This is a genomic window from Alkalihalobacillus deserti, from assembly GCF_020734105.1.
Taxonomy (GTDB): domain Bacteria; phylum Bacillota; class Bacilli; order Bacillales; family Bacillaceae_D; genus Halalkalibacter; species Halalkalibacter deserti.
This window is the reverse complement of sequence record NZ_JAJAFR010000018.1, coordinates 1-57,671: the sequence shown is the minus strand read 5'-3', so window position 1 is coordinate 57,671 and position 57,671 is coordinate 1. Positions and strand designations below refer to the sequence as shown.

Sequence of the window (57,671 nt, the reverse complement as noted above, 5' to 3'; positions counted from 1 at the left end):
AATCGAAAACATGGATTAAAGGTAGATACGTTGAAATTGGACCCTTTTATTTCTTGTTTGGTGAAAGCAGTTAACAAAACAGGAATTGCATGTGTAGCTGGTTGTGATGGTCATTTAAGACATGCACCTAACCTTCAATTTTCTGGAGTTTATAACGGAGCTTGGTTTAGCATTGTACAAAAGAAAATGTTAAACGATTTGAATTTGAATTATACATGGGAAGTCGAATTTGAAGGTGGTACAGGATCAAGGCTTGTTGCTAAAAAAACAGCTACAGAACAATGGGATAGTAAGAAGATCTATGAAGATACGTTAAAAATGGCATATCGATTAAAAGACAATTCTACTAAAATCAAAGAAAGAAAAATCACATATTTTAAAAGAAGTAAAAAAATGAAAGAAGTAGCAGAAGCTTTTCGTTTAAATGGTCAGTTGAATCATTTAGTAGCGTGGATGGAGAAAGTAAGTCACTAATTAAAAGGGGGATTCATCATGTTTCATCCTAACCAACAAGTTCACTTAACATATTTTTATTATAATCGGTGTCCCGACTGTAATAGCACTGTCATGAAGGTAGCACATGATTTAGGGGAAATGAAATTAAAAGAATTTAACAGTTCTAACTTAAAGCTAGCTATAAGGCAGATTTTTTGTAGTAAGTGTGGTGAAGATATGTACCCAGAAGAGCTCATTTTAAAGGATCAGCTTTCAAATCAAAATATTAACCGTCGTATCATTGGAAAAGACATTGATGTAATGGGTGATGCCGGAGATATATATGGTTCTGTATTATCAGAGGAGGAAGCGGAACTTCATGAGATAGGTATAAGTAAACAAAGACCTACATTAAACGAACATGAAGACCAGTTTTGGGAGGCTTATACTACATTTGCACTCGAGATATGGGATAGAATTTGTCGAGAGTTAACTGTAAAAGAAATTAATGATGCACTCATTCGTTTAAACCATCAGCACTTTCATCCAAAAGAAAATTTATCTGAGCTTCGTAGAGACGTAAAAAGGTATTGTACGTCAGTAAAAGAAAAGAAGATATTTTGGAGAGAAGTAAACACCGAATTAGTGATTGATATTTATGCAAGTGTCTCACCAAAAGATTGGGAAGTTGAAAAAGACATAAAAATGTTTGGCCTAGAAAGAACGAAATATCTTATCTTACATTTCCCACTACCTCAAGAACTCGAGATGTTTCGTGTAAAACATATTATGAAAGTAATTAAGAAGCCTCAACGTGAAACAAAGATGATAGTTGAACGCCTAACAAGACTTGAGTCCCAGCATATGAATCTTTTACATCGTTACCAAAGCTCAGTTCGTCAGCTACAAAAAGAACGAGCTGAAAAATATCAATTAGAAGAAAAGGTAGCTGCACTTTATGAGAAACAACGCGAGCTAGAACTCCAAGTTCCAAAAACAATTGAGAGGGATCCAGATACGAACCGGAAAATACAAGATTATAAAGGGTTAATCTCAGAATTAAAGGAAATAAACAAACAACTTCTTGAACAAGTTAAACAAACAACTCCAGAACAACCATTAGAAGAGACCTCTGAGAAAGATGTAGTTGACGAAGATAGAGATATGAATATAGACCTAAGTAGGCTGAGTGGCAAAACGATAGGTATTATCGGGGGTTATCGAAGAAAGGAAATGGAAGAAAATATAAATGGATGTCAGATTATTAAGCATAGTGGGGAAAAATTAGATGTAGCATTTCATGACACCTTGAAAAAGTGTGATGTCATTGCGATTATTACCAATTATATCTCTCATGCAGCGATGTGGGAGGCAAAGGAATGGGCCATTGATGTTGGAAAACCCATTGTGTTTGTCAGTAGTATTAATAATAAACAAATACTTAGTGAAGTACTGATGAAGACAAAACTAGCTTAGGAGAAGTTTATCATCTTCTATTAGGAGTAAATTTAGGATTTGTAATTATTGAGAATGCAGCCTTTGTTTTCTGATAATTCTGAGAGGTAATACGGTGAATAAATATAACGTTGGTCAAACAGTACATGTAAAAGACAATTTAGTCATTGGTCAAAGATATTATAATTATGGTTCCGATAGTAGTGATATCTTTACTTCTAGAATGGAACAGTACTTAGGAAAAAAAGCAGTAGTTGTTCAAGTTGATCCAATAGATAATAAGTACAAATTAAATATTGATCGGATTCACAGTTATACGGATGAAATGTTGACTGACCTTACTACTGTAACAAGGGATGTAGAACTCGGTGAGATTAGAGAAGAAGTTGATAGTATTATACAGAAGTCACTCAGTGTATTTTATACCCAGCAAGTTGAGGAGGCTCTGAAAAATGGTTTATGGAAAAACAATCTAACGGAATTTCAAGAACTGTTACGTTTGAAAAAGAAATATGAATAAGGCATAAGTTTGATAATTTCAACTAGATAGATTAAAGGGGGTTCAGCAAAAACATTCAACTAATCACTATGAACGAGTCGAGCAAAGCGTTTATACGTGAAGACAAGGGGACAGGTTCCTTGTCCAAAGCGAATACAGAGTGAAAGAACCATTTGTAGGTTTATGTAAAACCAAAAGAAGTTGCGATCAAATAGGCTCGGAAGATGCGGTGCTGGCCTTGGCTAATGAAGTGGGGGGCAATTTTAGGAACGCTCAAGACTATTTATTTCAAGTTAGGTTAATGGGTAGAATGGGACGAGGGACCTGTCCCCTTGTCCATTCTGAGTTTTGTCCCAGCCTCTTTTTAGTACGCATAACGGAATGCACAAGGCGCTAAAAAGTATTGATAAATCGGAAACCTTCCTCATCAGGCTTGGGGGAGAACAACAGGCGTGCATTACTCTTCTAGGTCATCATTTCAATAAAAGGAGAGAATTGTAACGTCTAATTCAAAAAGATCCGCTATATACATTTTCAGCTTCTTACAAAAATCACCAAATTAAGTATAATAGACATTAAATATTAAACATTACATCTACCAGTCTACTCACTATCGGTGTCTTAGTGAAAATGATATTAAATTAAGGGGATCTTATGTCAGAGATAGAGATTGTTACGTGGCCTTTTCAAGAAAAGAGTTTAAATCAAATTAATAATAGGGAGTCGTATTTAAATTATCCAGTTATTTACTTATTGAATAGTGCGAAGGAAGCATATATTGGTGAGACCGTCTATTTCAAGAAACGTATGCGTGCCCATTTAAAGACACCTGAGCGAAAAAAGTTGAATCAGATGCATCTAATTAAATACGATGAGTTTAATCGTTCTGCGACATTTCATTTGGAAACCAAGTTAATTAATTACTTTCTAGGTGATGAGAAATATAAACTTCAAAATAAAAGTAAAGCAACGAATGATTTCTCCTATAATTATCATAATAAACCGCATTTCGAACATATGACCTTTAAGAATATTTGGCAAGAACTTTTTACAAAAGGAATTGTAACAAATGAACAACATGTGATTGAGAACAAGGATATTTTTAAATTATCACCCTTTAAAGAGTTATCAATCGAACAACTAGATCTAAAAGAGAAGGTTATACAATTTTGTGAAAGACAAGTTCAACTCGAGCCAAATGATTTTGGCAGTTTGTATGTTGTGAAGGGTGAAGCTGGGGTTGGAAAAAGTGTCGTGTTAAGTTCTATTTTCAATACCTTACAGGAATACACAAAAGAGGCATCATCACCTTTATATGAAACTGAAAATTATTTAGTCGTAAACCATGAAGAAATGATTAAGACTTATAAAGGCATAGCTGCACAGTTAAAACATTTAAGAGCCAAAAACTTTGCTAAGGCAACTCCATTAATTAATCAACTAAAGAAAAACGATAGTAAAGCAGATATTATAGTAGTTGATGAAGCGCATCTGCTATTAACACGTCCAGATATATACAATAATTTTCACGACCAGAACCAGTTAGAAGAATTACTGAAGCTTGCAAAAGTGGTTGTAGTAGTTTATGACGGTGATCAAGTATTAAAGTTAAAAAGTTTGTGGCAAGAAATGACATTAGAAAGTTTAATTTCAAAAAGTGCTTATTCTGAAAGGTATGAGTTAACGAATCAATTTCGTATGCGAGCGAATGATGAAGTCATTGAATGGATTAATCAATTTAAACAAAAACGGTTATTACCACTACCTGTTGACGAGGATTACGAATTTAAGGTCTTTGGGTCACTTAAAAATATGCATGAAGCTATTAAGATGAAGAATGAACGCCATGGTTTGAGTCGTGTCGTATCGACGTTCGATTATCTACATAAAAAAGATGGGGGTATTTACTATATCAAGGAAGATAACGGGGATTATCAAATTCCTTGGAACATAACTAATAGTAAATACACTTGGGCCGAGCAAGCATCAACTGTAGACGAAGCAGGTTCAATTTATACGATACAGGGGTTTGATTTAAATTATGTAGGTGTCATTCTAGGTCCGTCAATTACTTTTGATGAACAAAGTGATCAATTAGTTGTTGAAGTAGATCAATATAAAGATTTAGGAGCTTTTACAGGCACAGAGGGTATTAAGAATGTTAAAGAAGCAAAAGAACGAATCATTTTAAATTCAGTCAATGTGTTAATGAAACGTGGCATAAAAGGACTATTTCTATATGCTAGTGATGAAGCATTACGAAATCGACTATTAGAGTATCAAAAACGTGTTAGGTGAAGATATGGAAAATTCCATGCCTGACCAGCAGTAAGGTCAGAACTACTTGAGCTAGACTGGTATAATCACATTTTCACCAAAACTATAATCATTTACAGGGTGTCAACCAAATTGATAAGGTGACTGATTATCCAAGCGGGAGAAGCGTACAATACAATAAGAGGTGCGCTGCAATTGTCTTTCCAAAGTATTATAAGAAATTTCAAGGTGAAGTTCTTTGTGATTCTTAAAGGTAATAATGGATTGGTTAGAGAAATGTGGATGTCTTTTTAAGGATTTAACGTGGTGGTAGAAAATCCAGCTACATTCGAATAGCTTAGGGGAGTTAGTAGGAAACGCATAGATATGTTCGAGTGGATTTACTGGAATCGGAATTTTACTTTGAATTCCTGTTTTATATGTAACAGCAACTTTTCTGCCATCATAATCAGCACCGCCTTCTAGACAAGCTTCCTTTATAAGCTGGAAAGGGGTTTTTCTAACGTGAAATACTTGATCTTTTTCCCAAACGATAGAGTTATATTCTAGGTGTTCAGCGGGAAGAAGGACAGAAGTTTCTCTGTTAATTTCGTAGTGAATCAGGATTTCGTTTGTCATAGGCGGGGCTCCTTTATTAATTAGTAGTATAGTTTTTGAGTGAGGATGTAGAGGTTGAGTAAGGGAACTATTCCTAATTAAGTTCATTTAAAAAGTTTTTTACTTCGGCATTTACTTCTGAACAAAGAATATTAGGGCTTTCTAATTCAAGGGCATTACTAATTTTTAATAAAGTAAAATAGGATATTGTCACTTCGCCGCGTTCTATTTCACCAAGGTGAGTGCGGTTCATTTTTGCTTTATGTGCTAAATCCTCACCAGTCATTTTCTTGAGTTTTCCGTAATCCTTGAATATGAATACCTATTTTTTTGTTTGATAGTTTCTCTAATTTTTTTTCTCTTAGTTTATCTATTTCCTCCACTAGTCTAGCTCCTTTTTAAGACTATATTCAGTCATTTAAGGAGTTATATCGAATGGGTATAACCATCATAATTACATATAATGGTAAATTATACAGCTTTTTTTTTAGATGAAAAGGAGTAGTTACACTAGACTCTATATGATTTATATTCTTAACAGTAATCACAGGAGTGGGTCTCAAAGAAACTCATCCCATACGACACAAGAAATCAGATTGATCAAATTACAAATGAATTATTAAAACGAAATTAAGACTTTGAGGTGGATAAACGTATAAGAGCGCTCCAGTCAATTGACTTTTGAATTCGAAATTCTGTTATTTATTTGGGGTTTTTATTGGATAGGTAGGAGTGTACAGTAATTAATAGATATTGGATTCTTGAAACTCAGTTCTGTCTTTACTGCAAAAAGATGTTCTCTAATTAGTAAAAAATTGGCCTTTTCACCGCGAAATTCGACTTTTTCTCGTTGGAATTGTCGTGTTATTGGATATAAAAGCAAACAGTGCCTGGCGCTGTTCGCTATTAGTCAGGGATTGGGGAAATCTGTGATTTTGAAGTAGTATTTTAGAAGACGTTAATAAAACAAGTGGTAACTAATATGATAAACGCTGCTACAATAAAAGTAATCAAACCGATAAAAAGAGGAGAGCGACAAATGATCAGAATGTCAGATTTTTCAGAAGAAGAGCTGCTAGAAAAGGAAAATGAGGATGAGACGAACCTCAATTGGGTTATTGAAGGAGAAAGTATATTTAGAAACCTTCAAGGATTAACCCAAAAGAAATCCGCTATAAAGAAACTCTGGCTTATTTATTACTGATGCAAGGCGAAGACCTAAAGCTTCGGCAGTATTCCTACAAGAAAGCGACCTTGAGATTCAATCAAGTGGTAAAAGTCGACCCTGAAAATGCAAGAGCGTATTATCGTTTAGGTTTTCTATATTTTTATCAGAAAGAATGGGCGAAATCAGTCGATTCTTTTCAGCAGTCTCTCCATTGTTATCCTAGACAGAGCCGTAATCGACTTGAGAAGGAACAACAGGTCAAAGCCCATTACTACATATTAAAAGCGACTCAAATTATCTCAAAAGAGTTCCTTAAAAAAGTTGAACGAATTCCAGTTGAAGACTTGAATTTATTTGGCGAAATCCAACATTTATTAAAAGAACTGGAATCAACCGAGCAAACTGAAGAAAAGCCGTATCAGATGATTGTCAATGGAACGGAATTCAGTGAAGTTAGTGTACGTGAATACGAGGAACTTTCTGATCCCTTTGAAAATAAAAATTGCTTCATTTTAAATCATCGAAGTATGAATGATGTGACCCTGTCCTTAGACGGGCGGGAAATATCTATTCCAGCGACACAAGTACCTTTACTCGAGTTTTTAATGCGCCATCCTGAAGGCGTTAGTCGTCAAGTAATTATTGAGAGAAGATATCGACAATCGAGAGATCCTTATGCGACGTTAAGGCGCAGTATATCAAGGTTAAGGGATAGGTTAGAACCATTGCACCCACTGCAAGATGTAATTCAAACGATCGACGGTGGTTACCGCTGGAACTCTTTATATGAGTTTCGAATGTTTAAACATAATAGAGATGTAAGTACTGATCTGCTTCTGGACTAATCCAGGGGCTTTTTTGTTGTGACAGGGGTGTCACAACCGATCTTGTAAACTTTAGGTATCAGATAACGAGGAGATGGTGTCGATGTTAACAATGAAAATCGAACAAATCATGAAAACAGTTAACATCGAGCGGGTGGATCCACGGTGGCTTAGCGGCAGTGAGAACTATTTTAAGAAAATAGAGCAGAAGGAGATGAAGATCTCATGATATGACAACCTTGTCACAGCTACTTCATTATACTCATGGTGAAGAGAGAGAAAGGAGAATGATACGAATGAAAAACAAACACCGAGTTTTCGTTTATGAAACGTTACGACAACATGAAGCAAGTCACCGATTACTAAAAGAAGCGAGGTGCTTAAGTCGGCAATGCTGGACAAATGGCTCTATGACGTGAGGAATGTGGGGTGTGACATGGATGTCACATTATATTTGCGATAATGAGTCAAGAAATTGAAAGGGAGATGATATGATGAAAACGTGGAATCAATTATTAAATCGTCATGGATGGATGTTGTCGGAAGAGGAAAGAAACATATTTAAATGTGAAAATGAAAACGAGTTAAACCTGCAATTTTTATGGGAGTGTTAGGATAAGGCGCGCATCCCATATACCATCAATGATGATAGGTTAATCCTTCTTGAGGAAATAGATGGTGAAGAAAGCTGGACCGAAGCTCTTCAATTTCCAGGTCGGGGAAGAGGAGAAGGCTTATGGTTTCGACCGGGTCAAGAAGTACCAAAGGTTAGTGAACTCGACTTATATATTAGTGGAATTGTGCGCCAGTTAAATCGCTTTGGTTTTTATACGATGGGCTCCTGTGACGGGCGGGCATGGCAGAAGAGCGACACATGTGATGCTTACGAAAGACTGTGACATCGAAATGCTACAAGAACTATTGCTTGCAGTTGGCATGAAGCGTGTTCACATCATCGAACGTCATAATCATTACCAATTACAATTACGTTGTAGGGAACATGAACTACTAGAATTAGCGGAAAAATGGAGCCAAATAGAGGAAAGCTGGGTAGGAGAAGGCGGCGTTGAATATATCAAAGAACAATTATTCTATCTTCAACTTGAACATTTGCTCATGATACCGGGAGCAAGTGGAAATGAAGGAAGAGTAAGAGAACATGTTATTGATAGACTCTCTCCCTTTATGGATCATCTTGCCATCGACCATGGTGGAAATGTTTTAGCGGAAAAAACGTATCGAAATGGCCACGGTCCAACGATTCTGCTAAATGCTCACCTTGACACAGTATATGAACTAGAAGAAGGACGAAAAATTATTAAGAATGGAACGGTCTGGTCGAGCAGTAAAGGAATTTTGGGAGCTGATGACCGCGCTGGTGTTGCGGTTATCCTTCACTTGGTGGAACACCTTTATCATTCGTCTTTTAGCGGGAAGGTGAAGGTTATTTTTACAGTCGAAGAGGAATGTGGTTTAGTTGGTGCGAGCAAGGTAGACGATTATTTCCTTTGGGGAACCGATGGAGCGATAGTTGTAGACCGCCGTGGCAATGGAGATATTGTTTAACGTCTTGCGGAAACTTCCTCCCGTTTTGCCATCAAGACTATGGTACTTTCTTTGAAAAGGTGGCAGATGAAGAAGGACTAAGTGGTTGGGCAACCACAATGGGTGGAAGCAGTGATACGAGAATTTGGGCAGGCAATGGTATTCAAAGCGTAAACCTATCAGCCGGTTATTGGAATGAACATACCGATGAAGAGACGCTTGATGTCGTTGTTTGCTACCAGACAGCCAAACTCTTAAAAGGCGTTTTAAAAAGATGCAACGAATTAAAAAAAATCATTCGAAAAATAAATAGGCAACAACCAGCCGTTAGGAACCGAGAAAAGCGCAATAAGGGGTGCATCAACACTCCTTTTATCACATTTTCATAGAGGAATGTTGTTAGATATCTTTCAAATATATGTAATATAGTAAATTTTATACTTAATTAACATAATAGTTGCTAGGTAATCCCTACTATTCTTACAAGATCGGGAGTATAATAATGCTTATATATACAACTTCCAGCCTATTGTAAAAATATATGATTCGTAGAGGTGACAACGATGGCTATTATGTACCCGGAGAATGTATCAGAGTTTAAGTATGAAAGTGAGAGGTTTACGTATTTTTTTCTTAAGGAGAATTTACCAAATAAATTCATTGGCTACTTTAATTATTTTGTTGAGGAAGTAGAGACTGACTTTTGTATATTGATCCCTGAAATTGGATTTTTAATATTAGAAGTAAAATCATGGGACGGACATACTATTACCACAGTTGATAGCGAAAAAGTAAATTATATAACAAAAAATAATATAGAAGAGGAAGCAAATTCTCCTCTTAAGCAATGTAGAAATTATTGCTTTAAACTTTCAAATAAAATCAAAAAAACGATGGGGCTAGATACGTTTGTTGCGCCAATTGTTTGTTATCCCAACATGACAGAAAAAACATTTGAAGAGAAATCTATGAATATCATTTCGGACCGTAGCGTCACTTTGCTAAAGGATGACTTTGATAAACCAGAGTTTTTTATGGATACTTTACTAAGAAAAGCAAAATTGGTACAGAGAGTTTCTGGATCAAAAGTAGATGGAAAAATCCATCATCAGCTTAGACGATTATTTGAAACAGAAGAACAAATTCTAAAAAACCCGGTCACATCCTATAACTTCTTCATTAAGAGTAATCACAAAAAATTGTATTCTAAATTAGTCTTTATCCCAAGGCATTTTGAAATAGATGAAATTGAGAAAACAATAAAAGAAATACTAGATGACTGGAAACTTGGTATAAAGATAATCATTTTATCAGAAATTGAGGATATAAATAAAGTTATTTACCAGCAGCTAACTTCCAATCCAACATTTGAATATTTAGATGAGTACGCTGCATTTAAATTATACGATCAAGATAAGAATATATTAAAAAATCGGATCTTTCATTTAGAAATATACGAAGCAATCACAGAGCATTTTACAGAAGAGTTTACTATTTATGATGGAGTGATAGAGGAACAACATGTAAAGGATGTTCTGGGATATTTTAATAAGCACTCCACTTTTAATTTAAATCAGTATAAGGTAGAGCATGCTGATGTTAACAAACATATTTTAGTTTCTGCTGGTGCAGGAACTGGAAAAACTCATTCAATGATCTCGAGAATCAGTTTTTTAGTTGCCAAGAATCGGTTTACACCTGAAGAGCTTATAAAGTCTATTTATATGATTACTTTTACGAATGAAGCTGCAAACAATATGAAAAGAAGACTCAACGAATACTTTAGTGACATGTTCATCATTACAGAAAATACACTCTATCTCTCCTATATGGAAGTAGTGGCTAAGATGAATATTTCGACGATACATTCACTAGTTAAAAAAATTATTCAACATTACTCAGTCTATCTAGGAGTTGGAACAGATATATCCATTCAATCAGGAATGTATAAGCGACGCGAAGCAGTTGTTAAGGAATTAAATAAATTAGTAAATGATAATGAAAAATATTTAAATTGTACTGTTCATTATGATAAGTATGAACTGATCAAGACAGTTGTCACTCTCTTAGACAAATTCGATAAAAAAAACATCGATTTATCAGGTGATTACAATTTTGGTACAGTTAAAAACCATCTAGATCTGTTTAACCTGTTAATTGAAACTGCTGCAAATGTACAAATGAATACAATAAACAGTGATATAGAAAATAACACTGTTCAATTGAGCAATTTGATGATTTATTTATTGAAAATACTGCAACAACTTGAAAGCTTACATGCGGTTGACCATCCTATCAAGTATTTGTTTGTTGATGAGTTTCAAGATACGGACGATTTTCAAATTGAGGCAATTAAAAGGTTTCAAGCACTGTTTGGTTTTCGTCTATTTGTGGTTGGAGATATCAAGCAATGTATCTATAGGTTTAGGGGTGCAGAAGATAACGCTTTCGAATTACTTTTAGATGGGATGACGAACTGGGAAAAAACATTCTCGTTAACGAAAAATTACAGAACATATGATGAACTGTTGCAAGAGTATCACCACCACTTCTCCAACTTAAAAAGGCTAAAACTACTTAAGTATGATGAGGCTTTACAAGGCGTTGAAAAATCAGAAAAACCTTCTATTCTAATGAACTCTTTAACGTTTAATACGGAGACTGAGTTTGAACAGAGATTAGTAGAAACCGTGAATAATTTTAAAAATAATGGTGAAGAGAAACAGTCCATTGCCATCCTTACTAGAACAAACCAAGAGATTGAACAAATTAGACAGATCTGTAAAAAATTCGAAATAGATATTGAAACAGATATTGCCGATAACTTATACAAGTTAGATTCTACTGTAGATTTATACAAGCTAGTTTTAGCACTACAATTCAACAATAGCCCGAAACATTTATATGCACTTTCTCTTTCTAATTTTTCTAAGAAAATTAGTAATAGAATTGTTTACACGCATAGAGATAATCCGGTATATATTTCGCAACTCTTTTTAGAAAATAAAATTATCCCTGGGTGGAACGACTACGTAACTAGATTGAAAAAAGAACCGGTAATTAGGGTCTTAAAGCAAATCATTTATGACATAAAACCTTGGAATCACTATGTACACTATCTGGGCTTAAAAAATGAAGATGAAATATTGCAAAAGAAAAAACATTATAAGAGAAACATGGATCTTTTAATTGAAACCATTATTAAAAGAACAAATGATGAGTATATGACGATTAACAAAATTAGTGACTTTTTATATATCATGATTTTTGCAAACCAACATGAAGATGAGAGAACAGTAGAACATAGTAGCAGTAAAAAGTTACTTTGTACGACAGTCCATAAATCAAAAGGACTTGAGTATACTCATGTTATTTTACCTTTTTGTGAATTTGAACTAGAGTCAATCAGTGGAAATGAAATGCTTGTGAGTAACAAAGATATTGGCCTTCAATTAAGGATAGGTCAAACGCTGGTTACAAACGATATCTTCTACAATGAAAGAAAAAATGAAATGAAGTACAAGGTTCAAGAAGAAGCTAGAATTCTTTATGTAGCAATGACAAGGGCAGAGAAATCCTTTACTTGGTTTAAATCCTTAACTAGTGAATCAGATATTAACCAATCATGGCGCAAGTTATTAGAAGGGTGAACTACAAAATGAAGCTATTAACATATGAAAATCCGTTTGAGTTAGTGGATCTCGATTATTGGGAAAACATAAGTGAATATCCACACTTATGCGTATCACAAACACTGGTCGAGGGGTTAAAAGCGTATTATGGTCGCGAGAAATTCTCCCTATTATGTACAATTGATAACTTCTTAAAGCAGTTTTATAGTGAGTGGCACGGAAACAATGAACAAAAACTGTTACAATTCATCGAATTATCTAAGGAGATAAAACAAATAGATAATTTTAAACTAAGGAATTCGTTTACTCATAATCGTAATGACATTTTAGAGTCTATTAGATTCGTAATTGAATGTGGGATTGAGCCAATTGATTTTCAGAAAGTCCATAATTTAACTGAGGAACAAAAGTGCTTAGTGGAGATATATAGTAAACTGATAAACTATGATTGCTTTCAGCGACTTTTTCATCAATCCGCACGAGGGGTTGATGGCTTACAGTTTTGCTCATATGAAATATTGCTAACTGAATTAGAACGAGAACTAAATCTAAAAAAAAATGATACAAACCAAGATAGACTTACACAAATTAAAAATGAAATTCAAAATATGCAAGAGGACCAAAAGAAAAAGAAAGTTCTTGAGCACATCAAAACTATCTTAAGTAATGATATACCTTTTGATAAAGTAGTTATTCATGGAGTTCATCAATTTACACCTTTGATCCATAAATTTGTTTCTAAGCTGGAGTCAATCGGGGTTGAGGTGATATTTCTTTTTAACTATTGCCAAGGCTTTCCGACTATCTATAGTACGTGGGCCAACGTGTATAAGTGGACAAAGAAAGATATAGAAACGTCTAACAGTTCAACACAAGTGAACACAAGGGCATTAGGTGAAAATATTGGTTCGCTCTTTGAAGGCAACGTAAGGAATGTCAGAAAGACGGGCGAGACGTTAATAAAATTCACTAATTTAACAGCATTTACTGATTATGTATCACCAATCTATACAACAGCAAAGACAAGTGCAGAAGAAGCGAAAAATTATAAAGGGAATAAAATAGATATTATCAAGAATATGAAAGAGCAATTTTATGCTGTTGATGGAAGTGACATGAATGAATTGCTAAAGGTTTATTTTCCAGAACATTTTGGTAGTAGACACTTCTTATCTTATCCAATTGGTCAATTTATTCTGGGCATTTATAACATGTGGAACCAAAAAAATAAAGAGCTATTAATAGATGAAAACAATTTAAAAGAATGTTTAGCATTGAATATTTGGAAGTTTAGTAACGGTCTAACTCCGTTGCAAATGTATTATGACCTTGCACTTTATTTTAAAGGAGCCGAAACATTAGAGCAGTATAAAGACCGTTTAGAAACAGTTAAAAAAACAGTTAGGGGGAAGGAAAGAAACAGGACACGTAAACTTTCTTTTTTCCGGTATACAGAACGAGATATTGATGATTTTATAAGCGTTATCGAATATATAGATAACTTTGCATCACAGTTGTTTAGTGGAGGTCAAGTCGATTTAAAAGAACATTACAAAGGCTTAATTGATTACATTTCTGAAAATATGAATAAAAAAGAAATTAGCGATAAAGAAGTAGCTTTTATTACCGACATCAAAAGACGTCTGGAATCAATTACTATAGAAAACGTTGTGGCTGATATAGAAGATATAAAAGAAACGTTACACTTTTATTTAGCAGCTCAAGAAAATAAGGATCAAGAAGCTGAGTGGATTGTTAGAGATTTTGAGCAAATTGATGGTGGTGTACTTCTAGCAAAAGCCAGAGAAGAGAAGAAAAGGGGCGGTGTTATCCCATCTTACCATTTTGCTGGATTATCTGATGAGAACCTATTAAATAAAACGAAAAAATCATTGCCATTCCCAATAACAATCGAAATGATCGATGGAATTAATGATGTTGCGTCTATTGTTGCTACTAGTAAAAAAGAGTATATTCATTTTTTACGTTTTTCTCTATTTTATGGAACTTATTTTTTATCGCCGATTAACTCGATAAAGCTAAGTTACATTGAAGAAATTGGAGAAGAAGATGCACAACCATACTCAGTTTTTAAAATTCTTGGGTTACCAATTGAGTGCTTTGAAGAGCATAATGAATTTGAAAATACGGAACTGAAACTACCTTATAATGAGGGTAGCACTGTATCTATTGATACAGAAATGGACGCAACCATGAAACGGTCTGGACAAGCTTGTTACCTTAAATTTTTATTTAACCATTGTTTAGATGAATTTCCGTACTATAATGATGAGTTTAGTCTTCAGTATGTTTCTCAATTGTTAGCTACCTATACTTCAATTAAAAGGTTTAAGGAAGAAAGGATATCTATAGAAACTACACTAGATCAATTTAAGAACCTTTTCCCGTTTATGGACGTGTTAGATCACAGGCAGATAAGAAAAATGGTTGAAAGAAATGATAATAGCAACTTAGAGAATAATTATATTGATACAAAATTGGAGTTTAAATATGCAAGTTGGAAAGAGCAAGAAAATGGGAAAAATGTTTTATCTCACATATTAAAGGCGGATAAGTTGAGTGGGATTAAATACAATAAATTTATCAAAGATTTAGACCGGTTTATAAACGACGATGATTTTCCATTTTTACCAAAGAACCACCATTGGAAAATATGTGATATTTGTAATCAAAAGTATGTTTGTACGTATGGGTTAAAGGTTAAGGAGAGCTAGAGATGTCTAGAAAATTACTAACACTTGCAATTTCACAAAGTGGAGAAGATGAATTTGTTATTATTTGTTACGATGAACTAAAATGTCGGCTTATTTCAATAGAACTTCATAGAGAAGAGATTTTTAAAGGTGAAATTGTCTATTTCGATATCGGGGCCGTGACGGAAGTGGAGACATTAAGAGAAGGTGATTTTGTCTATCCAGTTGGAACTAAATCAATTGTTCAGCGTTACACTCGTAATCAACTAAGTAAATTTTTTGATAGAGAGACTGTCAATATTGAAGCTTTTAAAATTAATCGAAATGTAGAAAAGTTTTCAATAATTAAGATCACATCTGTTCAAGAAATATATGTGAATAGGGAAAAATTAAGAATTAAATTCTGGGCAAACGGGGTCCGTAATGATTACTTAATTAAAGATGTTCGGTGGGGCTCATATATACTACATCACCTAATTAAAGATACTTTACCTGATAGATTAACTGAGTATAAAAACCTAATTAATAGTAAAGATAAGTCCACATTTGCGATCCTGTATAAATATGAAAAGTATAATGTTGAATGGATCGCTGGGCTACACTGGTTATAGCGGGGAATGGGATGAAAAACTTATTAATTATCTATGTTGAGGATTTACATGTTAAATGCATTTTCGGACCTGCTTCAGTGGGAACTAATATTATTTTTGAACAGATCCTGTATGATTACGAGTTCTTAGAGCTGGGCTTTAAAACCATTGAAGCGGAAATGGCCTATGATATTCTTGTCGAACAACATTTAGTGGATAGTGAACTAGAAAAGGAGCTGACTTTTTATTATGAAAGTTTGCTCGTAGGAAAATCACATGAATATACATTGCTTAATCCAACGCTGAAACAGCAGCTCGAATCTATTCTGGAACAGGCTAACACACGGATGCAGTGGAACGGCAGCACGAGTAGCAAAAATAGTGAGATTAACGAAAAGGTTGAAGATCTTATAAAACGAGTGAAGTTTCATCTTTCGAAATATGTTGTAGAGGAAATCATATTAGTAAGTAAAAGTGAGTTAGCTTTTTGGTTAGAGAAACCTATACAACATTTTTTCAACTGTTCATGCATTCAAGTAAAAGAACTAATCTATACGATTAGTGAACTTGGATTAAGTTCAAATAGAACGAAACAAATTAAATTACGTTATCTAAGTGGCGTGTATCCTATCATGGAGCTAGATTCCTTCGATAATGAGATCAGTGGAAGTGTTTTATTTCCAGTGAAATTTGCCTTAGATACTCATATTAATTTAGTCGTTTTTGAAGAATGGAAAGATAAAGGTATTAGGAAAGAACGAGTTTTAACCCAGTACTCATTTTACCTACCTTTCTTTTATACGAATGACGTCATTCAATTCACGGCTATATATGTACCTAATAAGGGTTATAGCTTTGAAGTTATTCATGATGAGACCGGGGAGAAAGACATTTTTAATTACGAGGATGATTAATATGAGAGAAGTACATTTAGAGGAAGGAATGTATGTTAGATGTCCTTTCGATGATGAAAGCGAAACCGATCCCAGATCATTTATTCTAGGGAAAGTTGTATCATGTAATGAAGAAGCGGACGAAATCAACGTAAATTTTTATGACTATGATGGGCTTAGACAGTATCTACCAACATTGCCGATCCGTCGTACTTATAGTAAATATGAAGTTAATAGAGCATCCATTCAAAAAGGTACGGAAGTTATTTATTCTGTTAATAATGTCGAGAAAAAAGGCATTATAATTGACGAAATTAAAAGAAAAAATGTTCCTTTCGCCTATTATTATATCCACGACCAACATAAGCCTGTGAAGGTTTGTGAAACGGAGATTAGTGCCTCTTTCCAGTCGGGAAGTATAAATCCAATCCACCAATTATTATCCTATGAATTTCAAAATCCAAAATGGTATTTAAATCGTCAAGTCGTCAGTAGATTCTCTACCTCTTTGGAAAATGCTCCTGCAGGATTTGAAACGTTAGTGGGAGCACGTGCTTATTTATTCCCACATCAAATTGATACTATTATGCGAGCTTCAAAAGACAGTAACTGTAGATTAATGTTAGCAGATGAAGTTGGCTTAGGTAAAACGATTGAAGCGTTAATCATAGCAAATACATTGAGCAGAAAAAAAGCAAACTTTAAGACATTAGTAATTGTACCAGGAACTTTGATGAAGCAATGGCAAAACGAATTTGAAATTAAACTTTGGATGGCAGCAACCATTTATGAGGAAGACGACCTTAACGAGTTGAGTGATGTTGTAATCATTCCGTTAGAACGGTTAAATGATCATAAATACAAACGTTTATTACAACAAAAATGGGACTTAATGATAGTTGATGAAGTCCATAAAGTAATTTCCAACGATTCCATTTATTCCTCTATTTATGAAATGTCTAGGCGTGTAGAAAATGTACTAATTCTAACCGCTACACCGATCACCTCAAGACGGAGTGAATATTTACATCTATTAAAATTACTAAAACCCGAAATGTATCATAATATGTCTCTCACTCAATTCGGGTCACTAGTAGATAAAAATAATAAGATAAAAGAGCATGTTTGTGAAATAAGAAACCTATTGGAAGAATTTTATGATTCATCCGCTGAGGACACTGGGTTGCTTGAAGATATTATCTTTGAACTAGAAGAGATAAATGACTACGTGGAAGATGACTTTATAAATTCAACGTTCGATCAGATTAGTGTGGATGAAACGGATAACGCATTAACTTACATCCACACATTACTTGAATATCTTGCGGAATATTACCAAATTGATCGAGATATTATTCGACATAGACGTGACGAATTAAAAAATAAATTTGCAAAAAGAACGTTATTAAAACAATCGTATATGATGCAAGATAGTAATAACAATTATTTTGAGCATGAAACATATGTATGGCTCCTTGAACTAATTAATCAATTAAAAGAAAACAACATGGTGGATAGTAGTATTGCTAAAGAGCTACTAAGTAGAATGTTTTCTTCACCTTATGCGTTACATTCTTATCTGGAGCTTCATTCAGGGTTATTGAATTGTGGACCTATCTACAAAGAGCTTGTAGATAAACTCAATCAATACGGTAAAGCCGTTCAAAAAGAAATCGAAGAGCCTACACATTTTTTAGATAATCCGGAATTAATAAATAGTAGGGTTACAAAGCTGATAGATTACCTTGACCAAGAAGCCTACGATCTAAAGGTTGTCATATTTACTAAGTTCACGGAATCAGCAAAAATGCTAGAAGAAATGCTAGAAAATTATATTGGTGCTGGAAAATTTAGGAATTTCTATGCAGGAATAAGTAATGATGATCTTACTCAAAACGTATACGATTTTCAAATAGAACCGGATGTTAATATTCTGCTGTGTGATTATACAGCTGGCGAGGGAAGAAACTTTCAAGTTGCAGATGCAATTATTCATTTTGATGTACCATTATCACCATCAGAAATTGAACAACGGATTGGGCGTTTAGACAGAATAGGCCGTGATGTGGAAAAAGATGTATTGTCTGTTGTTTTTTATTCTCAAGACAGTCTTGAAGAAGAGTTATTAAGAATTTGGGACAGTGCGTTTAATATTTTTAATGAATCATTAAGTGGGTTAGAAATCGCACTAGAAGAATTTGAGAATATAATCAATGATTATCTAATAAATTATCAGGATAGAGATTTTGAATTTATTTTAGAAGAGTTTCAGAAGAAGTCAATACAATTAAATAAAGTACTTCGTGAAGAAAGATTATATGATGCCAACAGGCAAATGAGCAGGCGTTTACAACGGCTGATTGAAAATTTGATTCATACCATTGATGATAATCAGGGACAAAACCTCTCCAACGCTATGAATGCATGGGGGAGAATGGTTGGTTTTAAAAGTGAATCTGTGCTTAAAAATAATCAACCTTTAGCAAAATTTTCACCGCAAGCATTTAGCTATGGCTCATTTAGAAAAGCGCTATATGTTCCTTTAGAGACAGAAGAAATTTTAAAGCGTTCAAACAACCCTAATGAAATAGTTGGAACCTATGATCGAGATATGGCTATTAAAAAAGAAGAATTGGCCTTTTTTGCACCAGGAGAGCCGATTTTTGATTCGTTGTTAACTCATGCTAGTTCATTCTATAAAGGCACGTGTTGTGCAATGGAAATAGCAGGTGACTTTGATTTTAGCGGATTAGTGTTCAAATGGAAAACTAGCTTTCGTAACAAGTATCTATTAGATAATGATATCTCATTGGATCACTTAAATTTAATTAAAGGTTTTAACTTAGTGAAAATAGAACAAAATTTAATCAGAATTTCAGGAGAGGAGTTGATAACCGTCGATGTAATAGACGAGTTAGTTACATCTAAAAGCCAAAGTATGGTTAACCATTTGGGTAGAAGGGGCGGAAGGGTTAGTGAAATTGACAAGTTTATTGAATTATACCCTCCGAAGAAGTGGGAAAGATTAGTTGTTAAAGCCCACAATCGCAGTCTCGAACAAATAAAAGAGCAGGCACAAAAAAGGTTAGTATCGGTAAAAAAACAGTTTTCAAGTTATTACAGTCTTGAAAATCGAGGCCACCAACAATCTCGTTCATTTTATGATGATCAAACAGTATTAGATACAGCTAATAGTGAACTTTATAAGTTACTTGTTAAAGGAATTCTCCACTGTAAATATGAATTAGATTCCGTTTATTATGTCAGGGTGAGAAAACAGTGATACAATATAAAACTATTTTAGAGGATGTATTCTCGAGAAAAGTAAACCCGAAAATTGCTATTGAAGAAATTAATAAGAATAGTGCAGCTGAACCAATAGATCCTGTTGTGAAAAGAACAATAAACTGTTATGAGTATTATTTGCAAACTGGTAATGGACTGCGTGACTTTCTCGCCAATCTCAGGCACTATCTATTAATCTCAAACAGTAAACTACAATTACCAGAGAATGTATTTAGCAACATCTCCACTAATATCGAGTATTTTGGAATACGCTCTTATCATTTTGGTGATGTAGTTGAAATTTCTTGTACTTCTGATTATCCTTCTTGGTTAGAAGTTGGTGAAGAAATTAACGAGATCTATAACTATCAATATGGTTCCGACCATCGTGTTGCTGGTGATGGCTTTTTGTATCATATGACAGGTTACAAAGAATACACTTCTAAAGGTCAAAAATACTTGGTACATGCAGCGCTAACACAAAAAGAAGGTAGTACGTTAATAGCAGCACTAAGAACAGGTGGCGGAAAATCTCTTGTTTTTCAAATGCCTGCGTTTTATGACAAATCTGGTGTAACAGTAGTCATTGTCCCTACCGTTTCCTTAACAATGGACCAACAACAAAATATATCTGCTGCGTATACCGATAATGAACTAAGCGTTCGCGTTATTCACTCTGGAGTTTCAACCAGCCAAAGAAAAGAAATCGAAAAAGATGTAAAAAATGGAACGGTCTCTTTGATTTTCACTTCCCCTGAAGTCGTGTTAAGGCCTTGGTTTAAACAAGTTTTATTCGATTTAGCAACGGATAATCAATTAAATCGGTTGGTAATTGATGAGGCACATATTATTGACGAATGGGGAGATCTGTTCAGAATCGATTTTCAAATGTTAGCAGTCATGAGAAGAAAATTACTAGAACGAACAAATGGCAAATTAAAGACCATTCTTCTATCAGCAACATTATCAGAAGAGAGTACAGACCTTCTAAAAGAATTGTTTTCAGAAAAAACTAATTTAGTAGAAATAAGAACGGATACTCTCCGAGATGAAATACAGTATTACTATAAACATTGCGAAGGAAATGCAAAAAGAAATCAATACTTCGCTGAGCTTCTACCTAAAATCCCAAGACCTTTTATTGTGTATGTGGGGACTCGAGCTGATGCTGAAAAGTATGCATCGATTATTAAGGATAACCACTATTCTCGTGTAGCTGTATTCACTGGAGATACTAGTAATGAAGACAGGCAAGAAATTATTACCAAGTGGAAAAATGATGAAATCGATATTATCGTCGCCACATCTGCTTTTGGTGTTGGTATGGACAAAAAAGATGTGAGAGCAGTGGTTCATTTATATATGCCACCAAGTCTTGACCGTTTTTATCAAGAAGTTGGTAGAGGGGGGAGAGATGGTTTTCCAAGCTTATCTATTTCTTTACTCTACCAATTAGAGGATATAAAGTTAGTAAATCATTTAACAAATAGCAAAGTGTTAACGACAGAAAAAATCAGAGAGAAATTCATCGACCTAATCCAACAACCTGTAACTATAGAAGGCGGAGACAAATTAGTAGTAAATACAATGGTTAAGCCCCTTAACAGGAAGGAAGAGTTTACGGGTAGATTATTTGCAAACTGGTATGGATATGTCTTGTTGTTCTTGCAAAGAAACAATTTGATCGAAATTTTAGATGCAGAGTGGATAGGGAATTCCGAATATAATACTCTGATTAAAATTAAAGATTTAGGTATTACACATTCCGAATCTGACTTTTTAACTAAAATTGATGGCCCGAGGGAAGCAGAACGAAGCAAAATAAACGATCAAGTTTCTTTTATAAGAGCGATGTTTAAGGAAGCCAAAAAAACTTGCTTTGGGTACCACTATGAAAATGTATACACCTATACAACAAGGGCATGTCGTACATGCCCATCGTGTAGAGTGAAACAGCGGAAAGCTACTTTTAGTAAGCAGCATATTACAATCAGTGAAGGCCGTATGGATTTTCTGAGCTATCTGAAGCAATACCGAAATAGTGACCAATTTATGCTCAGAGAATCGATTTATGAGTATGAAGGGGAATTTAATCCTCGTTATTTATCGGAGCATCAATTTGACGTGTTATTAGTGGAGAACAGAAATGAAGTCATGTTTAATTATTTAAATAAAGTAGAAGTGATCGTCTATGAATTTAATGAAGTTCTTTCTGGAGACGATCTTATTCTAAGTGGAATTGTTTGTGTTGTTTTGAAAGGCAGCTCTACTAAAACAGACAAGATTTATTCCTATATAAAAAATAATCAGAGACAGATGGAAAACAACAAATATATCTATGTCACGATGAAGGATTTGTTTATTAAGAGCGAGGCGCGAAAACTACGTGATTTAGTAGATGGGCCAATAAAGAATTGTAGCGGGGGACTCCATGCAAATTGATACTAATTTTAAATTAGAAGTATTGCCTGATCGACTATATGCAATATTAAAATTAATAGAGTATAAACAATACACTCGAGAGGAATTAAGACATTTAGTACAACCTTTAAGTAATGAGGGAGAGTTAAGTCCAGTCTTAAACTATGCAAAGACATGTGGGTGGGTTTCTGAAAACGCTGCTGGTAAATATGAGTTAAATATCAACAAGGAAGATATTCATTCTATTCAAAACTTTAGAATGAAACTAAACTCCATTTTATTTTCCGGTGATAAGACAATTTTCTATTTGTTTACTGAGTGGGTAGTCAGCCAAGATGAAAAAATTCTAGGCATAAAGGTGAATGATTACAACAAAGAAAACCCAGACTTGGTTCGGGAAGGAAATGCAAATTTTCATTTGCAGTGGCGATTATGGGCTGTTTTTCTGGGCATCGGTAATTTGCATAATAAGATTTTTGTTCCTAATTCGTCTTTAAGGATCAAAGATATCATTCAGTATTATGCGGACGAATTAAAGATAGATAAGTGGGTGCCATTACAAGAATTTTTCACTTGGTTAAAGAATAAATGTCCGGAGTTCAACGGATGTTTACACGATAACTCCATATCTGTTTTTCTATCTATGGCTTTACGAGATTTACATGATCAAGGGGTAATAAAATTAGAGTATCATCAAGATTATGTAAACATTTGGAGTTTAACACCAAGTGTGTTTCATGAGGTAGACCAAAAAGCAACCCATATTAATATAAGGGGGGAGCATATTGAATAACGAACAACTTCTAAAGCGATTAGATGAAGTAATAGTAAATGATGCTACGTATACGTCCCCAGCGGAATTCCTTGCGACTCATTTACCTTTTACGGGTTTAAAATATACTTCCAGCGGCATAGGCAATGATATCGAGAAAAGTATCAACGAAGAAGATTTTTTCTCTGATTACTTAATAAAAGAAGCGAATAAACATAATTTTTTAGTGGTTCAAGGAGATAGTGGTTCTGGTAAGTCTCACTTTATTCGTTGGGTCATGGAAAAATATATGATTCACAAAGATTCAAATGAAGTTATCGTTTCGATTAAGAGGCACCAAAACACATTAAAATCAGCAATAATGCAAATCTTACAATCAGAGGCTCTAAGTGAAATAAATAACGAAGAAATTTCAAAAAAGTTATCACTTGCAAAGGAATTACTTGATGATAATGAACTTCTATTTTCAATAAAAAATAATTTATTAACAAAGCTAGAGTCGAAAACAGATTTTACTGATTGCATTATTAGTAAAAGAGAATCTGATAAATTAATTGAATTTATTAAATGTAATTATGCTATGGAGCATTTATTTGCTACCAAAAATGGTCCTTTCACTAGGTTATTCCATAAGATTTCTTCTAATGCGAAGGATGAACGACAAAATGAGTTTGACGCTAGATTTACACCGGACGATTTTAAAATTTCTTTAGAGTTTAGAGAAGAAATTGAGGATTATGAAGATGTTACACGAAGTGCGAGTAGTTTTGCTAAAGATATCTACCGCAAAGAAGATTTTAGAGTACGGGTAAGTGAATATTTAAATACGTACATTGATTCAGTTATTCAACTCTGTCTTCAAATGAGCGGAGAAGATTTTAGACAAATCATCTATGATCTTCGGAAACATCTAAAGAAAAATGATAAAGTGTTAACTTTATTTATTGAAGACATTACCTCATTTACTGGAATTGATCGATCGTTAATTGAAGCGCTCAACGTGTCAAATCACAACAATGAGGAAATTTGCAGGCTTTTTTCAGTTATAGGTACTACTACATCTTATTACAACTCATTCTTTCCTGATAACTTAAAGCAACGAGTGACAGGAAGAATCTTTATTGAATTAGATTCATTATTTGCAACAGAAGACGACGTCGTAATCTTGGCCGCTCGTTATTTGAATGCCATCAATACGAAAAGTGACGTATTAACCCATTGGTTAACATCTGGTGCAAATTCGTCTAACTTACCTATTTCAACTTTGTATGAGAAACATACATGGACTATCTTTAAAGACCCTTTGTTAGGGGAAATTAGCTTATTTCCTTTCAATAAAAGAGCGATCACTCAGCTATATCAAACATTAGAGGAAAAGACACCACGTGTTTTTCTTAAGCAAATTATTAAACATGTGTATGAACGATACTTGCAAAATCCTATAGCCTTTCCTGGAAAGTGGCAGGACTTTAGAAACTATTATGATATTCCCCAGTGGGCGGAAGAGTTGCATAAAACATTGTTAGATAATCAATCTCCAGAACATGCAGATGAAATAAGTTGTTTACTGAGAGTTTGGGGAAATAGAACTGCTTTTAGAACTACAGTTGACGGTGAAGTGAGAATAGGGGATTTACCAATAGAAGTGTTTGAAACCTTTCACCTTTCACCGATCAAAGGGAAAGAACAACTTAATGAAACACTTCCACCGGACGATAAATCAGCAAAGCCAATACTCACGAAGCCGACTGACAACAATAAAAGTACAAAACAAGTGAAAGTCCAACCTGTTGTTCATTCCAAATATGAGCAAGAGCGTAAAGTACTGCGTGACTGGTACGAGCAAAATGGAGCCCTTTCAAATCACAAAATAGTAAGACTTGAAATAGTGAATTTTTTAAATTCATTCATCCCTTGGCAGAATTATGGAGTTTCAATTTTCTTAGTAAGTAACTTTTTTGGAAATAACTCTATTAATCGAATTGGGATTGAAGGTCAAACGGTAGAGGTTAACACATCAGGCTTGGTATTAGAGAGAAATAAGCTAAATTATCAATTTATAGAATCGATCCTAGCGTATAAATTTTTAGGCGAGGGCACTTGGGACTTTGCAAATTCGACTGATTATTTATTACTTGTCTATAATTGGATTTCAGAAAATATGGATCATTTAGTAAAAATCATAACGAATACGGAAGATGGCGGATCGTGGAGTATGATGAAGTGGGCAGTGTATAATCAATACTATGTCTGCGTTTTAAACGGTCAAATAGACGGAAAAGAAACAGTGGAAGAACTTTATCTTAAATTGATTAATACTTCCCAATTAAGTCGTAATACCGATCATTCTGATAGTTGGCATAATCTTTTAAGACCTTTAAAAGACCAGGAGATAAAAAATAATAATGATTTCCTAATTAAAAACTCAAACATTTTATTAGGTGAGGCCAAAGCCGACTCAACGAAGCTCTTTATTAACGCCCAGCCAATCTTACAAGAAATTAGTGACTTAGGTAAGGTAAACTGGACTATAGATAAATTGCCTGATGTAGCTTCTCTTAACTCCCAGCTGTATGTTTCCTACAATTTAGCAAAACAACAAAGGGATTTACTACCTAAGCTGTTGAAATCTGAAGTCGACCAATTTAACACTGTAATTGATAAAATTAAACAATATGTTGATGTAGACGATGAGGTCGAAAAATCGTTTTATAAGATAAAATCGTTCTTAGAAACTACATTGCGAGGGAAAGCAAAAGAATATTATTCCGAAGAAGACTTTAAACATGTTTTGGTTAGTGACGAAGAGATCCAGCAATTCGCTGATATAATTCGTTTTACTCTTCAGAGAATAGATGAAGTCAAAAGTAATGATTTAAAAAACATGGTCGATATCTCTAGATTTTCATATCATTCCTTAGTTGATTATCTGACGCTTCTCTTGAAAACGGACCAGATCGTAACACAGTTCTCTAACAAATATAATAGCTTAATTAAATCTAATAAAATTCAAGTAGAAGATTACAATAATAATCTCGAAAATTTAAAAAAGAATGTAAAGAAGGTACATCAATCTTTAACGAATTTAGGAGATAATGAAGAATATGCTATTAAATAAAATTGATGAGACTGTCGATGTAATTACTCATAGCTTAGAACTAAATGATATAAAGCAGAATAATAGACGAGTGGAAACCTTAGATAGATTTCTTGATGATGTTTATTCATTAGGGGCAAAAGCAAACGCTTTGAAAACGGAATTCCTAAAAAGGGATATTCGACTTGATACATCTATTAAGTCGAAGAGTTATAGCAAGAGATTGGAACAGCTAACAGCAACGATTGACTCTGGAACAATTCCTACAGAGAAAGAGATTATGGACATTAAAGTTGGTTTGACGGATTACCTTGAAAATTTAGAAGTTGCATGGAGAAAGATAGCAGCTGAAAAGATAAACCCAATTATAAACATCTTAGAAATATTAAAAGATCTATTAAAACACGAACAACAAGTCGGTGTGCTTATCAAAAATCTAAATGTACTTCTTGAAAGAAAACCCGATGAAAAAAGTTTCACCCAATTGGAGCACTCTATAAGTCAAGGTAACAGCATTATTACAAGCCTCAACTTAAATAACGATATTATTCAATTTCTTGAAAAAGTATATAGATCAGAGGCAACCGTTCAACACCTAACACCAAAAGTATTAGAATGGTTAAAGCATTATAAATTACTAAATGTTTTAAGTATAAGTCCTAGACGTTAAGTTAATAGTTCATAGCTTACGTAGGATGCTAATCATTACGATCCCCTAAAGAATTATGAAAGAAGATTTTCGTTTATAGTTGTTGTCAACTAACAGAAAGCGTTTCTGCAGCAGCAGAAACGCTTATTACATTAAGCCGTATAAACCATGGCGGCAAGTACATATTTAATAAATTTGTCAATAAATCCTTGGACAGGAATAATCACAAAATATATGTTAAAATTTAATAAGAATCGACAAAATATGTAAAGTGTTTATTTTTATCGAAATAATTGATTGGGGTTGTGAATTTTGAGTAATTCAAATTACCTACTGAGTTTCCTTGAGGCATTAAATGAAAAGGCTGCTGAAACAGCAGAGAAAATGGAAGAGATTATATTCTCAGACCCACAAGGAGCTATGTTCAGAGCGAGGCTCTTTGCAGAAGAGATAATAAAAGATGTATTTGTAATAGAAGAATATGATGAATATCAATTTCCTTCAGCATTTGAGCGAATTAATCATCTCTCTAAAGAAGGTGTATTAACCAGAGATATACAACAAGCTCTTGATACAATTAGGATTTCAGGAAATAAGGCAGTTCATAATGCAGACTTTGATGATATTTTCGATGCTTTAAAAGTATATAAAATGATGCATAAATTGGCAACATGGTACACGGAAGTTTATTCGACGGAAAACATTGCTATTCCGGAGTATCGTAATCCGAAGCCTCCAAAAGCGGAATTAAGTAAAGAGGATATAACTAGTTTTATACATGAGGCTTTAAAAGAGCATGGAAATGTTCAAAAAGAAGTTGAGGTTCATTCAGAAGTCACACAGGAAAAGCCGGAGAGTGAAGAAGAGCAAGACAATATTATCGATCTTAGCCTTCCTGTTGGTAAGAGCTACTTGTTAAGAGAAATGAGAAGGCTTCAAGATTCGGCCCAAGAAGCTGTTGAAAATGCTAATTCATTTAGTAGGTTTAAGGATTATATGCATGTTGAGCGTAAAATTCAAAAGGACTTTGAAAGTATACTTGAGAAAGCGCAGAGTGAACATGGGCCTCAGTTGATCCTTTTATGCGGAAGTGTAGGAGATGGGAAATCACATTTACTTGCTTATTTAAATGAGAATAAACCTCAGCTCCTTGAAGGGTTTCAGGTTTTAAATGATGCTACTGAAAGTTTCAGTCCAAATATGAATGCAATTGAGACATTGTCTGAACTTTTGGATGGATTCTCAGATGAGAAGATTTCAGATTCAAATGACCATATTATCCTGGCTATCAACTTAGGAGTTTTACATAATTTCATTACTCAAGAGCATGAAGGTAAGACTTTTAATGGATTGAAACAGTTTATTGATAATAGTCATTTATTTTCTCCAAATGTAACCACTAAGTATAGTGAGCAGTCATTTCATTTAGTAGGTTTCAGCGATTATCATGCATACGAATTAACAAAAGAGGGTCCAACATCAACATTCTTCGCAACGATTGTTGAACGAGTTTTTTCAGAAGATGAAAATAACCCTTTTTATATCGCTTATCAAGAAGATCTTAAGCTCAATCATAAGCTTATTATCCATGAGAATTACGAATTTCTTTTAAACAAGGATGTTCAACAAACGATCATTCAGTTGATTATCCAAGCAATTGTTAAGTACAAATTAGTTATCTCGGCACGTGCATTCTATAACTTCATCGCAGATCTTATTCTTCCTGACCAATACGAGGAAAAGCTTGATGGTGAGTGGACTCAATTTGAGAAGCTAAATCATACCGTCCCTAACTTATTATTTAGACGTCGTGAGCGGTCATTTATTTTACGAACGATGGTGGAGTTAGATCCAATTCATATACGTACTGAAGCAGTTGATAAAGTTATTATTGATGTTAACACATTTAGTGATTGGCAAGAGCTGATAACAAATTACATTAAGGATATTTCAACAGTTCAAGAATGGTTGAATCCTATCACTAATCAAGAAGAAGTTAGCTCGTATTCTGCAAATGTATTTACACAAGCACTTATACGCTTAACTTACTTAAGTAATAGAGAATTTGCAATTAACGCAACGCCAATTGCCTATAAAAAATATATGAATCACTTGTATTTCTTTAATAAAAAAGAGATAACCATGATTAGAACTCTTTATGATGAAGTAAAGACATCAATCTTCAAATGGAAAGGGAGTCCCAAAAAGAGTTATATCTATTTAAATAAAGCAAATGAAAAGTTCAGAGTAGCTCAATTCATAGACCTAAGGCCAAGCATTGACCATCTAACAACGAATCATGATGATGTGTTAACAAGTTTTAAACAGACACTTACAATTGCTTATCATGGAGGGGAAATTAAGGAGAAGCAATTAGTGGAAATTGATTATCCTCTTTATGAGTTATTGTTAAATGTACAGAATGGTTATTGTCCTAATAAAAAGGATGAAGAGGATGCCATAAAATTTGTGGAATTCATTGAAAAAATAATGAGATTTGGAAAACGTAACGAAGAGTTATTAATCCATATCCCATCTGAACAAAAAATATACAAGCTAGGGTTAGACGATTTTGGTGGGTTTGTGTATGAAAAGGAGTAGCAGATAAGGGATGAATTATTTATTAGATGTAGAGGAATTAAAAAACTTAATAAAACCAAAAACAAAAGGCATAGGTGTCACTCACGATACTGGGAAAATTACTGCTGTTTTGCCCTTTGTATCTAGCAAGAAGACAAATATTATAAAGTATAACTTTTCACAAGTTTTGGGTGAGTTTACTCGTTTACTTTCGAATGTAAAATTAGACGTAGAGAAAGAAGGCCAGGACTTAGAAACACATTTTGGAGAAAATGCTACATTATCTAAAGTGACTGAGGTTGTTATGTGTGAAAATGAAGACATTCGGTATGATTTACACCGTTTCCTAGATGATTTTCTATATGGAAACAGTAATAGAATAAAGCCTATTCACCCATATGTTTATAATTATTACCCTCTTTCAGAAAAGTCAAAGGAAGAGAAAAAGTTCGCTCAATTTACAAAAGACGTATTAATTGGGGAAAAGGATAAACTTTCATACCTATTCGAAAAAAATGAGGGAGAAGATATTTTGACTTCCCTTATTTTAAAGAAGTTAAACAACCTTGTGGATGTTGAAAAACCAAAAAGTTCTTATGCTCCAGTTTTAAATGTCATATCTGAGAGATTTAAAGAAGATTTAATTTTTATTAGTAAGTATAGAGATTACTTCTTGGAACATTATCCTTTATTGGTTCATTATTATTTCTTTCTATATGTAACTCAGCTTACTTTAAAATTTGATGAGTTTGAATCAGCCGATTATGCTCAAGTTCAACCGTTATATTTTGGTTTGGAATGGGAATCAATTAATAAGCGTAGGAAAGCTGCAAGTGAAATGGAAGGCTATAAAAGGCTTAAAGATAAAGCAAAACATTTATTTGTTCATATTCACACTTTATCTCAATTAAGTCATAATACTTTTAACCAAAATAAAATGTTTATGACTTATGTAGATATTTATAATACCTTAAATGAAACTAGTGAAGAGGACCAGACTACTTTTTTAAATAGCTTAAATGAATGGATAAAGGAATATATCGAGCGGTCAAAGATTGAAATTCCGTATGTTAGGTCAGAAAATGTTAAAGAAGCTTTTAGAATGCTTTTTAAATGCTTAAAAGAAGGAATGAGTACCCCTGTTGTTTTGAAATATGGTACATCTGTTGAGGATACCGCTGTTGATAAATTTCTAAAAGTAAGAGGTAACCTCGGTTATACATTGAACTTAACTCAAGACTTCTTACTAATGATTACAGCAGTTGCTGTTAAGAATGATCGAATCCCTCTTAAGCAATTGTTCGAGGAGTTCGAGAAAAGAGGAATAGCTCTTGATCGCTATTCACAGAAAGAGGTTATAGAATTGCTAGATAATTTAAATATACTAGACAAGAAAAGTGATAGTGGTGATGCACAGTATGTTAAACCAATTTTATAAATATGTAGGAGAGTTACTTTTAGATTTCTTTGCAAAGACAAGTTTATCAAAGGGAGATCGTTTTTATTTGCAATTGGATAGTCCTGAAGAAGTAGCTGAACTGGTTTCTAACCTTAAAGAAAGTTCATTAGCAAATCCATTTATCTATAAGCATTCTCTTGGAGATGAGTATGAAACTGCCTACCTCGAAATAAATAATATGAAGTTAGTGATTGCTCATACTTCAACTGATGTTAAACCTGATTTTCTTGTTACTTTAAGAAATCAGGTCGGGGAGCAATATGGGGTATGGAAAGGAACGGCTCTTTTAAGTATTGTATCTGAGCAGTTAGATAGTATCCAAGGGGGAAGTAGTGACCTTCAGAAGGAAGGGATGCCGCTCCATCCTACATCTCTATTTAAAAGGATTAAGGCTGAGATTGAAAACAGTGTTTTGTCAAAGAACGAACAGTTAATTTTACTTGATAACCTAAATCATTTAATGGACGATCATGCGATTCTCCAATTAACTCTTTTAGACTTTGAAGATATTTTTGATGTGTTAATTAAGGGGTCACTCGAGGATAAGGATTATAAGAACTTTGGTTTATTTAAAGATGATGAGTTAGCTACGTTTACTGGTAACAAGCTAAAAGAACGTTTAAATCGAAACAGAGAATTGTTTGATTATGTAAAGAAATCACACGACTTCGGCTCTTTTGAAGAAGATCTTGAAAAAAGATTCTCAGTTAGAGGAGTGCCAGAACTCAAAAAAGAAGAGTGGACGGATGTTCCCTTTCAAAGTGTAAATCGGTATGCAGAGGAAAAGGATAAAGAAAATAAAAGTACTAAAGTTGAATTAAAACATTTGAAATTAGAAAGCGGACAAGTCTATTGGGAAAAGCCTCTCTCTGAAACAGCAGCTGGAAAAAGAAAGAGGCATGTAGTTATCTTTAATCCAAATGTAGATGACAATGTAGAAGTACAAGTAGCCTTTGATATTGAGGGAAGTAAAGAAAAAAGTTTAGTTCGAGATTATTTTACTGTCTCTAAAAGTTCTTTAGTAACCTTAGATGTAAAGCGAACGAATGCAAATTTAAATATTCACACTCAAAAAAACAGCCCTACTTTTGTAAGAGTTGCTTATAAACATGAGAATAAAGCTTCTCAAGGAAGTGAATTTCACATTACGGTTATCCCATTTGATGAAACGATTCTATTAGAATTAAAGACTCGATATATTGTTAATGTAAAAAATCAATGTATTGAACTTGAATCTGAAACTGAAGAGATCAAAATTGGGAGAGGAATAAACTCAGAAAAAGTTGAGATCACTGAATCTAATCAAATAATTGAATTAGAGGAAGATACAGAATTAAAGATATTGCCTCAGGCTGATGCATTTGATGAAGAGGATAACTTATTCTTTAATATTAAATATAATGATTGTACCCTACCAATTCTTTTGAAAAATGATTTGCCAGAATCTATTCCTATCACTGGAATGCGGTTGTGGAGAATGAAACGGGAATTAAGTCAGGATTTTAAAAAGACTAACAACCGCTTAGTGATTGGTAGTAGAGAATTCTATATTCATCAAGAGTATAAACAGTTCCTTGAATGGGAAGAGACTTGGATTGAAAAAGGAATTCAAAGTGCTACTTTGGATGCGGATGAGGTACTAGAAACTCCACTAGAACTACATGAAGATTTACGGGAAGCTTATAGTAGATTTATTCAATATTTTAGGATCAATAAAGGGACACCAAGTTTGTGTCATATTAGCGAAGCACTTAAAGAAAGAGCAGTTGAATATATAAAAGAGTACCTAAAGCAGATTGGACTATTTGAGGAAGGAAGGGCTCCAGGTAGTAAGGGACGGAATCTGATGAAGTTAGGTGTAATGGAATCAGGAGGGCAAATGTATCTAACGCCTTTCCATCCACTTGTAATTGCGTATCAATTATCCTTAGCGGAGCAATTAAAGCAGGAAGAATTGGATCCTAGTATATTAACAAGATTAAATGCAGATGCGTTACTTCCATATATATATAATCATAATGATCAGTTATACAAACCAGATAGCCACACGGCTGCTTTAGAATGGGTCATATTTAAGCCAGTTAGGGAAGTAACAGTATCGGATGCAAGCCAGTTTTTAGCAAAGGTTGTTCAAGATAAAATAAACCAGTTTGAGGAACATTTTAATTATCTATTTATTAGTGATTCTAAGGCTCCAATAAAACTTAATGTCGTTAATATCACAAATGATAAAGAAGTATTAAAAGGGATTATAAATTGGTTAGTACAACGTATCAAAACAAAAGGCGTTGAAGCTTTAAACCCTGTTGAAGTTACAATTTATCAAGATCAATTACAACAAAGTGCCTTTGATCAGTTTTCTAGATTAGAATCAATCGAAACGATTAAGGAGTTTCTAGATATTCCTTTCAAGACGCAAAAGTACGATGAAAATGACATAATTCGTTTCATTCGAGAAAACTTATTCTATTACAAGCAGAAAATTGATAGTGATTATCGTTATGCTCATATTTCTTTTTATAAGATGCAATCACAGGAAAATTATGCGTTGCAACCTATGGAAGAAATGAGAACGGGGATTTCTCTTGATGGGTTAGTGACGACAATTCCTTCTATGAAGGGGGAAGAAGATTATAGGAGTGGCTTTGGAGTAAGAGGTGCAGACATAGGTGACAATCTGCTATTAAATACAGCCTATTATGTGAATGAACTAGCTGCTAATATGAGGAATGATGGATCCGATACGTACCGGAAAGGCGAATCAATTGTCTCCAGGACTGCTAATGAAGATGAAGAAACATTACAAAGAATTTTCAAATCTTCGTATTGGGTTACTTTTATCGATCCTAGTGTCGATTTAGCCTTTTTCCAAGAATATGATCGAAGTTTAGTTGTCATTCATTATAATGATCAGTACACATCTTCCAGCCGCTATGATGCCATTACTGTCACTGATAAATCAGATCAGTTCAATTTAGTTATTAGAGAATATCTCGCAACTAAAGACGTTGAAGCTGATGAGAAAAGTGTTGCGAATACAATCAAAGCATTTAATACATTTAATGGAGAGTGGCTATTACGAATTATCGGAAGTAAAGGTCAGTTCTCTAGAGAAAAGTTAAGTATTATCTCTGCGATTAAATACAGTCTTTCATATTTTAACCATGACAATATACTTTGGGTTCCAATTTCTTTGGAGGAGATCTTAAGAGTAGCTGGTGCTGTAAATCTAAATAGGCGTGATGGAGTGTTTACAGCGAAAAACCTTGGAGTTAGAGGTACACATAGTGACGACCTACTTCTAATTGGGTTAGAAGAAGATGATGAGAAACTAAAGCTGCATTATTACCCGGTTGAAGTTAAGATTGGCATTAACTCATCAACGGTTATCGAAAAAGCAAGAGGTCAAATAAAAAATACAAGAAAGCTCTTTGAAACGCAGCTTCAGAAGAGTGTTGATATTAAATTTAAAAACATCTTCTACCGTAACTTCTTTGCTCAATTATTTATTTCAAATGCAGCAAGGTTAAAGCAGAGCCACTTTTGGGAAGAAAAGGAATATACTTTAGCTGATTCAATCATACAAAGGCTTCTAAATGATGATTACGAGATCTCTAATGATTTAAAAACGTTAATTGGTAATGGTGCGATTCTCTCTTTCCAAAAAGATGCCTTTCATCGTACTGCAGAGTTAAGTGAGGGTATTATGGTAGTAAACCTTACTGAAGAAGATGGATATCGTGGGATTACAGAATCCATTAATGAGTTGGCTAATCGAATTCAAGAAGGAAAGACTGACTTTGAGAAGGAGAAATTGTTGAGTTATAACTATAAATACTCGTCAAACGAACAGCAACAGATGGTTGCGGATCCTCCAGATTCTGCTGGTTATGAACTTACATCTAACAGTGGTAGAAGCAGAGTTGAGGGAGAGGAAGAAAACAAGGAGGATTTAATCGATCAATCTAATGGGGGAACAGAAGTAATCCCGCCTAATGATCCAACTAAAACATACCTAGAAGACACTCGAATCCTTATAGGCAAACTCGATAATTCAAATCGCAACATCTATTGGGAATATGGTAATCCAGGTCTCGCTAATAGACATTTATTGATATCTGGGAAATCGGGACAAGGTAAAACATACTTCATGCAATGTCTGTTGTTAGAAAAAGCTAAAAATGGGCTATCCAGTATTGTCATTGACTACACTGAGGGATTCTTACCGAATCAACTTGAGCCTGAGTTTACAGGAGCTCTCGGAGAACAACTTAAGCAACAAATCGTCTATAGTGAAAAATTCCCTATTAACCCGTTTAAACGAGCAGAACGAGAAATTGGTGGAATAAAGTTACCAGAAAATGAAACTGATGTTGCGGAAAGAATTAAGAGTGTGTTTGGATCTGTGTATTCATCACTAGGGGTGCAACAGCTTAATGCGATTTATGAAGCAACACGTAACGGTGTTCAAAAGTATGGCGACAGTATGGATTTATTAAAGCTAAAAATAGAATTAGAAGAGGAAGGTTCGAGTTACTCCAAAACTGCCCTTTCTCAAGTTAGAAATCTGATTGATCGAAATCCATTTAATCCATTAGATAGTTTGAACTGGAAAGAAATCATCGATGCTAATGGTATGGTCTATATCATCCAATTAACAGGTTACCCAAGAGATGTTCAGTTAATGATAACGGAATTCATTTTATGGGATCTTTGGAGTTATTCTGTTCGCAATGGACATAAGAATATTCCAATGCCTGTTGTGATGGATGAAGCGCAAAATCTCGATCACACCGAGAAATCACCTTCAGCACGTATCTTAACAGAGGGACGAAAATTTGGTTGGTCCGCTTGGTATGCAACGCAATTCTTAAAATCGCAACTAAGCACGGATGAGTTAGCCCGATTACAAAATGCATCTCAGAAGATTTATTTTTCACCACCAGAGCAGGAAGTTTCACATATAGCTGCTAGTCTTTCACAGAGCCCAGCAGAGAAAAAAGAATGGGAAAACAAGCTGTCTAGTTTGAAAAAAGGTCAGTGTATTGTACATGGACCAGTACTTGATAGTCGTGGCGAATTAACAAAACCAATTGTCTCAATTGTTAATATTTCACCATTAAGTGAACGTTTTTAAACTTAAAAACCACCCAACAGGGTGGTTTTTGAATTTAACTTAGAATTTTAATTCGGTAATCTTCAAGTGACGTTAGCTCATCTATTTCCTGTTTAATGACTTGTAATCCATATTCAATAAAAAGGATCATATGTTTATCAATTTCATCTTCCGATAGTGGTTGTCCAATTTCATTAATAATTAAATGTTTAAAGAGTAAATAATCATCGTCCCTAATTATATTATCCGGAATTGTCCATTTTCCATTGGAGTAATCTTGACTCGGAGAAACAGTGCCGTTGGCTTTAGCTAACCCTTTAGCTAAAGCTAATTTAATTGCAAAAGGGCGTTCGCAATCTAGATGTTCAATTAATAAGTCCAACGTCTCTTTTCCAGTCATAGATAAGTTCATTTTGCGATTTGCCATTACTAACCCCTCACGATTTCAAAAATTCAAAATAGCCATCACGTAAAACAGTGTACTTTTTATCTTCGTTATAATCTAGCATATATTGTCTGTATGAATGTGATTTCATTAAATTTACGTATTCATCCGTAATTTCAGTGTCCGTTGATAAGATAATAACTTGTTCACTCAATTCTTTATAATAGTGATTGATAAGATGGTTTCTGTGAACACTGTCTAATCTCCCTAGTGGGGTATCAATTACCATTGGAAGGCTCAAGTCTGAAGCTTTCGTGAGTGCCCATATTAGAGAAGAGGAGATCATTTGCATTTCTCCCGCAGATCGGTCATGTATGCTAATTTCTTGCCCTCGATCATTATATAATCTGACCGTATAGGTCTCCGTATCAAAAGCAATTTTTCCGAACTCATCTTGTTTACGAAACAACTTAACCAACATTCTAGAGAATTCTTCACTTATATATTCAGCTTTTAGAGTTGTACTCTTAATGATATATTCTTCCAAAGCATTTATGATTTTTACAACATCATTATATCTTCTTTCAACACTGCCTAAATCACCGATTTGACCTGAGGCATTATCCATTTGGCGATCGAGAGTATTCTTTACTTCAAGGCTACTACGCAATTTACTTTTAATTGCTTTATACCGTAACTCAATTTCACCGGTTTTTTTCAATAGTTTGTCTAGTTCATTAGTTTCTTGGGTTACATCTACAGCATCCGGTGCTAAAGAAATGTCTTGTTCCATTTCTTCAATTTGTTGGTTGAGTTTCTCAACTTCGTTAACTAATTGAATTATAGGTTGTGTAGCTACATTCTTTTTCGAAGTGAGTGTTGTGTACTCTCTCGGGGATAGATCATGGAGTTCAATATAGTCTGTACTTTCACTAGAAATGCTGTCTTCTTTCATCCAAATTCTTTCACCAATATCTTTTATCTGCTTATATTGTTCCTCAGTTAAAGAAGGTGAGATTTCATGGCCTAACAATTCATTTATGAACTTATGATATGGTTTTAAAGATGCTTCAACCATCATAGCTTTATCTCTAAGGGACTTTTCCTTTTTAACTTCCGTTATTAAGTTGTTAATCTTAGGATCAAGAATAATTGAAATTGCATTACTGTTGAAGGTGTCTTTAAACTGGTCTTGTTTATATTTAATCTTTGTTTCAAGTTCCGTTCTTTTCTTAATTAATTTGTCTCGTGACTTCATATTTAATTTTAATTTTTCATCACGGCGTTCTTTTATCTTTTGAGCATCAGAATTAAATATATTTAATTCTTTTGTGAAATGATCAACCTTTGATTGATATTCATCAATCTTTTTTTGTTCTTCTAATAGTGCTTTTTGAACATTATCGATTTTTTTGCTATTGCCTATTTTTGCAATTTCCGTTTGAAGGTTCTTTTTAATCTCATTTAAGTCTGTAATTAGGTCTTTATACGAATTCATTCCAGTGATCTTTTGAATTGCTTCCTTCATTTCACGGCTGTTTTGTCTTAATATGGTATCCTTAATTTCTTCACCATCGAATATAAAAAAGGGAGCTGCGTAATAAGGGATAATTTTATCAATAAACCGGTTATATACTTCAATATTATCAATTTTAGCAGTTTGGCCATGACGAGCATTGTGCTTTCTGATGGTGATGTCGCGGTTTTCCTTTAAGACTCTTTTATATTGATCAAAGCTCCAAGAGACTTTAAGTTCCCATTCTTCTTTCTTATCAGTTTCGAGGAAGAGAGTGATGGAACAATCTCTTCCTCCTTCATCAAAGAAAGTATTATTGATTACATTTGAAAATAACCTCTTATATTCAGTATCGCTCATTCCACGCTTTCCGAATAAAACAAATAAAATAGCCTTAAGAATTGTTGTTTTCCCAGCGCCGTTTAGTCCGCCAATTAATATAATATTTTTGTTTTCTTCTTGTTGAGCTTGTGGAGGGATATATAAATCTAATTCTTGATGCCCGTAGTAAGTTTTATAATTATCAAATATTAATCTTTTAAGTAGCATTCATATCACCTAGACTTTTTGGAATGAAATTCAATTAGGTCTAACAATTCTTTCTTTCTTACACGTGAGGGCTTGTTTTCATATGAATTTATCTCAGAAGTTTTTAGTAACTTACTAACTAAATCATGAGGTAATTCGTGATCCTTACATATATTTGTTAAGAGTTCAAACTCTCGTCTTTTTATTTCTTTCATACTAATTCCTCCAATAACCTAGTTATAGTTGATTGAATATATCCAATTCCTCTTTTTTAACTATAGGAGAAAGTGAAAAGCGGATGGTCGATCTTATCCCCTCGGTATTAAGCCCAATTGCTTGTAATACATGACTTGGTTTGGATGAACTGCAAGCGGATCCTGAGGATAAAGCTACAACTTCAGCTAGATTTTTTATTAGCATTTCGTTGTTAATTCCTTTAAATTGAACACTAATTATGCCTGGAATTTTATCAGAATCATCGCTATTAAACACGACGACATCTCCAAATTTTCTTTTCAGAATCGAACGGAGGTGGATTTCTAATGAATTGAGATGTTCAACATTTTGATCAAAATTAATCCATGCTAACTCCGCTGCCTTTCCCATACCTACTATGTTATGAACAGGAAGAGTACCACTTCGATAATCGTTTTCTTGACCTCCACCATGCAAGAGGGGAGTAATCTTTGTTTTTAGGTTGTTACGGTCTTTCTTAATGACAGCAACTCCAATTCCTTTGGGACCGTGAAACTTATGTGCTGAACATGAAAGAAAATCTAAGCCCTTAATATTCAACATATAAGTAAAGACTTTACCGACAACCTGTGTGGCATCTGTATGAAAGAATACGTTATGTTCAACACAGAGAGTAGCGATTTCCTCAATAGGTTGTAGAGATCCTAATTCATTGTTTCCCCACATAATCGAAACAAGAAGAGGGGGAGATTGAATAATTATTTCTTTTAGTTTGTCTAAATTAACACGTCCGTATGAATCAACATCTAAGTATGTTACAGTGAATCCTTTTCCTTCAAGGTAGCGGCATGTTTCAAGAACTGAAGGATGTTCCACTTTTGAAGTTATGATATGTTTATTTGTTTGTCCATAATAATCAGCAATTCCCTTAATAATCATATTATTACTCTCGGTTGCGCCACTGGTGAAAATAATCTCATCCGAATCGCAACCGAGTAATTTTGCAATATGACCACGCGCTTTATCAGTTGCTTTCTTAGCATTTATAGCTAACGAATAATACTTACTCGAAGGATTTCCAAATTCTTCGAGTAAGAAAGGGAGCATGGCTTCTTTAACTTCAACTAACATTTGTGTGGTAGCACTATTATCTAGATAGAGCATCTGAGTCACCTACTATGATTGGCGTAGTAAATTAAGAATAAATTTATCGTAGTTTCCGGCATGTTGATATTCACCAGAGAGGAGTCTAATTCCTCTTTCTAAATGAGCGTTAAAAAGGTTAGGGAAGAATTCGTCGTCACTAACTTCCCTTTGAGCGTGTTGTGCAATTAGGGCTCTGTATAAGTAGTCGTGTTCACCAGTTAACGTATTTCTATTGAATTCAAGCCCGCCAGCCTCAGAAGAGGGCGGAGTGGGAATAGAGTCTTGTTTTAATGAAAGAGAGACACCGATTCTTGCTAGTATGTTTGGTGTTAAGTTAGTAGAAGATTGTAATTGTTTTAAGCGATCCGCTACATAACTTGAGGTCTTTAATCGGAAATTCATTTAACTGCCACCTCGGTTTGAGAAAGTTCAAAATATCGATTATGAATAGCTACACTTTCCTCTGATATAACAAAGTCTAGAGTATATTCTTTTGCAATGTATGGTTTTACGATATCGTAGTGAGTTTTGTCGATTTCAGAATCAGTACTTAAGATAATAACTTGATCACTGCAAGTAGGAATCAGTTTTGATAGAACTGTTTGTTTGTGAGTTTTGTCTAAACGTCCAAGTAATGTATCGAAAATAAACGGCAGTTTAATTCGAGAACATTTAAACATTGCCCAAACGATAGATAATAACAGGATTTCTTTTTCACCAGATGATAAGCGATCTTTTAAGATTTCCTGTTTATTATTGTTATACAGAGTTACATTGAATGTTTTTGGATCAATATTAACAGCTGTGACATAATCTTTTTTTCTCATAAGGTCATTTAACATTCTGGTAGCTTCAATTTGGACATGCTGTAACTTTTTCTGAAGTTGTTGAATACGAAATTGTTCACTTAATAATTGTACTTTATGAGCGATAGCGAATGAGTTTGTTGCTTTTGCACTAGCAAGCAATTGTTCTTTTTTACTGTCACGAGTCTTTTCTATTTCAGCAATATTATGTCCTAATGACTCTCGATCCATTTCAATTGACGATAATTTTTGTTGTAAGTTAGTTACGTCTTTAGATATATCTTCGATTTCAAAAATAATATCTTTAAAGTCATGTGTTGAATCATTAATCTCAATCTTCTTACGAAGAGCTCTAGCTTCTTCTAGAAGACGTTGATTCTCTTCAATCAATTCTATATACGAGTTAATATTTAATCTTTCTAATTCAGTTACGGTTGATTGAATTTCACTTCTTTGAGTAAAGGAAGCCCGGTGTATTAAGTCTGAATCTGGCTTTGGAAACAAAGCTAGAAAACGTGATTTCAACTCAGTTGTATGTTCTGTAGATCCATTTACGATACCACTTACAAGTTCAGCCATCTTTTCATCTGTTAACTTTTGAGACAGTTGGTCGTGTAACTCGAAAGAATATTCTAGATCCATTTGCTGTTTTACATCAAAGAACAAGTCTCTAGACAAAAACAAAGGAAGTTCTGTAGAAATAAAGTCTCTCATTTTCTCAGAGTTATGTTTACGTTGGTTTTCAATGTCATTTACTTTAGATTGAAGGGATTCGCGTTCTTCCTTTACAAGACCACCATTAAGGTCAAATTGTTTCTTTAGTTCCTCAGATTTCTCTTCAAGAGTTACAATTTGACTTTGAATCTGTTGTTCTTCTTCTATAAATTTCTCATAGTCACGATAGAAACTTAGAATCTCTTCATCAAGTTTGTAAATATCTTCTTCGTCTTGAGACAATTGTTTTTCCATTTGTGCTTGTTTAATATATTGTGATAAGTCACTTTCAAGTGCTTCAAAAAGATGCAAATTAAAAAGAACTTTAGCTGAAGCCTTTAAGTAATCGGAGAGACGATTATCATTTACAATTCTTGATATTTCTTCTCCATCAAATAGACACATATTAAATAGTTCTGGAGGAATTGTCTCCTTTAAACGAGAATGATAGGCTTCTTTATCAACTTCATTTAGACACTGACCATTTTTCATAATCGTAAACTGTTCTTTAGGAGATCCATTATTTAAATGCCATCTTCGAATAAATCGATATTCATTTTTTACATAGTGCTCAACTTCAGTAAACTCCAAAATGATTTGATAATGATCTACTCCTTCAAGGATTGCCGACTTATTTAAGAGTGAATAGATCTGTTTATAGTAGTTATCATTTTCAGTCATATAGCCGAAAGCAAAAGCGCCAAAGAGTGAAAGTCGGATTGAGTTAAGAAGTGTTGTCTTACCGGCGCCATTCTCGCCACCAAATAAAATCACGTTTTGATTTGGTGGGGATACAGATAAATCAATTTCGTGTACACCTTTATAAGCACCTATGTTATTTAGAATTACTTTGTTTAATTGCATGGTTTAAGTCCCCTTATAGGTGTAAATAATCTTGTTTTAACGCTTTTTCGAGCTCTTGGCCAATTCCACGTCGTATTTTATAACCGTTATAGCCTTTTTCTATTGCAATAAGTTTCTTTAATAATTTCATGTCAACATTCATTTCTTCGGACAGAAGCTCTAAGTCAGTAATCTGTTCAGCATCAAATAACGGACGGTCATCATATTCCCATTCTAAATCATATCCCATTACCTCTCGGAAAATCTGAGGAACTCGATCTTCAAATTCTCCGTTTTCTAACCAGCTACGTCTGATTACCTTTAATTCATCTTCACTGATTAATTCGTGATTTTGTTCAGTAGGGTGTTTTAAATCACGTTGAACCTCTAAAAGCTTACGTAAGATCAACTCACGTGCTTCCATTGTAAATGGTCCTACTCCTAATCGCTGATACTTATCTTCATCTCTAATAAGGATATTAGGTTCATCACTACTTGAGAGGTCGATATTATGTTCAATTAAATACTCTTTAAGTGCTGATTTCTCAACAATAGTAAATGTGTCTAAACGGATTATTTCTTCTTTTCTTCTTGATTTTTTAGGAATAAGAACAAAATCTTCTCCGTCGATTGTTTCAATACGAACATCTCTAAAATAAACTTGACCATTCATTCTATATTTTTGTCTGTAAGAACGAACATCACGAATGTCTGCAAGCCAATTTCGGAATTCAAGAAGGGGAAGCATCCAGTCTTCACCGCTCTCAATAAAACCATTAAGTGCTTTATCCTCTGTCACAACAGTACATGTCCAACATCCAAATCGGCTGTTACCGCAAGAGCCTGCACTTTCTTTAATTGTTTTATCAACAACGAGAGGGCACTCACCACTAGATGAATCTTGGTAAAGTTTATTAAGAGCATGATTGTCGTCACCCCAAGGAGATTCATAGTTCAATAAATAGCTCCAAACATCATCTAATGAAAAATTGCGAATAGGTGCGAATACAAAAGCATTAGATAAGGTTGAATGTCTCATTAAGACTTTACCTTCAACTGTATGTGACTTCATAACATTAGCTCTTGTAGCACTTTCATCATCACGAACACCTAACACCATGATAACTTCACCGAAAGAGGATACTTTATCTAAAATAAATTGGTTTGCTGGTTCAATCTTCAATCGATCGGTACACCAACGAAACTTTTGATTAGGCGAAGGATAACCTTTACCTATTATATTTGCCCAAAAAGATTTTTCAGCTGGCGGCTTTACTTTATGTGTTTCGATAGGTAATCCTAATTTTAAGGCCTGGTCTTGCACTCTTCTTAATGTATTGTTAATAGACGAAATAATTAAAGGAGTCTCAACAAGTGTATCTGAAGAGATTACGTATATTTTTTTATGAAGTTTTTCTTTAGGTAAATCAGAGAGAGCTTCAAACACTAATTGAACGACGACCGTAGAGTCTTTTCCACCGCTATAGCCAACAACCCATGGACGGGGATCTTCTAAATACATTTCTTGTATTAGTTTTTTAGCTTCATCCACTATAGGGAAGTCTTTATTTATCATATTAGATATCAAATTATTTATCATATATTACACACCTTGTTTTAATAGATTTTCCATTTCTTCCTCTTGTTCAGTTAGCGGAAGAGATAATTTCAGTTTGATTAGGTTAGAAGTTAATGTGATCGTTTGGTTAGTCTTATTAATTCTACCAGTTTGACCGTAAGCCCGTCCCATCCAATCTTTGCTGTTACTTCGATTCCAATCAATATAGCCTAATTTATCGATATATTTTTTCCAATCAGATGGATGATTAAAGTAAAGGTAATGCCCCACAATCCCTATGGCTTCAAGGAATACACCATGTCCAACAATGTAATTGGCCCTAAGTTCTCTGGGGTTTAGTTCTTTATCTAGTACTTGTTTCCATTCAGTCATAGAGTTAGTAAGTGTGTCCCAGAATTCTTTCAAGAATGATTTTTCTTGTTCAGATATGAACTCACCCTTCTTTTTCCCTAGGAGCTTCTGATTCGTATTAAAAATATGATTTAAAGCAAATAGCTTCGGTGAATTCTTTGAAAGTGAAACACGTTCTTTGTCGGTATAGCGTGCAAGTAATGGTGTATCTGATATGATTTCTTTAGTTAACATAGCCAGTTGGTCACGGTGGTCATAAAGGATACCTATGGAAGAAGTGGTATTGACAGCATGTCGATTTAAGTCTGCAAAAATTTGCTGTGATTTAGATAAACCGTGATCGTGGTAGAAGACTACTGAAATTGTTTCTTCTCCAAGTTCTGGTGATATCTTTAATGCTTCTTCAATAGCAGCACGGCGATGCTGTCCATCATTTATAAGAAATTTTGAATCAAGTGAAACTATTAAATTGCCTAAATCTTTAAAGTTTGGATTATCACTAAATGCTTCAAATTGTATCTGCCCATCTATGGATGCAGTTAATGAAGAGAAGACATATTCCTTAGAATTTTCGAGCATATAATTAGCTATATCAGGTACTCGAGATTTGTTTAGAATTCTCTGAGAGCGGTGCTCAGGTGGTATTTCTTCTTCATCAAATAGAAAGATTTTCGGGATAAGCCTTAAAGGGACCATAACAACATAATACTCTTTTCCACCTTGTACACCTTTTAAAGCAGGAAAATTATAACTAAATGCTGAGTTCATATACATCCACCCTTTTTACGTACGTAATTTTATAACTTTATAATATATAAGAATAGAGACAAGTTCAAGCGAATTGCATTGGTTTTTGTAGAAATCTAACAGGGAATATTATAAATTTCTTTCTAATAAGACGACTTTGAATTTTGACTTTGAAATAATAGGTTAACATTTCACTCTCTGTCGAGTTAAGTAAATTAATTTTTAAAAACATTAGGTTATTAATGATATAATTGGTAATTAATAGTAAGATGTTATTGGATTAAATTTTGGAGGTATAATATAGTGGAACCGAGAGATTATTTTATTGCGAAGGAACATAACATTAAATCAATTCTAACTAATGAAAACAGAGTATTCAGAGTCCCTGATTATCAACGGAATTTTGCTTGGACCCTAGATGAATTGGAACAATTTTGGATTGATTTTAAGAATACATTCGAAAATGCTTACACTCCTAATCTTGTGCAAAAGTTAGAAGTGAAGCCTCATTTCTTTGGAACAATTCTTCTAACAGAATCTAGTAATGAGTTTGAAATCACTGATGGTCAGCAAAGGTTAACGGTAAGTACAATTTTTTTAAAAGTATTACTTGAAGTATCGTTTCGTTTAAATAATCAAACTGAGAAATCTGGGATTAGCTCAATAATTACTCCATTACTTCAAAGGAATGATTACGACCAACCTTTTGAGCAAAGACTTTATTTGGACAGCACTGTAAATGACCTATATAAAAATTACATAGTTTTATCAAAATGTGATACTGACAGAGAAAATTACCTAAGAATTCATCCTATTGGAAAGCAAAATCCTCCTTCATCTAGGCAGAGGCTTAAAGAAGCTTATAATTTTTTCCTTGAGCAATTATCGATTGAATTTCCAGAAAACATTACTCAAGAAATTTTACATGAAAAATTGAAATGTTATATAAGTACATTCATTAGGTTATTTACTGTTCTTGAAATTAGGGTTAGAGACAGAGAAACAGCATATACAATATTCGGCACTATAAATAATAGAGGAAAAGACCTAACTGATTCAGATATTATTAAAAATGAAATTTTTAAATCTGTAGAAGAGCACAGAAGAGACAGCATTAAGCAAAAATGGGATACTATCATTGAAAATATAGATTCTGAAGATTTAACAGACTATTTGCGTTTTCAATATGCTTCTGTTCACGGACCGGTAAAAAAGGTAAGTCTGTTTAAAGTTATTAGTAATTTAATTGCTAAAGTAGATTCAATACAATACTTAGAACAATTGAAAGATGAATCGATTTGGTATGCGAGAATAAATTTACTTGGAGCCTCGCACTGGAATGAGCAAATAACAAAAAAGTTAACAGCTTTTAAGGCATTAGATATAACACATTCATTACCCTTGTTATTAACTGGTGCAGTTCTATTTAATAATGAAGAAGTTAATTTTGAGAGGCTTGTTAATGCAACATTAGTTTTTTGTTTTAGATTTTTTACTTTAGGAAAAAACTCGGTGGAGAATCTTGAAAAGGAAATTGGGCAAATGTCGGAGGCTTTGAGAAATTCTAATCGGACACTAGAGGATACTATTAATTACATGGAACAATTAACATCAGATCAGGAGTTTCTTACAGACTTCATTAACTTTTCAACAAAATCGAATAATATAGCATTTTATATTTTGGAGAATTTAGAAAGGCAAAGGATGACTGGGGTTGTTCCTTTACCGCATAGTCCGTCACAACATGTAGAACATATAATGCCTAAAAAACCTTCACAGGCTGCTAGACGTTTAGCAGAGTGGAATCATGTGAGGAATAATCCAGAATATAAGGACTTTGTTTATAGATTGGGGAATTTGATTATCTTAGAAAGTGATTTAAACCAAAAAGTTAGTAATAAAGACTTTTCAGATAAGAAGCCAATTTACAAAGACTCAGGCTTGTCCTATCCAAGAGAGTTATATGCATCCCAAAAGATTTGGGATTTTGGAGCAATTACAACACGTCAGCAAAGAATGGCAAATGAAGCATTAACAATTTGGAGATATTACTAAGTTTTATAATTTTATATCAAACAATTAAAAGATTTATTAAAAAGGATGATAATTATAGTTGAGAGCCACTCGCTTATGGGTGGTTTTTTCATGAAATTAGTTAAATAATTAACAATAAGGTGTGGTGTGCATGGTTCAAGGAAGTAAAATAGTTAGATGGGGAATACCAGGCTGGATTCTTATGGCGTGGTTACTAGGTGTTATTACTATTACAGATCCAGGAACAGTAACTTATATCATGGAAAAAGATGCATTTAAGTCTTTAAGTATTACTGCAATACTTGCAAGTATAGGGGTACCCTTAGGTTATTTGCTACATGAACTTTATTTTGCTATTTTTTGGACAATTAGAAAAATTAAAATTAAAGAAATAACAGGAAAAGTAGAAAATTTTCCTTATCCCTTAAAGTGGAATGAAATGAATGATAAAGATAAGTATTTTTTTATTGAATATAAGTGGGATAATTTGATTAATAAGCAAACAGAATCTGTTAGGGCCGAAATAAAAGAGCGTTATAGGGATAGGTTAACTTTAATCCATAGTTTAGGAACATTATTGTTTAGTATGTTTTTTACAATACTATTATCTAGTGGTTGGGTAGTACTTTATGCTGAATTCACTCTATTTACAACATTAATCATAATTTTACAAATAGCTGTTAGTTTAGGAATTTGGAAAAATTACAAGTACCATTCTGGCAATTTAATGCATTATCAAGGCTATTATTTAGATGAAATGATAAAAACAAGTTAAATTGAAGAGTGGAATACATGTAGTATGCTCTATTTTTGAAGGTGAAATGAACTATACCCTTTAAATGGGAGTCTATTTTAACTCATTTAAAATCGATAAAAGAAGGAGCAAACAACCATGACCACCAACCTCCGCAATCAATTCTTACATATCATGAACAACTACATAGAAACCAGACAACAATCCTTCGCAGGCAACCCAATGGGCTCTGTCCTTCGAAACGAGGTACCTAACGAGATTAGGAGCCTACCATTTATCCACTCAATCTACACAGTAACCGGTTCTGTTGGACAAGGAAACTGGGCGATCGTTCCATGGGTTGCGATTATGAACAATGCAATTACCACTTCAACACAGCGTGGCTATTACATCGTTTATCTGTTTAGTGAGGATATGAAAAAGCTTTACTTAACGTTGGCGCAAGGAGTGACGGAAACAACGAAAGAAGAAATGGCGGCAATCAACCTAGAGATTCGCTCTAAGATTGATATGGATCCAAAGGTAAGAAAGGATGACCAGATTGATCTTGGTCCATCCAAGCGTGCACGCGATTATGCGAATTCAACAGCTGCTTATATTCAATACTCAGTTGATGAGATGCCTTCTGAAGCGGAACTTGTTCAGGATTTAGAAAAGATGACTTCCTATTACGAGGAGTATATCGCTTTAAAGAGACAGTATGATGGAGTGAGTTCTGGTGTATCTCCTGTTGCGGAAGAGGGTGGGAAGTTGATGAATTCTAGAGATGTGATTGAGCATGTGCATTCCTACATAACGAGCAAAGGCTTTTACTACGAAAAAGAAGAAGTCACCAATTTCTTTCTCTCCTTAAAAACCAAGCCTTTTGCCATCTTATCTGGTATATCAGGCACAGGTAAAACTAAAATTGTTCAGTGGTTTGCCGAGAGTGTAGGGGCAACTGAAGAAAACGGTCAATTTGCCTTAATCCCTGTTCGACCAGATTGGAGCGATGGATCGGATCTACTTGGATACACAGATATTAAGGGAGAATTTAAAAGGTCCTTTGACAAGTGTGTTGAAAAGAGCGATCAATCATCCAGAGCGTCCTTATTTCGTTTTGTTGGATGAAATGAACTTAGCGCGGGTGGAGCATTATTTTAGTGATTTGCTTAGTGTGATGGAGAGTCGGAAGTGGGAGGATGGAAAGTTGGTCACATCGACGATTCTATCAGAGGAGGTTGCGGGAAAAGAGATTTATCTTCCTGCTAATGTGTACATTATTGGAACGGTGAATATGGATGAAACGACTCATCCGTTTAGTAAGAAGGTGTTGGACCGGGCGAATACGCTCGAGTTTAATCGGGTGAAGCTTGATTACTTAGCGTTCTTGCTAGACAGAGAAGAGAAGGATGCGCTTGTTTTACATAATGATGTGTTTGCGACCAAGTATCTTCATTTAAAGGATGTCTATTCCGTTTATCCGGATTTAGTCGAAGAGGTGACGAGTGTTCTTGTGGAGATTAATAAGGTACTGCAAATCAATTCAACGAACATTGGCTACCGGGTACGGGATGAGATTTGTTTTTATCTCGCTTATAACGAGGGCAGCAACCTGATGAAACGGAATGAAGCTTTGGATCATTGTATTTTACAGAAGATCTTGCCGCGCTTATCAGGGAGTGATACGCGGATTGAACGGGTGCTGAAAGCGTTGTTTAAGTTGTTTACGAATAAAGAGATTGAATATGCTCAGGACGTGACGATGGAGGATGTCACCTATTCGGCTTATCCAAAGAGCGCGGAAAAAGTGTTAGAGATGATGAGGAGGTTAGAGGACGATGGCTTTACTTCCTTCTGGATCAGCTCCTAAGGAAGTCGAGCTGGTTGTTATTGAGACCACAACGTTTTCGCTTGTGATTAAAGGGAGACCGTATCATGAGCGGTATGAGGGATTGCGGCAGTATAGGAAACTTGATTTTCATGATGTCATGCAATTTGATGTTCATGGGAAATCGGTAGAGAAGGTTCTTGTGTATGATATTGAGCAGCAAGCGCTTGTAAGCTATGACAAGCATCGGCCGATTTTCTTTGAGAATAGTGTGTATCAAGTGATCGTTCATCCAAAGGGAGATCAGGAGTTAAGGTTTTACATGATCATCCTGGGTTACGAAAGGCGATTAGTCGGGTGAGTCTTGGTACGTCTTACATCTTAATGGGGAATCTCCAGTTTCAAAACGAGGTTGGTCTTTCGACGTTTGAGATTCAAGATGAGCGTGAAACGTTGCTGCAAGTGACGATTGAAGTGTTTCCATCGAAGCTGGATTACAAGCGAGATTATCAAAAGCTGTTAGAAGAAGTGAACGATGAGATTTACAACCTGGCTTATCATTTTTTGAAAAAGACGTACTTAGGGGCACAAATTAAACTAGATGGACAACCCTCACTGGCGGAGTTTTACCGGTTGATCACGGTTCATTTTCAGACGTTTTTAAAGGCGATTGAACGGATTGAGCGGCAGCCGCATCATAAGCTAGTGAAGACACACGAGAAAGCGAGAGGGGATTAGCTGCAGCGCCTTGATTCGAAGGGGCGGAGTTACCTCAGGAAGAATCCACATGTGTTTGTGGAAGTGAAGAATGGTGTAAGCATTAAGGATAAGAGGGTCATGCCGAGTAAGGGACTGAAGATCAAAAAAGAGCTCACCTATGATACGACAGAAAACCGCTATGTGAAATGGATGATGTCGAGGCTTGTCGATAAACTGGAGTATTTGTATGGCAAGCTGACGAATCAGAAATGGCGGAAGGTTGAGGCGGATCAGGAGCTTTTGGATAAAGTAAAAGACATGATTCAGAAGCTAAATGTCAAAAGGAAGAATCCGTTTTGGAAAGAAGTTGGGGTGTTGAACCGTTTGGTGATGAGTCTTGTGTTGCAGATGGCACCTGGATACCGGGATGCGTTTCAAATTTATTTAACGGTGTCAAAAGGCCTTGCTTTGCAGGGTAAGTTCTGTCAAATGTCGGTCAAGGATGTCGCAGAGCTGTATGAGTGCTGGACGTTTTTGAAGCTGGGACAACTATTGCGTAGGAAATATATACACATTAGCCAAGATATTGTCAAGGTGAATCGAGATGGTTTATTCGTACGGTTAGATACGAATCAATCCGCGAAACGAGTGTTCAAGCATCCGGTAACTGACGAGAAAATTGTCTTAATGTATCAGATGGTGGAGAAAAATCCAACGACAACGCAAAAGCCAGATAGTGTCTTGAGTATCGAGAAGAAGGGGAAGGACTATTCCTTTAACTATGTGTTTGATGCGAAGTACCGAATTGATTTTGCGGTGGAGGATAGCTTTTATGGAAATCGCTATCAAACGCCAGGTCCGTTAGAAGAGGATATTAATACGATGCATCGCTACCGGGATTCGATTGTGGCGAGGCAGGAAGGGCCCTATGAGCGAACGGCCTTTGGGGCATATGTGTTGTTTCCATGGAAAGATGAAGAGGTGTATCAGGAGCATTATTTTTATCAAAGCATTGATGAAGTGAATATTGGGGGCTTGCCGTTTTTACCAACAGCTACGAATTTGGTGGAGCAGTTTGTTGAGAGGTTAATCGAAAAGAGTCCAGAAGAGATACAAGAGGAAGGCATTTTGCCGAGAGGAACGAGGGAAGAGTGGATTTCTTCTTTGGATGAGAAAGTGTTGGTAGGGGTTGTGTCAACGGAGGAGCAGTTTCGTCGGTGTATGCAAGAGACTGTTTATGTATTGGATCCCGAACAACTGAAGACTGGCTGGCAGGAAGCGAAGTATGTGGCTTTGTATGTGAGTAAGGAAGCTGGCGTTGGTCGGAATGGTGTACGGAATTACGGACAGGTGAAGGATGTTACGGTGGGTGAAGATGGTGAGGTTCGATTGACGGTTGAGTCATGGGTGAACCTTCCGGATGTGATTAAGCCTGTCAATTACGGAATTGCTGGGTATGCGATGACGACGCTTGCTCAGTTGAAGGAAGCGAAGGAATTGCCGGAGTTATTTATGAAGTCCAAGGATGAGCTGACGGTTTGGCGGATGCTGAGAAGGGTGTCGGACCGGGTGAAGGTGGAGTTGGATGCGGAGCATTTGGATAAGGCGAGTGGGGGTGAGAGTTATCGGTTTAAGGATGTAGAGGTACGGATGAATAGTGAAGATGGTGTGATTGAGATTGTGAAGGCTAGAGTTCAGAGAGTGGTTGAGATGGAGGAGTTGAGGAGAAGGCCTACTGGAGTGTTTCGGGAGGTTTTGAGGGTTTTTGAGAGCTAAGAAGAGTGAAGTCTATTCTTAACGGGAAGCGTTACTGTCACACCATCAGTAACGCTTTTTTGGTATGTTTTTTAATTTAGGACATCTATTATAAAAGGAACTTTATAGAGGGAGGTGCAATTCTTTTTGTCTCGTAACTTTATAATAAGTTTAATGATGATCGTATTTATCTTTAGTGGCTGTCAATCAGGTCCATATGTTTTTGTTGGTGAGAGTGAAAGTTGGAAAGCTAAACTGAATTCTGGTGGAGAAAAAACAGATCATGTAGAGGTTGTTTTAAGTTATAAACGTCCAAATGCATATCCAAACGACTTAGTAAGATATGTTATTAACGGTGAGAATATGGAGATTGACATGGAAGGTGAAGGAGTAAATGAGGACGGGACGCTGAGATTTGGAATATTTGATATAACATCTGAATTTAGATTAAAGAAAGCGGAAGAAATTGCTTCCACTGTCATATGGGAGAATAAAAAAGAAGAAATCATTTTAAACAAACAATGATTTCTTGAAACCACGTAACATGATTTATAGGAGTCTTTATTTAAGTAACAAGGAGAGAATTAAAAATTTCCAGTGAATGAATCAACAAGATCTATATAAGTAGGAAAAGAAATGAAGACAATAAGGATTATTTTAGAGGATTATTGTTTCTAGGTACTAGTTTGACCGATGAGACAAATGGTAACAATTAAAACCAAGACTACAACAAGGAACAGGTGTGTATGGAGCAAAAGGGCTTGTCACAGTCATTTGAATGACTATGACAAGCCCTTTTTCGTTTAAAGGAGAATAGAATAATGCTTTTATTCAATTAAGTGAATGGGGGCATTAGATTACAAACTTAAGAACAAATATTGCAATATTATATGACCATGAATGGAATTCCTAAACCTAGATTTGATATAATATAACTGAGGTGATGGTAATGAATTCACTAAGTGAACATGCAAAAAAAGAATTATATAATGCTCTGCAAGGAAAAGAGTCAGGCGTTGTTGTTATTAATGGTAAATTATTTTCTATTGAAGTGGAAAAGGATAATACCGTTTTACGGAATGAGTTGACTGATGATTTATCAAAAGAAATTGATGAATATCCTGAACTTAAAGCTTCATTGTCAAGGTATTTAGACACCCCAGAAATGAAAAGGTATTCTGGAAGCGAGCTGAAATCTAAGCGTAATGAAAAAAGAAAATAGCAGTCATTATATAGTGCTTTTTACAGAGGAGTTTGAATTGTGTCTAGATAAAATCCAGCAATTTTTCTCTGACCAAGGAGAAGAAACTTTGAAATGGTGGTTTTCTAAAGAAGATGAAATCATTGATCACATTGAAGTTACTCTTTCTCGGAACCCTTTCATAGGGAAATCTGTTGAAAGTGGTAGTTTTGAAGGGCTAAGGAGAATAACCTACGGAAAAAGTAGACATATAATGTTAAACTATATCATTTACTATGCAGTTCATGAAAGTGATGGCTACGTTGATGTTATTAACATTTTACCCTCAAGAACTCAGCGAAAACGAAATTAAGAATAACAATGACTGTTGCTCAAAAGGACAACCATTGATGTTTATATATTAAGAATCTCAGCGTTATGAAATTATGGATCGTCTGCGAGAAAGAAATACTTCAGAAAGATTGTGAATCATAATAATTAAACTATAGACGCAGTTGAATAATAGGTTGATATTAAATGCAAGTAATAGCTCAGTTTATTGAACTGGGCTAATTTTATTTTTGCAAGGAAGGTTCCCAACGGTCAGGTGGTGGTCCGGCCGATTAGTGATGCGCAGGGGAGGAAGAAACCAAAATTTTTGATATCAACCTATTACTAATTTTCTTAGAATCGCTAGCCATTCGCTCTTCTTATTGCGATTTCTAACAAAAACAATTTTCACAGGAGTCTGGTTATGATGTGACCCCCAAAAGTTAGAGTTTTATATTAAGCAGCTAATTGGTTGGTGTGAATGCGGTATTGAACCGGATTCAAGCCGTGCTCATTAATGTCTTTGGCCAAAAGAAACTGTTGAAAGATAAGAAAAGCGGAATTAGCTATTATGTTTACGTCAAAGATATAATCCTCCATTATACATTGTTCGCTTGTTATATTGATATATTTCTTCATTGCTCTCCATTAAAGTTATTTCTTTTATTATATCCTCTCACGAAGATAACTTAAGACCCTACACTCTTACATCAAACGAACTTTGCTTCTCCATTTCAATTACTTCATATCTACCACCGTGTAATTTAACTTTGTCTGTAATTGATCCTTGTGTTTCTCGTTTAGGAGAGTGATTCAATTCTTGTTGGCTCTTGCGACGATCTTTACTTGCATAGATTTGCATCGCTTTTGTGACTAGTGGATTTCTTACTGCGTACGTGATGTTGGGAATCATATGTATTCTCCTATCTAGTAAGTTTTTTAAGGTTGAGCACGAGTTTTTTATGTAAATTGCTCCACCTTTTTTATGTATGTCCCTTTTTATAAACGGAAGGGAAGAATTGGCTCTTACCTAATCTATATGGTCAGGAAGGGGGTTTTTAGGGGGGCAGAATGGCAATTTAATTGAATTGAGAAATTAGTAATAGTTGATTATGAAAACACTGGATGATTATAGGGGTGAAAGTATGAGGGATTGATGAGACTATTGTTCTAGTTGGGATTTGATGTTTAGTTTTTTTGGCAACGGAGTGACGAGGTGACTTCTATTACGGGCAAAAGGGGAAAAAATCGTGCAGCACGATAATAAGGTTACGGTTCATTAAATATTAGAGCCTGTTTAGATTACTGGGGACTTGACGATTCCATTTTGTGTATTACAGTTTGTCGTGGTTGTACCGTGGAATTTATTTTTTGAGAACAAATAGAAGGCCAATCGAGAATTGAACTATGCTGGTTCTGCGAAGACGGGGGGGAGTTCAAAAGAAGATTTTGGGAAAGGCAGGGTGGTCAGACAGTAACAGATCTTCCTATTGAATATATCTAATACCTAAGTCATGACCTAGGTACTCAACGGATTGAAGGGGCTAAAGGAAGCGAAGGAGCTGCCGGAGTTGTTATCGAAGGATGAGTTGACGGTTTGGTAGATGCTGAGAAGGGTGTCGGACAGGATTAAGGTCGAGTTGGATTCCGAACAGTTAGACGCGGCGAGTGGGGTAGAGAATGATCGGTTTAAGGATGTTGAGGTACAAATGAACGGGGCGTGGAGTCGGATTGAGATTTTGAAGGACGGATTATATAAGGAGATTGGGTATTAGCTATCCTGCAAGCGAGCAGGATAAATATGATCCAATTACTACTCATATTTATTATGAACTGATAAATTAGTAGTAGGAGACTACCTTTATTAGTGAGTTTTGTTGTATTGTGTACAGGTTATTCTCTGGAGGTAGCAAATCCTATGGGACATAAGGGGAGATAGAATTTTTAAAAGTTGGTAAAGAGATCTTGATTCAGAGCTAATTGATCGATGTATATATTTTTTTTCAAAGTTTTGTCGGATCGATGATAGTATGATTTTATAACAGTGTGGTTTCCGAGTGATTGTACGGATTTTAAAAACGAGCAAGGTGGAGGTAGAAAAGGATGGAAACGGAGATATCTACTAGTAAGAAATTGATTAGGGAGTACATAAATCAATATAAGCGTCGTGGTTTCATTGAGTGGAGAGACGTGGGGCAAGCGGTAGTGGGAGCAGAGATGACCTTAGAAGAAGCTCATCGCAAAATGATAGCAGGTGATACGGAAAGCGCTGTGTTGCTATGTAAAGCGGTGTTATCAATTGTTGTTGATATGCTCCAGTACTGTGATGACTCAAGCGGAATTGTGGGCGGTGTGATCGAGGGAAGCTTAGAGATCATGGATGAATCCGTTTCGATGGGCATGTATCAGTTATCGGACCGTGAACAACGGAAGATTTTTTCTACCATCTTAAAAGAAGCGCAAAACAAACGCTATGACGGATGGAGTGATTGGTCAGTAAGGTTATTGAGGATCTGTATTTCTTTTTCTAATAACCCCGTTTTAAGGGCTAAACTTGAAGAGCATCTTAACAGCATGCTTGAAAACCTCCCGGATTCTTCTTGGAGTTCAGATTATCATCGTAAAGAATTAAAACGACTTCAACTTGAGATGATAGAGCGTTACGACACTAAGGAAAAGGCACAAGAGTTTATAACCGCTAATATCAAGTACAGTACTTTTAGAGAAATGGCGATTGCGTCGCATATGGAAGCAGGCGAGTTTTCTGATGTGATTAGGCTTTGTAACGAAGGGGAGAAATTAAATAAGGAGTACCCAGGACTCGTTCGATCATGGAAAAAATATCGATTTCTGGCCTGTGAGGCACTGGGTGATATAGAAGGTCAAAGGAAACTGGCATTAGATTTATTAAATAATGGTGACTTTGATTACTATTCTAAATTAAAAGGGCTGTATCAGCCAATTGAGTGGAGTGAAGTCCTCGAAGAGATTCTTACCACGTTCGAGAAACAAACTTATCCTCCTTCAGCTTATTTAGAAATTATAAAAACAGAAAATATGAAGGGTAAGTTACTTCAGTATTGCGAACGTCACCTTTCTTCTATAGAAGATCTTTATCCTTTTCTAATTGAAGAGCATCTTGAAGAAGTGATTGAACTATTTAAAACCTTGATCAAGGCGGAGGCTGCACGGGCGAGCAATCGAAAACAATATAAAAAGGTAGGTTACTTGATCCAAAGGTTCCAAAAGGTATGTGGTGACATTCAAGCACAGAAAGTAATCAACTCCTTAATACAGCAGTATATCAATAGACCAGCTTTCGTGGACGAACTTGGGAAGTTAGTGTGAGATTAGTTAGGTTGAAACAGTGGAGGTGATGGACGGGTAGTCACAATCGCTGTGAACTCGGATAGGTAGTAGATCTCTGTTTATATTATTAAAATAGGATTGAACCATTAAATAGGTAGAAAAAAGAGAGTCAACTGTTTTTGGAACAGTTGATTCTTTTTTCTTTGTTGGATGTTTAGCTAATAAGTGAAAAGGCAATAAAGAAGTAGGAGCTTTTTATTTGTTGCTAATGGTTTTGAAGTGTGGTAAATTATTAAACCTAGCCGCAAAAATTAATCTTAAATTAGTTATTGCGCGGAATTATTTATTGTGGTATAGTATTACTTGTCGCCGTTAACGACTGGTTGTTTCAGAACGATTCGCGAAAATAACTTTTTAAAAGTTATTGCGCAGAATGAGTCGTTGTGTTATGATAGTAAATGTCGCTAACGAAGTGACGCGATGTAGTTCTTTGAAAACTGAACAAAAGCCAAGCGAAAAGAGATAACATGATTATCTCGTCAATTTTTAGTAATTTAGCAAAATTACATTGTTATATCGCTAGCGTGATATAACTTGAGCTTTGTTGCAACACATACGTGAAGCAATTCAAACACTTTTATGGAGAGTTTGATCCTGGCTCAGGACGAACGCTGGCGGCGTGCCTAATACATGCAAGTCGAGCGAACTAATTAAGAGCTTGCTCTTATGACGTTAGCGGCGGACGGGTGAGTAACACGTGGGCAACCTGCCCTGTAGATCGGGATAACATCGAGAAATCGGTGCTAATACCGGATAATTTCTAGGATCTCATGGTTTTAGAATAAAAGATGGCTTCGGCTATCACTACGGGATGGGCCCGCGGCGCATTAGCTAGTTGGTAAGGTAATGGCTTACCAAGGCGACGATGCGTAGCCGACCTGAGAGGGTGATCGGCCACACTGGGACTGAGACACGGCCCAGA

General features: G+C 34.9%; 41 protein-coding genes, 1 rRNA gene and 2 pseudogenes (1 of these 44 running past the window's edge). 32 read left to right on the top strand and 12 right to left on the bottom strand.

The genetic code is table 11. From position 1 onward, the window contains the following. The 4 genes from LDX58_RS20890 to LDX58_RS20875 form a co-directional block, all read left to right on the top strand. Positions 1-474, top strand: partial view of a hypothetical protein gene (locus LDX58_RS20890; protein WP_227939056.1) — the 3' portion only. It extends 315 nt beyond the left edge of the window; only the last 474 of its 789 coding nucleotides appear in the window; its start codon lies off the left edge, out of view; the stop codon is at positions 472-474. An 18-nt stretch (positions 475-492) separates the two neighbouring features. Next, the gene (locus LDX58_RS20885) at positions 493-1,911 is read left to right on the top strand and encodes a DUF2325 domain-containing protein (RefSeq protein ID WP_227939054.1); all 1,419 of its coding nucleotides are present in this window, start codon (positions 493-495) and stop codon (positions 1,909-1,911) included. A 94-nt stretch (positions 1,912-2,005) separates the two neighbouring features. Beyond that, positions 2,006-2,410 (top strand): hypothetical protein, encoded by a 405-nt coding sequence (locus tag LDX58_RS20880; RefSeq protein WP_227939052.1) that lies wholly within the window; start codon positions 2,006-2,008, stop codon positions 2,408-2,410. Positions 2,411-3,043: 633 nt separating this feature from the next. After that, positions 3,044-4,687, top strand: a complete 1,644-nt coding sequence (locus LDX58_RS20875; RefSeq protein ID WP_227939051.1) for a DUF2075 domain-containing protein — start codon at positions 3,044-3,046, stop codon at positions 4,685-4,687. A gap of 102 nt (positions 4,688-4,789) precedes the next feature. Here the strand turns inward: LDX58_RS20875 and LDX58_RS20870 are convergent, their stop codons facing one another. Both LDX58_RS20870 and LDX58_RS20865 read right to left on the bottom strand, forming a co-directional pair. Continuing rightward, positions 4,790-5,284, bottom strand: a complete 495-nt coding sequence (locus tag LDX58_RS20870; protein WP_227939049.1) for a competence protein ComK — start codon at positions 5,282-5,284, stop codon at positions 4,790-4,792. A gap of 73 nt (positions 5,285-5,357) precedes the next feature. After that, positions 5,358-5,549 carry a helix-turn-helix domain-containing protein gene (locus LDX58_RS20865; protein ID WP_227939046.1) on the bottom strand — a complete coding sequence of 64 codons (192 nt, stop codon included), beginning with the start codon at positions 5,547-5,549 and terminating at the stop codon, positions 5,358-5,360. A 753-nt stretch (positions 5,550-6,302) separates the two neighbouring features. Here LDX58_RS20865 and LDX58_RS20860 point away from each other — a divergent pair. The 18 genes from LDX58_RS20860 (at position 6,303) to dptH (ending at position 36,029) form a co-directional block, all read left to right on the top strand. After that, positions 6,303-6,467 carry a hypothetical protein gene (locus tag LDX58_RS20860; protein WP_227939044.1) on the top strand — a complete coding sequence of 55 codons (165 nt, stop codon included), beginning with the start codon at positions 6,303-6,305 and terminating at the stop codon, positions 6,465-6,467. A 65-nt stretch (positions 6,468-6,532) separates the two neighbouring features. Next, positions 6,533-7,276, top strand: a complete 744-nt coding sequence (locus LDX58_RS26520; RefSeq protein ID WP_227939042.1) for a winged helix-turn-helix domain-containing protein — start codon at positions 6,533-6,535, stop codon at positions 7,274-7,276. An 82-nt stretch (positions 7,277-7,358) separates the two neighbouring features. Further along, the gene (locus LDX58_RS26170; protein ID WP_265416796.1) at positions 7,359-7,484 is read left to right on the top strand and encodes a hypothetical protein; all 126 of its coding nucleotides are present in this window, start codon (positions 7,359-7,361) and stop codon (positions 7,482-7,484) included. Between the two features lie 67 nt (positions 7,485-7,551). Continuing rightward, positions 7,552-7,674 carry a hypothetical protein gene (locus tag LDX58_RS26165; protein WP_265416795.1) on the top strand — a complete coding sequence of 41 codons (123 nt, stop codon included), beginning with the start codon at positions 7,552-7,554 and terminating at the stop codon, positions 7,672-7,674. Positions 7,675-8,134: 460 nt separating this feature from the next. Continuing rightward, positions 8,135-8,821 carry a M20/M25/M40 family metallo-hydrolase gene (locus LDX58_RS20850; RefSeq protein WP_227939069.1) on the top strand — a complete coding sequence of 229 codons (687 nt, stop codon included), beginning with the start codon at positions 8,135-8,137 and terminating at the stop codon, positions 8,819-8,821. Then, positions 8,764-9,189 carry a hypothetical protein gene (locus tag LDX58_RS20845; RefSeq protein ID WP_227939071.1) on the top strand — a complete coding sequence of 142 codons (426 nt, stop codon included), beginning with the start codon at positions 8,764-8,766 and terminating at the stop codon, positions 9,187-9,189. The genes LDX58_RS20850 and LDX58_RS20845 overlap by 58 nt, the downstream gene beginning before the upstream one ends. Before the next feature lie 174 nt (positions 9,190-9,363). Further along, complete coding sequence (locus LDX58_RS20840; RefSeq protein WP_227939036.1) at positions 9,364-12,450, top strand: UvrD-helicase domain-containing protein; 3,087 nt, start codon at positions 9,364-9,366, stop codon at positions 12,448-12,450. Positions 12,451-12,458: 8 nt separating this feature from the next. Then, positions 12,459-15,167, top strand: coding sequence for a hypothetical protein (locus LDX58_RS20835; protein WP_227939034.1), 2,709 nt, complete (start codon positions 12,459-12,461; stop codon positions 15,165-15,167). Between the two features lie 2 nt (positions 15,168-15,169). Then, positions 15,170-15,757 carry a hypothetical protein gene (locus LDX58_RS20830; protein WP_227939027.1) on the top strand — a complete coding sequence of 196 codons (588 nt, stop codon included), beginning with the start codon at positions 15,170-15,172 and terminating at the stop codon, positions 15,755-15,757. Between the two features lie 11 nt (positions 15,758-15,768). Then, positions 15,769-16,650: a hypothetical protein gene (locus tag LDX58_RS20825; protein ID WP_227939025.1), complete on the top strand. Its 882-nt coding sequence runs from the start codon at positions 15,769-15,771 to the stop codon at positions 16,648-16,650. A gap of 1 nt (position 16,651) precedes the next feature. Next, positions 16,652-19,912, top strand: coding sequence for an SNF2-related protein (locus LDX58_RS20820; RefSeq protein WP_227939023.1), 3,261 nt, complete (start codon positions 16,652-16,654; stop codon positions 19,910-19,912). Continuing rightward, positions 19,909-22,356, top strand: a complete 2,448-nt coding sequence (locus LDX58_RS20815) for a helicase-related protein (RefSeq protein WP_227939020.1) — start codon at positions 19,909-19,911, stop codon at positions 22,354-22,356. The genes LDX58_RS20820 and LDX58_RS20815 overlap by 4 nt, the downstream gene beginning before the upstream one ends. Next, positions 22,346-23,128 carry a hypothetical protein gene (locus LDX58_RS20810; RefSeq protein ID WP_227939019.1) on the top strand — a complete coding sequence of 261 codons (783 nt, stop codon included), beginning with the start codon at positions 22,346-22,348 and terminating at the stop codon, positions 23,126-23,128. Before LDX58_RS20815 ends, LDX58_RS20810 begins: the two co-directional genes overlap by 11 nt. Then, positions 23,121-26,225, top strand: coding sequence for a hypothetical protein (locus tag LDX58_RS20805; protein ID WP_227939018.1), 3,105 nt, complete (start codon positions 23,121-23,123; stop codon positions 26,223-26,225). The genes LDX58_RS20810 and LDX58_RS20805 overlap by 8 nt, the downstream gene beginning before the upstream one ends. Next, complete coding sequence (locus LDX58_RS20800) at positions 26,212-26,874, top strand: hypothetical protein (protein ID WP_227939017.1); 663 nt, start codon at positions 26,212-26,214, stop codon at positions 26,872-26,874. Before LDX58_RS20805 ends, LDX58_RS20800 begins: the two co-directional genes overlap by 14 nt. Positions 26,875-27,165: 291 nt before the next feature. After that, positions 27,166-29,454, top strand: a complete 2,289-nt coding sequence (gene dptF, locus LDX58_RS20795) for a DNA phosphorothioation-dependent restriction protein DptF (protein WP_227939016.1) — start codon at positions 27,166-27,168, stop codon at positions 29,452-29,454. 10 nt (positions 29,455-29,464) lie between these two features. Next, positions 29,465-30,871, top strand: coding sequence for a DNA phosphorothioation-dependent restriction protein DptG (gene dptG, locus LDX58_RS20790; protein ID WP_227939015.1), 1,407 nt, complete (start codon positions 29,465-29,467; stop codon positions 30,869-30,871). Next, positions 30,852-36,029 (top strand): DNA phosphorothioation-dependent restriction protein DptH, encoded by a 5,178-nt coding sequence (gene dptH, locus LDX58_RS20785; protein ID WP_227939012.1) that lies wholly within the window; start codon positions 30,852-30,854, stop codon positions 36,027-36,029. Before dptG ends, dptH begins: the two co-directional genes overlap by 20 nt. 34 nt (positions 36,030-36,063) lie before the next feature. On the opposite strand, the gene LDX58_RS20780 is transcribed toward dptH, so the two are convergent. The 8 genes from LDX58_RS20780 to dndB are packed head-to-tail and all read right to left on the bottom strand — an operon-like array spanning position 36,064 to position 44,839. Further along, positions 36,064-36,435: a hypothetical protein gene (locus tag LDX58_RS20780; RefSeq protein ID WP_227939010.1), complete on the bottom strand. Its 372-nt coding sequence runs from the start codon at positions 36,433-36,435 to the stop codon at positions 36,064-36,066. Positions 36,436-36,445: 10 nt separating this feature from the next. Next, positions 36,446-38,458 carry a DNA sulfur modification protein DndD gene (gene dndD / locus LDX58_RS20775; RefSeq protein WP_227939008.1) on the bottom strand — a complete coding sequence of 671 codons (2,013 nt, stop codon included), beginning with the start codon at positions 38,456-38,458 and terminating at the stop codon, positions 36,446-36,448. Positions 38,459-38,463: 5 nt separating this feature from the next. Further along, a complete protein-coding gene (locus LDX58_RS26850; RefSeq protein WP_372459265.1) occupies positions 38,464-38,652 on the bottom strand; it encodes a DNA modification system-associated small protein in 189 nt (62 codons plus the stop codon). Positions 38,653-38,674: 22 nt separating this feature from the next. Beyond that, positions 38,675-39,796: a cysteine desulfurase family protein gene (locus LDX58_RS20770; protein WP_227939005.1), complete on the bottom strand. Its 1,122-nt coding sequence runs from the start codon at positions 39,794-39,796 to the stop codon at positions 38,675-38,677. 12 nt (positions 39,797-39,808) lie between these two features. Continuing rightward, positions 39,809-40,180, bottom strand: coding sequence for a DNA sulfur modification protein DndE (dndE, locus tag LDX58_RS20765; protein WP_227939003.1), 372 nt, complete (start codon positions 40,178-40,180; stop codon positions 39,809-39,811). Next, a complete protein-coding gene (gene dndD / locus LDX58_RS20760; protein WP_227939002.1) occupies positions 40,177-42,162 on the bottom strand; it encodes a DNA sulfur modification protein DndD in 1,986 nt (661 codons plus the stop codon). The genes dndE and dndD (LDX58_RS20760) overlap by 4 nt, the downstream gene beginning before the upstream one ends. Positions 42,163-42,175: 13 nt before the next feature. Then, positions 42,176-43,741: a DNA phosphorothioation system sulfurtransferase DndC gene (gene dndC, locus LDX58_RS20755; RefSeq protein WP_227938999.1), complete on the bottom strand. Its 1,566-nt coding sequence runs from the start codon at positions 43,739-43,741 to the stop codon at positions 42,176-42,178. Between the two features lie 3 nt (positions 43,742-43,744). After that, positions 43,745-44,839: a DNA sulfur modification protein DndB gene (dndB, locus tag LDX58_RS20750; RefSeq protein ID WP_227938997.1), complete on the bottom strand. Its 1,095-nt coding sequence runs from the start codon at positions 44,837-44,839 to the stop codon at positions 43,745-43,747. Positions 44,840-45,121: 282 nt separating this feature from the next. Here dndB and LDX58_RS26515 point away from each other — a divergent pair, with 282 nt between their 5' ends. From LDX58_RS26515 to LDX58_RS20715, 7 genes and pseudogenes are all read left to right on the top strand, one after another. Further along, positions 45,122-46,873, top strand: coding sequence for a DUF262 domain-containing protein (locus tag LDX58_RS26515; RefSeq protein WP_227938995.1), 1,752 nt, complete (start codon positions 45,122-45,124; stop codon positions 46,871-46,873). Positions 46,874-47,003: 130 nt separating this feature from the next. Then, a complete protein-coding gene (locus LDX58_RS20740) occupies positions 47,004-47,627 on the top strand; it encodes a BA5345 family protein (RefSeq protein ID WP_227938994.1) in 624 nt (207 codons plus the stop codon). Positions 47,628-47,741: 114 nt separating this feature from the next. Further along, positions 47,742-49,458: pseudogene (locus LDX58_RS20735) on the top strand (MrcB family domain-containing protein); the annotation flags it as partial. Next, positions 49,427-51,891: pseudogene (locus LDX58_RS20730) on the top strand (DUF2357 domain-containing protein). The pseudogenes LDX58_RS20735 and LDX58_RS20730, both read left to right, overlap by 32 nt. A gap of 126 nt (positions 51,892-52,017) precedes the next feature. Next, positions 52,018-52,395 carry a hypothetical protein gene (locus LDX58_RS20725; RefSeq protein WP_227938992.1) on the top strand — a complete coding sequence of 126 codons (378 nt, stop codon included), beginning with the start codon at positions 52,018-52,020 and terminating at the stop codon, positions 52,393-52,395. Positions 52,396-52,819: 424 nt separating this feature from the next. Further along, complete coding sequence (locus LDX58_RS20720; protein WP_227938990.1) at positions 52,820-53,092, top strand: hypothetical protein; 273 nt, start codon at positions 52,820-52,822, stop codon at positions 53,090-53,092. Positions 53,093-53,180: 88 nt separating this feature from the next. After that, positions 53,181-53,423: a type II toxin-antitoxin system RelE/ParE family toxin gene (locus LDX58_RS20715; protein WP_227938988.1), complete on the top strand. Its 243-nt coding sequence runs from the start codon at positions 53,181-53,183 to the stop codon at positions 53,421-53,423. A 413-nt stretch (positions 53,424-53,836) separates the two neighbouring features. On the opposite strand, the gene LDX58_RS20710 is transcribed toward LDX58_RS20715, so the two are convergent. After that, positions 53,837-54,019, bottom strand: a complete 183-nt coding sequence (locus LDX58_RS20710) for a hypothetical protein (protein ID WP_227938986.1) — start codon at positions 54,017-54,019, stop codon at positions 53,837-53,839. Between the two features lie 58 nt (positions 54,020-54,077). Then, entirely contained in the window at positions 54,078-54,293 is a 216-nt protein-coding gene (locus LDX58_RS20705) for a hypothetical protein (protein ID WP_227938984.1), read from the bottom strand. A 727-nt stretch (positions 54,294-55,020) separates the two neighbouring features. Between LDX58_RS20705 and LDX58_RS26150 the strand changes: the two genes are divergently transcribed. The 3 genes from LDX58_RS26150 to LDX58_RS20695 form a co-directional block, all read left to right on the top strand. Next, positions 55,021-55,155 carry a hypothetical protein gene (locus tag LDX58_RS26150; RefSeq protein ID WP_265416794.1) on the top strand — a complete coding sequence of 45 codons (135 nt, stop codon included), beginning with the start codon at positions 55,021-55,023 and terminating at the stop codon, positions 55,153-55,155. Between the two features lie 328 nt (positions 55,156-55,483). Next, positions 55,484-56,728: a hypothetical protein gene (locus LDX58_RS20700; protein ID WP_227938982.1), complete on the top strand. Its 1,245-nt coding sequence runs from the start codon at positions 55,484-55,486 to the stop codon at positions 56,726-56,728. A 597-nt stretch (positions 56,729-57,325) separates the two neighbouring features. After that, positions 57,326-57,671, top strand: a 16S ribosomal RNA gene (locus tag LDX58_RS20695); the annotation flags it as partial.

Excerpts from the sequence above, each read along its gene's own strand:
- LDX58_RS20705 (WP_227938984.1), bottom strand. The coding sequence starts at position 54,293 with ATGATTCCCAACATCACGTACGCAGTAAGAAATCCACTAGTCACAAAA.
- LDX58_RS20870 (WP_227939049.1), bottom strand. The coding sequence starts at position 5,284 with ATGACAAACGAAATCCTGATTCACTACGAAATTAACAGAGAAACTTCT.
- LDX58_RS20800 (WP_227939017.1), top strand. The coding sequence starts at position 26,212 with ATGCTATTAAATAAAATTGATGAGACTGTCGATGTAATTACTCATAGC.
- dndD (WP_227939002.1), bottom strand. The coding sequence starts at position 42,162 with ATGCAATTAAACAAAGTAATTCTAAATAACATAGGTGCTTATAAAGGT.
- LDX58_RS20830 (WP_227939027.1), top strand. The coding sequence starts at position 15,170 with ATGTCTAGAAAATTACTAACACTTGCAATTTCACAAAGTGGAGAAGAT.
- LDX58_RS20820 (WP_227939023.1), top strand. The coding sequence starts at position 16,652 with ATGAGAGAAGTACATTTAGAGGAAGGAATGTATGTTAGATGTCCTTTC.
- LDX58_RS20720 (WP_227938990.1), top strand. The coding sequence starts at position 52,820 with ATGAATTCACTAAGTGAACATGCAAAAAAAGAATTATATAATGCTCTG.
- LDX58_RS20740 (WP_227938994.1), top strand. The coding sequence starts at position 47,004 with ATGGTTCAAGGAAGTAAAATAGTTAGATGGGGAATACCAGGCTGGATT.
- dptH (WP_227939012.1), top strand. The coding sequence starts at position 30,852 with ATGTTAAACCAATTTTATAAATATGTAGGAGAGTTACTTTTAGATTTC.
- LDX58_RS20885 (WP_227939054.1), top strand. The coding sequence starts at position 493 with ATGTTTCATCCTAACCAACAAGTTCACTTAACATATTTTTATTATAAT.
- LDX58_RS20770 (WP_227939005.1), bottom strand. The coding sequence starts at position 39,796 with ATGCTCTATCTAGATAATAGTGCTACCACACAAATGTTAGTTGAAGTT.
- LDX58_RS20825 (WP_227939025.1), top strand. The coding sequence starts at position 15,769 with ATGAAAAACTTATTAATTATCTATGTTGAGGATTTACATGTTAAATGC.
- LDX58_RS20840 (WP_227939036.1), top strand. The coding sequence starts at position 9,364 with ATGGCTATTATGTACCCGGAGAATGTATCAGAGTTTAAGTATGAAAGT.
- dptG (WP_227939015.1), top strand. The coding sequence starts at position 29,465 with ATGAATTATTTATTAGATGTAGAGGAATTAAAAAACTTAATAAAACCA.
- LDX58_RS26170 (WP_265416796.1), top strand. The coding sequence starts at position 7,359 with ATGTTAACAATGAAAATCGAACAAATCATGAAAACAGTTAACATCGAG.
- dndE (WP_227939003.1), bottom strand. The coding sequence starts at position 40,180 with ATGAATTTCCGATTAAAGACCTCAAGTTATGTAGCGGATCGCTTAAAA.
- LDX58_RS20835 (WP_227939034.1), top strand. The coding sequence starts at position 12,459 with ATGAAGCTATTAACATATGAAAATCCGTTTGAGTTAGTGGATCTCGAT.
- LDX58_RS20780 (WP_227939010.1), bottom strand. The coding sequence starts at position 36,435 with ATGGCAAATCGCAAAATGAACTTATCTATGACTGGAAAAGAGACGTTG.
- LDX58_RS20875 (WP_227939051.1), top strand. The coding sequence starts at position 3,044 with ATGTCAGAGATAGAGATTGTTACGTGGCCTTTTCAAGAAAAGAGTTTA.
- LDX58_RS20810 (WP_227939019.1), top strand. The coding sequence starts at position 22,346 with ATGCAAATTGATACTAATTTTAAATTAGAAGTATTGCCTGATCGACTA.
- dndD (WP_227939008.1), bottom strand. The coding sequence starts at position 38,458 with ATGCTACTTAAAAGATTAATATTTGATAATTATAAAACTTACTACGGG.
- LDX58_RS20700 (WP_227938982.1), top strand. The coding sequence starts at position 55,484 with ATGGAAACGGAGATATCTACTAGTAAGAAATTGATTAGGGAGTACATA.
- LDX58_RS20710 (WP_227938986.1), bottom strand. The coding sequence starts at position 54,019 with ATGAAGAAATATATCAATATAACAAGCGAACAATGTATAATGGAGGAT.
- LDX58_RS20865 (WP_227939046.1), bottom strand. The coding sequence starts at position 5,549 with ATGACTGGTGAGGATTTAGCACATAAAGCAAAAATGAACCGCACTCAC.
- dndC (WP_227938999.1), bottom strand. The coding sequence starts at position 43,741 with ATGATAAATAATTTGATATCTAATATGATAAATAAAGACTTCCCTATA.
- LDX58_RS20850 (WP_227939069.1), top strand. The coding sequence starts at position 8,135 with ATGCTTACGAAAGACTGTGACATCGAAATGCTACAAGAACTATTGCTT.
- LDX58_RS26165 (WP_265416795.1), top strand. The coding sequence starts at position 7,552 with ATGAAAAACAAACACCGAGTTTTCGTTTATGAAACGTTACGACAACAT.
- dndB (WP_227938997.1), bottom strand. The coding sequence starts at position 44,839 with ATGAACTCAGCATTTAGTTATAATTTTCCTGCTTTAAAAGGTGTACAA.
- LDX58_RS20860 (WP_227939044.1), top strand. The coding sequence starts at position 6,303 with ATGATCAGAATGTCAGATTTTTCAGAAGAAGAGCTGCTAGAAAAGGAA.
- LDX58_RS26850 (WP_372459265.1), bottom strand. The coding sequence starts at position 38,652 with ATGAAAGAAATAAAAAGACGAGAGTTTGAACTCTTAACAAATATATGT.